The sequence below is a fragment of the Paenibacillus sp. FSL M7-0802 genome (genome assembly GCF_038004945.1).
Classification (GTDB): Bacteria; Bacillota; Bacilli; order Paenibacillales; family Paenibacillaceae; genus Paenibacillus; species Paenibacillus polymyxa_B.
This window is the reverse complement of the sequence record NZ_JBBOSD010000001.1, coordinates 3,917,501-3,975,171: the sequence shown is the minus strand read 5'-3', so window position 1 is coordinate 3,975,171 and position 57,671 is coordinate 3,917,501. Positions and strand designations below refer to the sequence as shown.

General features: G+C 45.5%; 55 protein-coding genes, 15 tRNA genes, 1 rRNA gene, 1 pseudogene and 1 other annotated feature (2 of these 73 running past the window's edge). Of the genes and pseudogenes, 13 read left to right on the top strand and 59 right to left on the bottom strand.

Translation table 11 applies throughout. The annotated features are described in order from the left end of the window. Nucleotides 1-113: the 5' portion of an alpha/beta-type small acid-soluble spore protein gene (locus MHB54_RS18305; RefSeq protein WP_013311857.1), read on the bottom strand. 109 nt of this gene lie to the left of the window's left edge; the window shows 113 of its 222 coding nt (coding positions 1-113); its start codon is at nt 111-113; its stop codon lies off the left edge, out of view. A 121-nt stretch (nt 114-234) separates the two neighbouring features. Here MHB54_RS18305 and MHB54_RS18300 point away from each other — a divergent pair, with 121 nt between their 5' ends. Continuing rightward, nucleotides 235-402: a hypothetical protein gene (locus MHB54_RS18300; protein WP_007431986.1), complete on the top strand. Its 168-nt coding sequence runs from the start codon at nt 235-237 to the stop codon at nt 400-402. 42 nt (nt 403-444) lie between these two features. On the opposite strand, the gene trpS is transcribed toward MHB54_RS18300, so the two are convergent. Then, complete coding sequence (gene trpS, locus MHB54_RS18295) at nt 445-1,434, bottom strand: tryptophan--tRNA ligase (RefSeq protein ID WP_023990202.1); 990 nt, start codon at nt 1,432-1,434, stop codon at nt 445-447. A gap of 53 nt (nt 1,435-1,487) precedes the next feature. After that, nucleotides 1,488-1,746: a binding site (T-box leader), on the bottom strand. A 141-nt stretch (nt 1,747-1,887) separates the two neighbouring features. On the opposite strand from trpS, the gene MHB54_RS18290 reads away from it, so the two are divergent. Then, on the top strand, nt 1,888-2,853 hold the full coding sequence (locus MHB54_RS18290) for an aldose 1-epimerase (RefSeq protein WP_023990203.1): 966 nt from the start codon (nt 1,888-1,890) through the stop codon (nt 2,851-2,853). Nucleotides 2,854-2,943: 90 nt separating this feature from the next. Then, a complete protein-coding gene (locus MHB54_RS18285; RefSeq protein WP_013311861.1) occupies nt 2,944-3,180 on the top strand; it encodes an alpha/beta-type small acid-soluble spore protein in 237 nt (78 codons plus the stop codon). Nucleotides 3,181-3,424: 244 nt separating this feature from the next. Here MHB54_RS18285 and MHB54_RS18280 read toward each other — a convergent pair whose 3' ends face one another. Both MHB54_RS18280 and MHB54_RS18275 read right to left on the bottom strand, forming a co-directional pair. Further along, on the bottom strand, nt 3,425-3,826 hold the full coding sequence (locus MHB54_RS18280; protein ID WP_023990204.1) for a hypothetical protein: 402 nt from the start codon (nt 3,824-3,826) through the stop codon (nt 3,425-3,427). A 259-nt stretch (nt 3,827-4,085) separates the two neighbouring features. Next, complete coding sequence (locus MHB54_RS18275; protein ID WP_075154720.1) at nt 4,086-5,873, bottom strand: M3 family oligoendopeptidase; 1,788 nt, start codon at nt 5,871-5,873, stop codon at nt 4,086-4,088. Between the two features lie 97 nt (nt 5,874-5,970). Between MHB54_RS18275 and MHB54_RS18270 the strand changes: the two genes are divergently transcribed. Continuing rightward, nucleotides 5,971-6,141, top strand: coding sequence for a YycC family protein (locus tag MHB54_RS18270; RefSeq protein ID WP_014277894.1), 171 nt, complete (start codon nt 5,971-5,973; stop codon nt 6,139-6,141). After that, nucleotides 6,138-6,374, top strand: a complete 237-nt coding sequence (locus MHB54_RS18265) for a hypothetical protein (RefSeq protein WP_023990206.1) — start codon at nt 6,138-6,140, stop codon at nt 6,372-6,374. The genes MHB54_RS18270 and MHB54_RS18265 overlap by 4 nt, the downstream gene beginning before the upstream one ends. A gap of 92 nt (nt 6,375-6,466) precedes the next feature. On the opposite strand, the gene MHB54_RS18260 is transcribed toward MHB54_RS18265, so the two are convergent. Both MHB54_RS18260 and MHB54_RS18255 read right to left on the bottom strand, forming a co-directional pair. Beyond that, nucleotides 6,467-7,177 carry a DUF2225 domain-containing protein gene (locus tag MHB54_RS18260; protein WP_023990207.1) on the bottom strand — a complete coding sequence of 237 codons (711 nt, stop codon included), beginning with the start codon at nt 7,175-7,177 and terminating at the stop codon, nt 6,467-6,469. A 42-nt stretch (nt 7,178-7,219) separates the two neighbouring features. Then, nucleotides 7,220-7,597 carry a globin domain-containing protein gene (locus MHB54_RS18255; RefSeq protein WP_023990208.1) on the bottom strand — a complete coding sequence of 126 codons (378 nt, stop codon included), beginning with the start codon at nt 7,595-7,597 and terminating at the stop codon, nt 7,220-7,222. 412 nt (nt 7,598-8,009) lie between these two features. On the opposite strand from MHB54_RS18255, the gene ylbJ reads away from it, so the two are divergent. Continuing rightward, nucleotides 8,010-9,305, top strand: coding sequence for a sporulation integral membrane protein YlbJ (gene ylbJ / locus MHB54_RS18250; RefSeq protein WP_023990209.1), 1,296 nt, complete (start codon nt 8,010-8,012; stop codon nt 9,303-9,305). A gap of 66 nt (nt 9,306-9,371) precedes the next feature. Further along, nucleotides 9,372-10,175 carry an NAD kinase gene (locus MHB54_RS18245; protein WP_013372943.1) on the top strand — a complete coding sequence of 268 codons (804 nt, stop codon included), beginning with the start codon at nt 9,372-9,374 and terminating at the stop codon, nt 10,173-10,175. A gap of 58 nt (nt 10,176-10,233) precedes the next feature. Here MHB54_RS18245 and MHB54_RS18240 read toward each other — a convergent pair whose 3' ends face one another. Both MHB54_RS18240 and lipA read right to left on the bottom strand, forming a co-directional pair. Beyond that, complete coding sequence (locus tag MHB54_RS18240) at nt 10,234-11,148, bottom strand: YutD family protein (RefSeq protein ID WP_028541418.1); 915 nt, start codon at nt 11,146-11,148, stop codon at nt 10,234-10,236. Between the two features lie 24 nt (nt 11,149-11,172). Then, nucleotides 11,173-12,075, bottom strand: a complete 903-nt coding sequence (gene lipA, locus MHB54_RS18235; RefSeq protein WP_023990211.1) for a lipoyl synthase — start codon at nt 12,073-12,075, stop codon at nt 11,173-11,175. A 248-nt stretch (nt 12,076-12,323) separates the two neighbouring features. On the opposite strand from lipA, the gene MHB54_RS18230 reads away from it, so the two are divergent. After that, nucleotides 12,324-13,430 (top strand): M23 family metallopeptidase, encoded by a 1,107-nt coding sequence (locus MHB54_RS18230; protein ID WP_053326070.1) that lies wholly within the window; start codon nt 12,324-12,326, stop codon nt 13,428-13,430. Between the two features lie 47 nt (nt 13,431-13,477). Here the strand turns inward: MHB54_RS18230 and yunB are convergent, their stop codons facing one another. From yunB to MHB54_RS18140, 18 genes and pseudogenes are all read right to left on the bottom strand, one after another. Next, the gene (gene yunB, locus MHB54_RS18225; protein WP_023990213.1) at nt 13,478-14,287 is read right to left on the bottom strand and encodes a sporulation protein YunB; all 810 of its coding nucleotides are present in this window, start codon (nt 14,285-14,287) and stop codon (nt 13,478-13,480) included. 126 nt (nt 14,288-14,413) lie between these two features. Beyond that, nucleotides 14,414-15,346: an aldo/keto reductase gene (locus MHB54_RS18220; protein WP_069080784.1), complete on the bottom strand. Its 933-nt coding sequence runs from the start codon at nt 15,344-15,346 to the stop codon at nt 14,414-14,416. An 83-nt stretch (nt 15,347-15,429) separates the two neighbouring features. Next, entirely contained in the window at nt 15,430-16,266 is an 837-nt protein-coding gene (locus MHB54_RS18215; RefSeq protein ID WP_028541414.1) for a carbohydrate ABC transporter permease, read from the bottom strand. A gap of 2 nt (nt 16,267-16,268) precedes the next feature. Then, on the bottom strand, nt 16,269-17,171 hold the full coding sequence (locus MHB54_RS18210; protein ID WP_023990216.1) for a carbohydrate ABC transporter permease: 903 nt from the start codon (nt 17,169-17,171) through the stop codon (nt 16,269-16,271). Between the two features lie 32 nt (nt 17,172-17,203). Beyond that, nucleotides 17,204-18,568: an ABC transporter substrate-binding protein gene (locus MHB54_RS18205; protein WP_023990217.1), complete on the bottom strand. Its 1,365-nt coding sequence runs from the start codon at nt 18,566-18,568 to the stop codon at nt 17,204-17,206. A 99-nt stretch (nt 18,569-18,667) separates the two neighbouring features. Continuing rightward, nucleotides 18,668-20,524 carry a sensor histidine kinase gene (locus MHB54_RS18200; protein ID WP_264454551.1) on the bottom strand — a complete coding sequence of 619 codons (1,857 nt, stop codon included), beginning with the start codon at nt 20,522-20,524 and terminating at the stop codon, nt 18,668-18,670. Nucleotides 20,525-20,547: 23 nt separating this feature from the next. Further along, a complete protein-coding gene (locus MHB54_RS18195; RefSeq protein WP_264454550.1) occupies nt 20,548-22,143 on the bottom strand; it encodes a response regulator transcription factor in 1,596 nt (531 codons plus the stop codon). A gap of 69 nt (nt 22,144-22,212) precedes the next feature. After that, complete coding sequence (locus MHB54_RS18190) at nt 22,213-22,902, bottom strand: DNA alkylation repair protein (RefSeq protein WP_023990220.1); 690 nt, start codon at nt 22,900-22,902, stop codon at nt 22,213-22,215. Between the two features lie 19 nt (nt 22,903-22,921). Next, nucleotides 22,922-23,539 carry a DNA-3-methyladenine glycosylase family protein gene (locus tag MHB54_RS18185; protein ID WP_023990221.1) on the bottom strand — a complete coding sequence of 206 codons (618 nt, stop codon included), beginning with the start codon at nt 23,537-23,539 and terminating at the stop codon, nt 22,922-22,924. A gap of 62 nt (nt 23,540-23,601) precedes the next feature. Then, nucleotides 23,602-24,417: an SPL family radical SAM protein gene (locus MHB54_RS18180; RefSeq protein ID WP_264454549.1), complete on the bottom strand. Its 816-nt coding sequence runs from the start codon at nt 24,415-24,417 to the stop codon at nt 23,602-23,604. Further along, nucleotides 24,407-24,949 (bottom strand): methylated-DNA--[protein]-cysteine S-methyltransferase, encoded by a 543-nt coding sequence (locus MHB54_RS18175; protein WP_071558275.1) that lies wholly within the window; start codon nt 24,947-24,949, stop codon nt 24,407-24,409. Before MHB54_RS18175 ends, MHB54_RS18180 begins: the two co-directional genes overlap by 11 nt. Continuing rightward, entirely contained in the window at nt 24,930-25,535 is a 606-nt protein-coding gene (locus MHB54_RS18170; RefSeq protein ID WP_264454548.1) for a bifunctional transcriptional activator/DNA repair enzyme AdaA, read from the bottom strand. Before MHB54_RS18170 ends, MHB54_RS18175 begins: the two co-directional genes overlap by 20 nt. A gap of 185 nt (nt 25,536-25,720) precedes the next feature. Continuing rightward, nucleotides 25,721-27,211 (bottom strand): alanine/glycine:cation symporter family protein, encoded by a 1,491-nt coding sequence (locus tag MHB54_RS18165; RefSeq protein ID WP_264454547.1) that lies wholly within the window; start codon nt 27,209-27,211, stop codon nt 25,721-25,723. Nucleotides 27,212-27,431: 220 nt separating this feature from the next. Then, a complete protein-coding gene (locus MHB54_RS18160; protein ID WP_071558273.1) occupies nt 27,432-29,321 on the bottom strand; it encodes a beta-glucoside-specific PTS transporter subunit IIABC in 1,890 nt (629 codons plus the stop codon). A 250-nt stretch (nt 29,322-29,571) separates the two neighbouring features. Next, a complete protein-coding gene (licT, locus tag MHB54_RS18155) occupies nt 29,572-30,402 on the bottom strand; it encodes a BglG family transcription antiterminator LicT (protein ID WP_023990227.1) in 831 nt (276 codons plus the stop codon). A gap of 277 nt (nt 30,403-30,679) precedes the next feature. Then, on the bottom strand, nt 30,680-32,119 hold the full coding sequence (locus MHB54_RS18150) for a 6-phospho-beta-glucosidase (protein ID WP_264454546.1): 1,440 nt from the start codon (nt 32,117-32,119) through the stop codon (nt 30,680-30,682). A gap of 1,046 nt (nt 32,120-33,165) precedes the next feature. Continuing rightward, entirely contained in the window at nt 33,166-33,954 is a 789-nt protein-coding gene (locus MHB54_RS18145; RefSeq protein WP_023990230.1) for a TrmH family RNA methyltransferase, read from the bottom strand. A gap of 82 nt (nt 33,955-34,036) precedes the next feature. Continuing rightward, nucleotides 34,037-34,702: pseudogene (locus MHB54_RS18140) on the bottom strand (potassium channel family protein); the annotation flags it as partial. A gap of 160 nt (nt 34,703-34,862) precedes the next feature. Between MHB54_RS18140 and MHB54_RS18135 the strand changes: the two are divergent. Continuing rightward, entirely contained in the window at nt 34,863-35,096 is a 234-nt protein-coding gene (locus tag MHB54_RS18135; protein WP_016819939.1) for a small acid-soluble spore protein SspI, read from the top strand. Between the two features lie 151 nt (nt 35,097-35,247). Here MHB54_RS18135 and MHB54_RS18130 read toward each other — a convergent pair whose 3' ends face one another. From MHB54_RS18130 to MHB54_RS18120, 3 genes are all read right to left on the bottom strand, one after another. Then, the gene (locus MHB54_RS18130; protein ID WP_013311888.1) at nt 35,248-36,828 is read right to left on the bottom strand and encodes a peptide chain release factor 3; all 1,581 of its coding nucleotides are present in this window, start codon (nt 36,826-36,828) and stop codon (nt 35,248-35,250) included. Nucleotides 36,829-37,136: 308 nt separating this feature from the next. Further along, a complete protein-coding gene (gene zwf / locus MHB54_RS18125) occupies nt 37,137-38,693 on the bottom strand; it encodes a glucose-6-phosphate dehydrogenase (RefSeq protein ID WP_023990232.1) in 1,557 nt (518 codons plus the stop codon). A 187-nt stretch (nt 38,694-38,880) separates the two neighbouring features. After that, on the bottom strand, nt 38,881-39,645 hold the full coding sequence (locus MHB54_RS18120) for a YwmB family TATA-box binding protein (protein ID WP_023990233.1): 765 nt from the start codon (nt 39,643-39,645) through the stop codon (nt 38,881-38,883). 247 nt (nt 39,646-39,892) lie between these two features. Between MHB54_RS18120 and MHB54_RS18115 the strand changes: the two genes are divergently transcribed. Next, nucleotides 39,893-40,336: a hypothetical protein gene (locus MHB54_RS18115; RefSeq protein WP_023990234.1), complete on the top strand. Its 444-nt coding sequence runs from the start codon at nt 39,893-39,895 to the stop codon at nt 40,334-40,336. A 75-nt stretch (nt 40,337-40,411) separates the two neighbouring features. Here the strand turns inward: MHB54_RS18115 and MHB54_RS18110 are convergent, their stop codons facing one another. From MHB54_RS18110 to MHB54_RS18045, 14 genes are all read right to left on the bottom strand, one after another. Continuing rightward, the gene (locus MHB54_RS18110; protein ID WP_013372995.1) at nt 40,412-41,062 is read right to left on the bottom strand and encodes a response regulator; all 651 of its coding nucleotides are present in this window, start codon (nt 41,060-41,062) and stop codon (nt 40,412-40,414) included. Further along, complete coding sequence (locus MHB54_RS18105; protein ID WP_023990236.1) at nt 41,040-42,119, bottom strand: sensor histidine kinase; 1,080 nt, start codon at nt 42,117-42,119, stop codon at nt 41,040-41,042. Before MHB54_RS18105 ends, MHB54_RS18110 begins: the two co-directional genes overlap by 23 nt. 16 nt (nt 42,120-42,135) lie before the next feature. Next, nucleotides 42,136-42,783 (bottom strand): cell wall-active antibiotics response protein LiaF, encoded by a 648-nt coding sequence (gene liaF, locus MHB54_RS18100; RefSeq protein ID WP_023990237.1) that lies wholly within the window; start codon nt 42,781-42,783, stop codon nt 42,136-42,138. A 149-nt stretch (nt 42,784-42,932) separates the two neighbouring features. Then, nucleotides 42,933-43,637: a PspA/IM30 family protein gene (locus tag MHB54_RS18095; protein WP_023990238.1), complete on the bottom strand. Its 705-nt coding sequence runs from the start codon at nt 43,635-43,637 to the stop codon at nt 42,933-42,935. After that, entirely contained in the window at nt 43,637-44,125 is a 489-nt protein-coding gene (locus tag MHB54_RS18090) for a PspC domain-containing protein (RefSeq protein ID WP_023990239.1), read from the bottom strand. The genes MHB54_RS18095 and MHB54_RS18090 overlap by 1 nt, the downstream gene beginning before the upstream one ends. Nucleotides 44,126-44,132: 7 nt before the next feature. Beyond that, nucleotides 44,133-44,804: a PspA/IM30 family protein gene (locus MHB54_RS18085; protein ID WP_023990240.1), complete on the bottom strand. Its 672-nt coding sequence runs from the start codon at nt 44,802-44,804 to the stop codon at nt 44,133-44,135. 84 nt (nt 44,805-44,888) lie between these two features. Continuing rightward, a complete protein-coding gene (locus tag MHB54_RS18080; protein ID WP_013311898.1) occupies nt 44,889-45,200 on the bottom strand; it encodes a LiaF transmembrane domain-containing protein in 312 nt (103 codons plus the stop codon). Nucleotides 45,201-45,330: 130 nt separating this feature from the next. Beyond that, nucleotides 45,331-46,593: an MFS transporter gene (locus MHB54_RS18075; RefSeq protein WP_327204603.1), complete on the bottom strand. Its 1,263-nt coding sequence runs from the start codon at nt 46,591-46,593 to the stop codon at nt 45,331-45,333. 114 nt (nt 46,594-46,707) lie between these two features. Then, a complete protein-coding gene (locus tag MHB54_RS18070; RefSeq protein ID WP_023990242.1) occupies nt 46,708-47,259 on the bottom strand; it encodes a TetR/AcrR family transcriptional regulator in 552 nt (183 codons plus the stop codon). Nucleotides 47,260-47,644: 385 nt separating this feature from the next. Beyond that, nucleotides 47,645-47,884: a NifU family protein gene (locus tag MHB54_RS18065; protein WP_013373004.1), complete on the bottom strand. Its 240-nt coding sequence runs from the start codon at nt 47,882-47,884 to the stop codon at nt 47,645-47,647. Nucleotides 47,885-48,198: 314 nt separating this feature from the next. Further along, the gene (gene sufB / locus MHB54_RS18060; protein WP_023990245.1) at nt 48,199-49,596 is read right to left on the bottom strand and encodes a Fe-S cluster assembly protein SufB; all 1,398 of its coding nucleotides are present in this window, start codon (nt 49,594-49,596) and stop codon (nt 48,199-48,201) included. 43 nt (nt 49,597-49,639) lie between these two features. Continuing rightward, the gene (gene sufD / locus MHB54_RS18055; protein WP_023990246.1) at nt 49,640-50,947 is read right to left on the bottom strand and encodes a Fe-S cluster assembly protein SufD; all 1,308 of its coding nucleotides are present in this window, start codon (nt 50,945-50,947) and stop codon (nt 49,640-49,642) included. 23 nt (nt 50,948-50,970) lie between these two features. Beyond that, nucleotides 50,971-51,747, bottom strand: a complete 777-nt coding sequence (sufC, locus tag MHB54_RS18050; RefSeq protein ID WP_023990247.1) for a Fe-S cluster assembly ATPase SufC — start codon at nt 51,745-51,747, stop codon at nt 50,971-50,973. After that, nucleotides 51,728-52,249, bottom strand: coding sequence for a MarR family transcriptional regulator (locus tag MHB54_RS18045; RefSeq protein ID WP_264454545.1), 522 nt, complete (start codon nt 52,247-52,249; stop codon nt 51,728-51,730). The genes sufC and MHB54_RS18045 overlap by 20 nt, the downstream gene beginning before the upstream one ends. 220 nt (nt 52,250-52,469) lie before the next feature. Between MHB54_RS18045 and MHB54_RS18040 the strand changes: the two genes are divergently transcribed. The 3 genes from MHB54_RS18040 (at nt 52,470) to MHB54_RS18030 (ending at nt 54,044) form a co-directional block, all read left to right on the top strand. Further along, the gene (locus tag MHB54_RS18040; RefSeq protein WP_023990249.1) at nt 52,470-52,652 is read left to right on the top strand and encodes a hypothetical protein; all 183 of its coding nucleotides are present in this window, start codon (nt 52,470-52,472) and stop codon (nt 52,650-52,652) included. Between the two features lie 681 nt (nt 52,653-53,333). Beyond that, entirely contained in the window at nt 53,334-53,831 is a 498-nt protein-coding gene (locus MHB54_RS18035) for a tyrosine-type recombinase/integrase (RefSeq protein ID WP_226887823.1), read from the top strand. Between the two features lie 84 nt (nt 53,832-53,915). Next, complete coding sequence (locus MHB54_RS18030) at nt 53,916-54,044, top strand: hypothetical protein (protein WP_264454544.1); 129 nt, start codon at nt 53,916-53,918, stop codon at nt 54,042-54,044. 44 nt (nt 54,045-54,088) lie between these two features. Here the strand turns inward: MHB54_RS18030 and MHB54_RS18025 are convergent. The 16 genes from MHB54_RS18025 to MHB54_RS17950 form a co-directional block, all read right to left on the bottom strand. Next, a tRNA-Leu gene (locus tag MHB54_RS18025) sits at nt 54,089-54,167 on the bottom strand. An 11-nt stretch (nt 54,168-54,178) separates the two neighbouring features. Then, nucleotides 54,179-54,253: transfer RNA gene (locus MHB54_RS18020), tRNA-Cys, on the bottom strand. A 12-nt stretch (nt 54,254-54,265) separates the two neighbouring features. After that, nucleotides 54,266-54,337 (bottom strand) — tRNA-Gly (locus tag MHB54_RS18015). Between the two features lie 7 nt (nt 54,338-54,344). Beyond that, nucleotides 54,345-54,419 (bottom strand) — tRNA-Gln (locus tag MHB54_RS18010). Between the two features lie 10 nt (nt 54,420-54,429). Then, nucleotides 54,430-54,502: transfer RNA gene (locus tag MHB54_RS18005), tRNA-His, on the bottom strand. A gap of 17 nt (nt 54,503-54,519) precedes the next feature. After that, nucleotides 54,520-54,593 (bottom strand) — tRNA-Trp (locus MHB54_RS18000). 7 nt (nt 54,594-54,600) lie between these two features. After that, nucleotides 54,601-54,686, bottom strand: a tRNA-Tyr gene (locus MHB54_RS17995). Between the two features lie 5 nt (nt 54,687-54,691). Next, nucleotides 54,692-54,767, bottom strand: a tRNA-Thr gene (locus MHB54_RS17990). Nucleotides 54,768-54,789: 22 nt separating this feature from the next. After that, nucleotides 54,790-54,862: transfer RNA gene (locus tag MHB54_RS17985), tRNA-Phe, on the bottom strand. A gap of 37 nt (nt 54,863-54,899) precedes the next feature. Next, nucleotides 54,900-54,976 (bottom strand) — tRNA-Asp (locus tag MHB54_RS17980). Between the two features lie 15 nt (nt 54,977-54,991). Then, nucleotides 54,992-55,068, bottom strand: a tRNA-Met gene (locus MHB54_RS17975). A 26-nt stretch (nt 55,069-55,094) separates the two neighbouring features. Beyond that, nucleotides 55,095-55,170: transfer RNA gene (locus MHB54_RS17970), tRNA-Val, on the bottom strand. 69 nt (nt 55,171-55,239) lie between these two features. Beyond that, nucleotides 55,240-55,311 (bottom strand) — tRNA-Glu (locus tag MHB54_RS17965). 17 nt (nt 55,312-55,328) lie between these two features. Continuing rightward, nucleotides 55,329-55,420 (bottom strand) — tRNA-Ser (locus MHB54_RS17960). 3 nt (nt 55,421-55,423) lie between these two features. Next, nucleotides 55,424-55,499, bottom strand: a tRNA-Asn gene (locus MHB54_RS17955). Nucleotides 55,500-55,565: 66 nt separating this feature from the next. After that, nucleotides 55,566-57,671: ribosomal RNA gene (locus MHB54_RS17950) — 23S ribosomal RNA — on the bottom strand; it runs 819 nt beyond the window's last position.

Genomic DNA, 57,671 nt, shown 5'->3' with positions numbered 1-57,671 from the left:
TAACCGTCCTGAGGGATGGTGATGCCAAGTTCTTGAGCTGCCTCATATTTTAATTGTTGTAAAGCGGCGTTGGCCTGCGGTACTTGCAGGTTGTTTGAACGACGTCTGCTCATATTTGAATCTCCTTTCAGTTCTTTGTGAGTGAGGTTCATTGCAAGCTTGCAAGATTATTATGGCTCGCTTACAACTACTTATTCCTGAAATTCAACATTCGAACACTGGAGGTTTTTACCAATGAGCAAAGGTTTATCCCTATGGTTCGCCGTTTCATCCATTGTCCTGCTGACCGCAGCCGCTATATCCATCAGTTATTCCGCATGGCTTGCCATTCTACTGGGGCTATTATCTGTCGGCAATATCGGCTGGGGTTTCGTGGTCAAAGCTCGACAACGCCGCTCCTAATCCAATCTTATAAAAGGCCTAATCCGTTCGCCTCAATATGCTTTAGCGTAGACGTGGCAGAAAGCCCATGCGCTCTTTGACCGCAGACAACGTGACTTCAGCCGCTTCTTGTGCGCGCTCTGCGGATTGGGCCAAAATACGTCCAATCTCACCGGATTCCCGGATGTCGCGATAGCGCTGCTGAATCGGTTCAAGCATAGCTACAACGGTCTCTGCCAGTTCTTTTTTAAATGTTCCGTACATTTGACCTTCATAGCGATCCTGCACTTCTTGGAGCGACAAACCGGAACACTGGCTGTAGATGCCCATCAGATTACTAATTTCCGGTTTATTGGCTGGATCATATCTAACCTCACTACCAGAATCGGTTGTAGCGCGGCTAATTTTCTTGCGTATGACTTTCGGTTCGTCCAGCAGGGCAATAAAGCTGCCTGCATTCGGATTGCTCTTACTCATTTTTTTGGATACATCATCCAGGGACATAATTCTCGCCCCTACTTCAGGGATATACGGTTCGGGAACAGTAAAATAATCTCCGTAACGGTGATTAAAGCGACCCGCCAAATCGCGTGTCAGCTCCAGATGCTGTTTCTGATCGTCGCCTACCGGAACGAGATCCGCGTTGTAGAGCAAAATGTCAGCTGCCATCAACGATGGATATACGAACAGCCCTGCTCCTACGGAGTCCTTGCCTGCCGCTTTGTCTTTAAACTGAGTCATACGTTCCAGCTCGCCCATATTCGTCAGTGTTGTCATCAACCATCCTAGCTCAGCGTGCTGAGGAACATGGGATTGTAAAAAGACATTGGATTTCTCCGGGTTAATACCTGCTGCGATAAATAATGCCGCTACCGCCTCCGACTGCTCACGTAATTGGGCCGGTTCCTGCGGTACGGTAATTGCATGAAGGTCCACGACCATAAAGTAGCATTGATGATCCTCTTGCAATTTGACAAAGTTTTTCATTGCACCAATATAATTGCCCAAAGTAAGTTGTCCGCTAGGCTGAATACCTGAAAGTACAGTTTTCATATTCTTCCTCCTCCGTTTATTTCAAAATTAGAACGCAAAAAGGCCCCGCATCCTCAAGGGACGCGAGACCGTGGTACCACCCTTATTCATTGCCGTCAGCCTATTACTTGTCAGAGCTATGCTCCGTGGCTGCCTGCAATCTTAAAGCTCCGTTAACGGGGAGCAATCGGCCGTCATACTGAGGACAGTAGAATCCTGTTCTGTTCGGCACTCCAAGGTCCATTCAGCAGTGCAGGCTCACCGGTTCCCATCCACCACCGGCTTTCTGAAGAGCTTATGCGAAAGCTTACTTGTCCTCATCATCGTGTTATCCATGTCATTACTTTCTAAACTACATTAATGATAATTCCGCATAATGTTATTGTCAAATGACGATTGTGCCCTACGATCAAAAATCTGTTATCATAATGACACGAAGCTTCAACCGATTATAGTGGACAAAGGAGCATGGATATGAAACAAGTGACCAAAGAACACTGGAACGGTTACGACACGTATGTTTTACATAGTGGTGAACTCGAAGTTACGATGATCCCTCGCCTCGGGAATAATATTATCTCAGTGCGTGATCTGAAGCTCGACCGGGATATCGTACGTCGGCCTGGTGAGGAAGAATTGGCTTTCTATTTACAAAAGCCTTATCATTTTGGCTTGCCCATTTTGATTCCTCCAGGCCGAATTCGCAAGGGACAATTTGAGTTTGACGGTGTTCCTTATCAGTTCGACCGAAATACAGCCAATGACAATCATATACACGGTCTGCATCGTAATCAGTCCTGGCGCTGCAGTGATATTGAAGAGGATGAAGAAGGTTGCAGTGTTACTACTGAGCTTTTGACAGAAAGTGATCCGCACTGGATGGAACAATTCCCCATTCCTTTACGTTTGGAGATGACGTATCGCTTGCAGGGTGCTGTATTAAGTCAAACGCTGCGCGTAACGAATTTAGGTGAAAAAGCAGCCCCATTTGGCTTGGGATATCACACTTGGTTTATGGTGGACGGAGAACCTGAGCGCTGGCGCCTAAAGCTGCCTGTGAACGGCGTATATGAGCAGGATGCTGAACAGCTACCTACAGGTATCATTACTTCGTTAGATGACTTGGAGCAGCTCTCTTCGGGTCTTTCTTTGAAAGGAACAAATCTAGATACTTTGCTGCGGGCAACGGAAGGCCCTGCTGAAGCTCTTTTGACCCGTGACGACGGTTATCAAATCCGCTACACAGCAGATGAGCAATACTATAAGTATTGGGTTTTATATACCAAAGGTGAATGCGACCAGTATCTTTGCATTGAGCCTTATACATGGCTGCCTGATGCACCCAATTCACCTGATCCTGTCGGGGAAGCCGGGCTGATCCGTCTGGAGCCTCAGCAATCCATCGACCTCAAAACTCAGATTCATATCATATATCCGTAATTTTCCTCTAGTCACTTTTCTTCCTTCGGCGCATATTTTCATAACTCTGTCGCATACTAACCTCATCACAGCCGAAGGAGGTGACTACACATGAATGAAGCTAATCAAGGCAGAAGCCGTCGCAGTAACAACCTAGTTGTTCCTCAAGCCAACAACGCATTGCAACAATTGAAATATGAAGCTGCACAAGAGCTGGGCATCACCATTCCGGCAGATGGTTACTACGGTGACATGCCATCCCGTGAAGCTGGTTCTCTGGGAGGCTATATCACTAAACGCTTGGTACAGCTGGCCGAACAGCAATTATCAGGTCGTTCAGGTCAATAAGCGTCATTATTCCGCGTGAGCATTCCGTTCATCGTAATTTACCAAAATACGTTATAACGGGCATATAACAAAGGCGGTCTTCCCTAGGAAGGCCGCCTTTTCTTTACTCTTTTTTATCAGGATTTTGCAAAATTCGATTCCAGTCGCTCCGAAGTGCAAGATATAGACGAACTAACCATTTCGATCTATATCTTGTTCATTGGAAGTCGCTTATGGGATTTTTGCAAAATTCTCATATAAATGTTTATTCCGAATTAGCCGCTCGGTATGTAGGCTTGTTGTAGCGGATCATGAGATTCGCCATGTTGTAGTTTGACTCCAGTGTTGCATCTACCAAAATCGTTCCTTGTCTGATGGCAAAATCGAAAGCAATCTCACCATGAGTCCAGCTACGCTTATGATTTAGCGTTTCTAGGGCCATACGCCGAAAATCCTCCCGATGCTTTACTGATAACCCCGGTTCTACTGCTGCAAATGTGCCACCTTTACCTGCAAGCGGATTATGACGAATCCCAAATTTCCCAACTACATTGTTACGTATTTGTACAAATACGATACCTGACGACAAACCCGCCAGTTCATTATCCAGTTCTTTTAAAACGATATCCATCTGCCTTGCCAACGACAATTGACCTACTTCATCCATTACAAAAACCCTCCTATATACCTTATCCAAAAATATTTAATAGGTCTTACGGCTCAATTATATGCGAAGATTTTTAACCTTACAATCAAAACCAACATAATTGGGTATTTATAACTATTTTCTAAGTATATCCATCATTTTAAATTTCGCCAACAGGTAATGTTAATTACACTTCGACATTTTGCGACTTTGTTCATCATCTTCTGCAAAAATTACAAAAAAGGCCTCCCTCGTGGGAGACCTCTAAAGTGTAAATCCGTTATTTTGTCATTTGTAAAAATTGCTCAATATCCTGAACAGTAACTTGCGCAGCATTACGCCAGAAGTCAGCCTGTGTTAAATCGGTACCTAAGTGCTTGGAAGCCAATTCTTCGACTGTCATGCGACCTGTATCACGCAGCAAGGCATCATATTGGTCGGCGAAGCCGTCAGGATTTTCCTTCGCAAAAGCGTAAATTCCTGCACTGAACATATACCCGAATGTGTACGGGAAGTTGTAGAATGGAGTATTCGTAATATAGAAATGCAGCTTGGATGCCCAAAAATGAGGATGAGCCTCATCCAGGACACCACTAAACGCTTCACGCTGCGCTTGTTCCATCAACTCGCTTAATTGTTGTGCTCCTACGACTCCTTTTTTCCGCAGCTCGTAAAAACGGGTTTCAAACAGGAAACGGGCATGAATGTTCATAAAGAAGGCTACACCACGCTGAATTTTATCCTCCAGCAAAGCCACCTTTTCCTGACCCTCGGCAGCTTCCAGCAACGCATCTGATACAATTAGTTCTGCCAGCGTCGATGCCGTCTCAGCTACGTTCATGGCATAATTTTGATTCAATGGGTGCAATTCATTCATCACATGCTGATGATAACCATGTCCGAGCTCATGGGCCAGTGTCGAAACATTGGATGGGGATCCGGCATAGGTCATAAAAATACGGGTCTCTTTGCTCAGACGCAGAGATGTACAGAAACCACCCGGACGTTTGCCTGGACGATCTTCTGCTTCGATCCAGCTTTTCTCAAAAGCCATTTGGGCAAATTCAGCCATTCTCGAGCTAAATTTACCAAATTGCTCAACAATCGTTACAGCAGCATCGTCGTAAGGGATTTTAGTGGTTGACGTCCCCAGCGGAGCTTCAACGTCATGCCAGGACAACTTCTCTAAGCCCAGCAGTTTTGCTTTCCGCTCCAAGTATTTGACTACAATAGGCTTTGTTTCATTAATAACCTGCCACATCGTATCCAGCGTTTGTGCAGACATACGGCTGATTTCCAGCGGTTCTTTAAGCACATCTGTCCAGCCTCGTTTTTCATATAGCTTCAGACGGAAGCCTGCCAAATGATTCAATGTATCCGCGCAATAGTCCTCTACCTGAGTCCATGCCTCTTCCCAACGTGCAAATACGTCTTTACGTACGCTGCGATCTGCTTCATCCAGCTTATTAGCTGCCTGACCTACAGACAGGTTTACGATCTCGCCATTTTCTGGCACAGGGATCGTCATATTTTTGACAATGGTATCATAAAAGTCGCCCCAGCCATGGTAGCCATCCACTGCCAGATCCAATGCAAGGCTTTCCAGCTCAGGAGCCATTTTTTCACGTGCTTCGTTCCGATATTCGGTCAGGACAAAAGAAATCGGCTGGATAGCTTCGCGCTCCATCCATTTCTGCCAAATGTCTTCACTGGTTTGTGCCAGCAAGTTCTGGAAAGATACTAAAGCACTTTTTCCTTGGGCATATAGCGTATTGACACGCGCCCCCAGTTGAACAGCCAGCTTGTCGTGCTGGTTTTGAGCAGTTAGACAAGAGACAAAGGAACCCGCCTGCGACGCACCATTAAACAGCTCCTGTATGCTATTCAGTACACTATCCAGACGCTCGGTATCCAATACCGTTTGTGGTACTTTGGCTGCTTTAAGCTGAGCTTGCAGTTGTTGGACCTTGCTTTCCATTTCTTCCAAAAATGCAAGAAATGAGGCAGAGGAAGATCCTCCGCTAAAAATAGATTCCAGATCCCATGTTTGCTTTAACGGTGTTTTCATAATAGTTCCACCTTTCTTTTTTGGCGAATTCTTGTGGTTTCATATACAATAAAGCTACATCGTGATAGTAAATCACTACAATTGGGAGGAAAACAGGATGAGACCCTTACAAATTTCGCCGGAAACGGCTGTGAAATTATCCGAAAAGCTCGGCATTCCGCTGGAACACCTTATGCATACACCCCAGCACATTTTGATGCAAAAGCTAGCCGAACTGGCTAAAGAAGAAACCGCTGACCCGAACGGCGGAGAATCGGACAAATCATGATCCCTTTTCATAAAACCTGGCCTTATGACATCGTCATGGGAGACGTTTATGTACAGTCTTGTCCGTTTTGCGACCATGATAATGTTTTGCTGCCCCTGAAGCCAAAAGAACTTAAGCTCATACACGAAGGTATGAAAAAGCTGCTTGTGTTTCCATGCTGCCATAACAAGGTTACTTTAGTGGATTGTGATGACGATTATTTGCTGTCAGATACCACATTGCGTCATCATTAATTCATGAGGCAGTTGTAAGATAAGATAACCCGTTTTACAAACAAGGTGTGAACCATGAGCCTAAATCGGCCATAGTGCACACCTTTATTTCTTCAGGAGGAGCTTGCGTCTTGCATTTCCTCCGGCAGTTGGTAATTTTTAGCCAGCATTTGTTCTCGCAGTACAGACCACTGTTCACGGGAAGCCCGGATCATGGCTGCATCCATAATCTTTTTGTCATTAATGACACGCGAAAACCAGCGTACCGCTTCGTTAAAGTTGCCTGTACGTCGATGCAATTCACCAATCAGATAAAGCAGTTTGGCATTATTCGCCCCGACACCCTCCAGCTCATAGACCCGAACATAAGAATCCAGGCTAAATTTGAGAAAGCGAAGCTCCTGCTCCTCATTTCCCTGGTATCTGTACATCCAAGCGATATGCTGTAATAGACTAGCTACTACGCGTTCCTTTTCTCCGATGACCTGGGCACATAGTAAACCCAGTTTATACGTTTCTAATGCCTCTTCCCAGCTACGATGCCCGCCATATTCGCGAGACTGCCAGCGATTACCGATTTTATCCTTGAATATCTTGGTTTGCTGTTCGCTTAACTGAACGGTAGAGTGCTCTGTCGAGGTAAATCCACAATGAGGACAGACCCTTACGACATAAAAATCCGGATTTTCATTCTTATAATAAGCACAAAAATCTGAATCCGTACGAATGGCCTTCTTTAGGCTTGGTCTTACACGGGATGTCTGAAATTCTTCTTCGCAATGTGGGCAAATGATTTTGATCTGATATAACGGTTCAAGTTCCAATGTTTTTACAACCCTCTCCAAAATTCGGCAATCCCCGAAAGCTTACGGGGTATTTACAAAATGATGCGCAGGACCAGACAAACGGTTAAGTATGATTGAACGAAGCGGCTCCTCAATGCCCGTATCCGTTAACGCACCTGCCATACAAGACAACCATGCCTCTGCTCGCTCCTCCGTTACGGGAAACTTCATATGTCTGGCACGTAACATCGGATGACCATATGCATCAGAAAAAAGGGACGGTCCTCCAAAAAACTGGCTCAGGAACATATACTGCTTTTCCTTAACCGGTTCCATGTCTTTAGGAAACAGGGGACTTAACAACGGATCTTTATAAACTCTCGGGTAGAAGGCCTCAATAATAGCACGAACACCTTCCGCACCCCCAAGGTTGTCATAAATGCTCAGGCTAGGGTTCACTTTTTCTCCAACTTTCTGTGCTATGGTAATAAATATACACCCGTATTATAACAAAAAACAAAAAATGACGCTAAAAATAAGCGTCATTTTATCAATTTAACATATGAAGAGGGTGTGCTTCGTTGCACACAGCTTCGTCATTCTATAAATACCACTAATAACTCCGCCAATCCTCTTCACCGGGATGGACGAGAGAGGCACGAATAACATACACAAAAGCACATACGAACAGACCGGCAACGATACTCATCCTGATCACTCCATCCTTAAGGTTATGGATCGTTGTTTTCCTATTTTAACATACTATTTACAAAAATACAGCAATAAATGTAACCGTTTTCTTTGATTTTTTTGTACTCTTTGTCCATCCCCGACATAGGTATATTAGTACAACACCAAAGGAGGGGCCTCTATGTCGCTATACCGTCGTTACTCGCTTCCTCTGCTCATCCTTACACTGCTATTCCTGTTTATGCTTATGGCTGTATACCCGCAATCTTCTCTGAATGCCGGGCTTCGGGGGCTTGCCATCTGGTGGGACGTGCTGTTTCCGTCTTTATTCCCGTTTTTCGTTATTTCCGAGCTTCTCCTCGGTTTCGGAATTGTTCATTTCATAGGTGCGCTGTTGGATCCGCTGATGCAGCCTCTATTCCGTGTACCTGGCTGTGGGGGTTTTGTCGCTGCGGTCAGCTGTGCATCCGGTTACCCGATTGGAGCTAAACTAACAGCCAAGCTGTGGGAGCAAAAATGGATCACACGCATTGAAGGAGAGCGTTTGGTCGCGTTTACTACTTCCTCTGATCCGATATTTTTGATCGGTGCGGTTTCCGTTGGCTTCTTCCATCAACCAGAAATTGCACTCGTACTAGGCGCGGCCCATTATGGTGGCGTGCTCATCATCGGGCTGCTTATGCGCTTCCACGGTTCCCGTTCAGGGGAAACAGGTACTCGCAGCGACCGCCAACCTACTCAAAAAGCCTGGTCGAAGTCCAAGAATACAAAAGCAGCAGATCGCAATAGGCAGCCTGGACCCCTACGCCAAGCATTATATGCCATGCATACAGCTCGTTTGGAAGATGGTCGCCCATTGGGTGAGTTACTTCGTCAGGCGATTACTTCCTCCCTACGCCTTATTATTGTCGTAGGAGGGCTAGTTGTATTCTTCTGCGTCATTTTAGAAGCTTTGACGAACTCCGGTTTAATGAGCGGGCTTCATCTGCTTACAGCAAGCCTATTGACTGCATGTGGTCTTCCTCCTACGTTAACGGAGTCCATTGTGGGTGGTATTTTCGAAGTCACTTTAGGAGCGCAAGCCGCAGGTAAAGCCACGGCAGCGGCGTTACCATTCAAGGTAGCCGCAGCCGCTTTTGTTCTCTCCTGGGGCGGGCTGTCGGTTCATGCGCAGGTTGCAAGTATTTTAAATATGACGGATCTTCGTTATTTGCCATTTTTGTTGGCCCGGGCTGCGCACGGCATCATCTCAGCACTGCTAGCTCTCGTGTTATGGCGGCCTCTTATGGGACAGGGAAGCTCTCCAGTCTTTTCTCCGATATACGACATCGCGTGGTCACCTGGCTTCTCGTCCGTCATGTTGTTGCAAAGTCTGCTGTTTCTTGCCTTTATACTGGCTGGAATGCTTAGTCTCTCATGGTTGAGTGTGGGTACAAGTCGCTTATATGTACGTTTGAGAAGAACACACAGGCAATGAACGATTGTGTTCTTGCTCATAATTGATTATGATCGATATATACCCATGACAAAGGAGCTTTTCATCTTGAGATATTATGTTCTGGATCGCGGGGATCAGCACTCCATGGACTTGAGTCAGCAATTTCACCGTCTTGCCCAAGAAAAGAATTTCAAGCTGGATGCCGAATCGCCGGAAATCGTCGTGTCTATTGGAGGCGATGGTACGATGCTTCATGCGTTTCATACCTTCATCGACCGCATTCCGGATATTGCCTTTGTTGGTGTACATACCGGTCATCTAGGCTTTTACGCTGATTGGCGTGCGGACGAGCTGGAGGAGCTAATCCACCTGATGAGCCAAAGCGGATCTGAAGGACCGCTTAACCCGAGAATCGTTAAGTATCCACTGATTGAGTTGGAAATTCACAAGAAGTCAGGCAATGCTTCTTTTATTGCCTTGAATGAATTTACATTAAAAGGGGTGGATGGCACTGTCGTTGCCCAAGTAGATATTAACGATATCACCTTTGAAATGTTTCGCGGTGATGGTATATGTGTTTCTACCCCCTCAGGAACGACCGCCTATAATAAAGCACTTGGCGGAGCTATGGTTCATCCCACCATTGAAGCATTGCAATTGACTGAGATCGCTTCCATTAATAACCGTGTGTATCGGACACTGGGATCGCCATTGCTACTGCCCAAACACCATCATTGTGATATTTTTTCACGGAAAGATCAGCGTCTCTTATTGACAGTAGATCACCTCAACTTTCCTGTGGATGACTTAATCTCTGTTCGATGTCAGGTCGCAAGTCAGAAGATCAGCTTCGCTCGTTACCGTCCTTTCCCATTTTGGGATCGAGTACGCAACGCTTTTCTTAATTAGAACCTATAAAAGAGCCGAATCTGGCTCTTTTTTTACAAACAAAACGGCCCCTGAAAATTCAGGAACCGTTTTGTTGTGGAGCTGTAAATGTTTTATTCTTTTTACTACCCTCAGCTCTTTCGGCTTTAGCAGCTGGCTGGGTCTGACGCTGGCCCTCAGGTTCACGAGAGACACGAACTTGCCGTCCCTCCCGATTTTCCTTTGATTGACGCTCATAGCGTGGTCCACGCGATTCCTTTTTATCGAAACTCCCTTGCTGATTGCGCTGTCTACGTGGTTCCCGGGCTTGCTGCCCTTCACCCGGATTGCGTCCATCCTTTGCTTCACGTGGTTCTCTTGGCTGGCGCGAATCGCGTGCTTCACGTGGCTCACGCTGCCGATTTCCTTCACGTCCTTCTCTGGATGGACGACTTTCGCGAGCTTCACGCGGCTGTCGCTCACGTACTTCCTGGGCATCCTTCGATTCCCGACGTTGCAACTCGCGTGGTTCCCGGGATTCTCGAGGCTGCTCCACTCGCGATTCCTCCGTAGCTGTGGAATCCTGCTGTGATTGCGGCCACTCCTGTTCTCCAGCTGTATGTTGCAATACTTCTTGCTGCTCTTCGGGTTCTAGCGTTCCTGCTTGTTCCCTTTGAGCATCTACCAACTGCTGAATATCTGGAGCAATGATTTCATCATTGACCCCGTTTTTATTAACCACTTCACGACTTTTTTGCAACACAAAATAGGCACAGCCAAAATTGCAGTATTCATTAATGTAATCGTCCAGTATCACTATAGATGTATCCTTATTTGCTTTGGGATGACCGTCTCGATAAAAGCCCTTAAGACGTAGCTGATTGTAACCCCAATCACCAATAATGTAATCATAGCGATCCAGCACTTCACTATACCGATCACGAAACGCTTCGGGATTCCACCCGTTCTTGTGATCCTGCAACAATTCATAGTTTTTACCACCGATTTGAAACAAGCTATTCTGACCGCCTTTCCCGGATCAAGCCTGCGAAAGGGCGCCTTCTTCCTTATGCTGAGCGGCTGACTTCACCTGCTCATGCGCTTGGTAGGAGCTGCGGACCAACGGTCCGGATTCGACGTGGCTGAATCCCCGCTGTAATCCCTCTTCCTTTAACTTCGCAAAATCTTCCGGTGGATAATATTTTTGCACATATAAATGTTTCTCGGACGGCTGCAAATATTGACCAATTGTCATAATGTCACAATCGACTTTGCGCAGATCATCCATGGTTTGTAAGATCTCGTCCCACTCTTCCCCGACACCTAGCATGATGCTTGATTTCGTTGGAATAGCCGGATTTAATTGCTTCGCACGTTGAAGCAGCTCCAGAGAGCGACGGTATTTCGCTTTAGCCCGAACTTTGTCGGACATTCGCTCCACCGTTTCAATATTATGATTCAGAATATCTGGCTTGGCATCCATGACGATTCGTAGCGATTCAATATCGCCCATAAAATCGGGAATCAATACTTCTACACTGCAAAAAGGTAACCGGCGGCGAATCGCACGAACCGTTTCTGCAAATATAGTAGCACCTCCATCTTTCAAATCGTCGCGAGCCACACTGGTTACGACACAGTGCTTCAAATTCATGTTTTCAGCCGCTTCAGCGACGCGTTCAGGCTCCTGCAAGTCCAGTTCCGTAGGCATTCCCGTATTTACTGCGCAAAAACGACACGCACGCGTACAAGTATCACCCAAAATCATAAATGTAGCTGTCCTATTGGCCCAGCATTCATATATATTAGGGCATCGTGCCTCCTCACATACGGTATGTAATGTCTTGGAACGCATCATGCTCTTGATTTCCTGATAGTTATCGCCTGTCGTAAGTTTAATACGAATCCAGTCGGGCTTAGCTTCCTTCACTTTTCTAGACAATGGCATAGACCTTCTTTCTGATAAGCTTAAGCTGTCATTGCCATACATTATAACATGAAAGCCATGGAAAAACCTCCATTCATTGTTCCCTTTTTGATATGACATTGATGCCGGAAAAAGTAAACTCTTTACATGGATAAAAGCGGCGGATATGGCTCAATCTAAACAAAAGCACCCTATTCACGCTATTGAATACGGGGCCTAGAATTTACCGGGCGATTAAGCCCTTCTATAGGAGGTCGGTTCACGTGCCTTACCCTACGCGGACAGCCCGAGCTGTTCGTTTGTTATCGCTGCTGTTATGCGCTACTACACTGACAACGGCCTGTCCGCTTCCTGCCCATGCCTTTGCCAATCACTTACAGTCCTCGTCCGCCAGAAGCAGCCTGACCGCAAATGTAGATGCTTCACATGTTCAGTCTTCGTCGTATACGTCCAGGCTGGCTCTATATCATTCCATCGAAGCCCTGACTGGAGTTCCTTGGTACAGGCTGGCCGCCATCGACCAGTATGAACGCACACTTACAGTGGCCCATCCCAGGGATCGCAAGCATGCGGAACGGATCATAGGTATTTTCATCACGGGACCAGTCTGGTCCGGCCTGATGAACCCTGATTCGGAGGATCAAAATCCGCGTTCCATTGAACTATTTTCCGGGCTGGGACAAGACGGTTCGGGTGATGGAATCGCTGACCGTAATAATGACAAGGATCTGCTATTCAGCATCGCATCTTATCTCGGAAAGTATGGAAACAACGAGGATGAATTTGGTATTGCCGTTTGGGAATATTACCATAACAGCCGCGCAGTTCAAAGAGTTCAGCAGTTTGCCAAGCTGTATCGGACGTATGGCAAGCTGGATCTGGTCAGTCAAGCTTTCCCCCTTCCTTTAGGCAGCATCTATAGCTACCGCAGCACATGGGGAAGCCGTCGTAGCTGGGGCGGTTACCGTATACATGAAGGAACTGATCTGTTTGCTGGCTATGGAGTTCCAGTTCGCAGTACCTGCTACGGTGTAGTTGAAATGAAGGGCTGGAATCCCTTCGGCGGATGGCGAATCGGAATCCGAGATCTCAACAACCGCTATCACTACTATGCGCATCTTTCCGGCTTTGACAAAACCGTCCACAACGGAGACATCGTTACACCCGGTCAGACGGTTGGCTGGGTCGGAAGCTCGGGCTATGGAAAACCCGGTACCCAAGGCAAGTTTCCACCGCATCTGCACTATGGTATATATCGGGACAATGGCTGGGCAGATTGGTCCTTTGACCCGTATCCGTTATTAAGACAGTGGGAGCAGACCGAACGCAAAGCGCTCAAAACAGGAAAAACAAAAGGGACCTCCTCATAGGGTCTCTTTTGTTTTTCCTGAGCGTCTGACGTCAGTCCCCCTCTGCTCTATGGCGTTGGGGACTGACTGGAGGTGTTTTGGTCTTCCTGTACCTCTGGAACACTTACTGTGCTGGGATCTACAGCGCCGCTACTCTCTATGGAATGGGGAGGCAACGCCAACTGCGGAGCGGCTGCACCATTTTTACCCACTGGTTTCCCCTGATTGTCATAGTAGTACATCGGAACGTTGCCTACCACTAATAAATAAGAAACCGGAATTTCCGTCTCCACAATCTGAGGTTGCATCTCAAACGGTATAACCACGGACACTTCCGTCGTAATCCGAATGTACACTTCCACCAAGATCATGTTTATGCCCGCATCCTGTTGACGGGTATTTAAATCCACCTTGATTGCTCCATGCGGCTCCACCTTTAGGGGGACCGTTGGTCCATAAGCTGCCAACAGTGGACTGCCCAATGCCTGACCAATCGGAACACTCTCATCAAAATGGCTCATGCTGTCCATCGTTGCCTTGACTGCTTTGAGCGTGTCTGACGTAATTCTCATATGCTCTGCATAATTCAGAACAAAGCCGGAGGTTCTTCCTTGTGCATCCGTTCTCCATTCGATCAAATTATCAGCCGTCTTCCCCTGCTCTACCTGTGCTGTAATTGCTGAATTAATAGCCTCCGTCGCCATTTGTTTGACCCGTACTTTTGCCAGGTGCATCATAGGCGGCTTCAAATGCTGCTCCACATAAGCAGCCACCTGTATGATTCCCACCAGCAGCGCCAGTACCACAATCAAAAATACTCTACGTCTGCCGCGTCGTCTTCTGTTGGGCGCGCTGTGCCATTGCGGTCTTCTCATCATCCGATCCCCCCGCAGCGTTGAACTTACCCTACAAGGATATGCAAGGGAGGGACGAAAAAGAAGCCGCCCGTCCGGCAGCTTCTCTAGATGGAATACATATACAATTGCAAATTTCAGGTGCACTTATTATTTGAAAATGTGGTCAATCTTTTCGATATCAGCCTGACTCAATTGGACATTTAGCGTCTTCAGATTCGCCAGCACCTGCTCCGGCCCCTTCGCCCCTGGAATGAGGGCATCAATCGAATCGCGGGTCAAATACCATGCGAGTACAACATGAGCAACCTCTGCATTCAACGCATTGGCAATCTCTCGTACCTGCTCCACTTTGTCCAAATTACGAGCAAATGCATCTCCCTGAAACAGTGGATTTTTTGCTCTGATGTCCGTGAAGGTCATGTCTTTCGTATACTTACCACCCAGCAATCCTGAGGCTAGCGGGAAATAAGGCACAAACGAAATGCCATTTTCCTTGGTATAAGGCAGCAGATCCTTCTCAGCTTCCCGTTGAAACAAATTATATTGGGATTGGAGCACATCTACATAACCGTCGCTATTCGCATCCTTAAGTTGTTCAATGGAAAAGTTAGATACGCCAATAGCCTTGATTTTGCCTTCGTCCTTAAGCTTCTTCAGTTCTCCGACCGCTTCTGCCTTCGGCGTTGCTTCGTCCGGGAAATGGATATAAAACAGATCGATATAATCGGTCTGCAATCTTTTCAGGCTGGATTCAACGGATTCACGTAAAAAAGCAGGCGAGTTGTCAAAAACGACCTCTCCGTTCACAAATTTGTGTGCACCCTTCGTGGCAATAACAGCTTTATCACGCTGACCACGCTCTTTCAATACCTCACCAATCAACCGTTCCGAGTGCTCAGGTCCATAAATAAAAGCCGTATCCAGAAAATTGATGCCATTGTCCAAAGCTGTGCGAACGACTTCTTTGCCCGTTTCATTATTCAAATCGGAAAAGAGATTATGTCCTCCCACCTTATTTGCACCCAAACCAATTGGTTTTACATATAAATCTGTTTTGCCAAGACGCACTTGCTCTGCCAATTCACGTCATCTCCTTTTCGAAAGTTACTTCCATTTTATTATTAGATTCCAAAAAAAGCAAAGTGCGTACCTGGCAGTTGTCCTCATCCTTTAATCCCCGTCAAGGCAATCCCTTCCATAAAATACTTCTGTCCTATGGCAAAAAGAATAATAGCAGGCAAGACTACAATTAAAGATGCGGCCATCAAAACGCCCCATTGAGCCGAATATATTCCCTGAAATTGCTGCAGCCCAATCGCCAACGTAAATTTGCTCTCATCATTAAGGTAAACCAGCGGCCCCATAAAATCATTCCATGTATTCAAAAACGTAAACAATCCAATGACCAAAATCGCCGACCTCGACAAAGGCAAAATAATACGGGTGAAAATCGTAAAATGATTGCCTCCATCCACAAATACAGCTTCATCCAGTTCTCGCGGTAGCGTCATGTAGAATTGTCTTAGCAAAAAAATATTAAAAACGCCTCCACCAAAAAACGAAGGTAATACCAATGGAACGTACGAATTAACCATGCCTAATGCCTGCCAACCAATAAATGACGGAATCAGCGTGACTGCAAACGGCAGCATCATGCTGCTTAATAACAAGGCAAATACCTTATCTCTTCCCTTCCATCTCATTCGCGCAAAGCTATAGGCAGAAATGGTACTCGACAGAAGTACACCCGCCAAAGTACCCGCAACGACGATAAATGTATTCACAAAATAGCGCCCAAAGGATAACTCTTCAAACGGCTGTAAAAAATTCTCGAATACAAAAGGCTCTGGAATCCATTTCGGCGGGATCAAAAAAATCTGACTTAAATCCATCATGGAGCTTCGCACCAGCCAGTAAAAAGGAAACATACAAAACAGTGAGCCCACTATGAGAACTGCGTAGAGCAAAACCCTGCTCCAACTCCAACCGCGTTTTTTCATGTTCATGCCCCCCCGCCTTCGTAATACACCCATTTTCGGGCCGTCTTGAACAGAAAGGCAGTGAATACCAAAACGACAATAAAGAGCACCCAAGCAATAGCACAGGCATAACCCATATTCGAAAAAGTAAATGCCTCGCGGAACAAATAAAAGGTATAAAACAAGCTGGAGTTATTGGGTCCACCCTGAGTCATGACGTAAGGTTGAACAAACACTTGAAACCCACCGATGAAGCCCATAATCGTATTAAAAAAAATAGTGGGCGATGTCAATGGAATTGTAATATACATAAGCTTATGAAGAGCGTTTCCACCGTCAATTTCAATGGCTTCATAATAATGTCTAGGTATATCTTGCAAGCCTGCCAGAAAAATAATCATGGTTCCTCCAACGGTCCACAAACTCATTAAAACCAGAGTAGGAACTACCGACCCTTCGCTATAGATCCACTGACTTTCAGGCAAATGCAGCGCACGCAGCACCACATTTAGCAAGCCAAGATCCGGATCAAACAGCCACATCCAGATCATAGACGATGCTATGAGTGGCACAATGGTAGGGAGATAGAAAACAGTCCTGAAAAAAGCCAGACCTTTTACCTTTTGATTAAGCAATATCGCCAAAAAGAAAGCTACAATAATTTGCAAGGGCACACTCAGGAACACATAATAAAACGTAACCCCGAGTGATTTATAAAAAAATTGATCCGTACCGTCAAATAAGTGAACGTAATTATCCAGACCGATAAAATGGGCCTGTGAAGCAACCTTGTAATCGGTAAGACTGAACCAGAGACTAGCGATCATCGGTCCCAGAACAAAAATGACAAATCCGAGAATAGCAGGGGCGGCAAAAAGCCACCCCAACCAATTTTCCTTCTTACGAATAGAAGATAATGATTGCATTCTATCCCTCTCTTTCTGTCCAAACACTCACCCTATTCTTTTGGATACGTCCCTTTAAATTCCGCGTTAGCCTTTGCGGAAACCTCCTTGAATGCTTGCTCCACCGTTTTCTTGCCCAGCCATACCTGATCCAGCGCCGGGTTAATGATAGCATTGATTTTTTCCGAGTTTTTCAGATAATAGTCGTAAGAATTGACACCGTTATGCAGCGTTTGGTTCATGACAGCATCACGGTAACCATCGGCATGACCTGGTTTGACATCGGCCCATTTGCTAATCAAGTCTGGTTCGGTGTACCACTTTTTCATGACAGGCATCCACAATCCGCTGGAATGCATGTCAAGTCCGCTTTCAGCATCCAGCAAGAATTTATAAAACATCCATGCTTCTTTAGGATGTTTGGTTTTGGCAGAAATCACTTCCGGTTCGCCAAACAGGATCGTTTTGCTGCTCTTCAGCTTGGGTAACACGCCTACACCAAAATTCACCTTCGATTCTCCAAGATCCAATTGAACCCACTGTCCATCCAAATCCATCGCTACACGCTTACTTTGTAGTGCTACGGCCGGGGAAGGTATATTTTTGGACTGCGTTGGCGACGGTGCCACATGATAAACGTTGATCAGATCAGCCATTTTCTGAACAGCTTCAATCACATCAGGGCTCTCAAGATTAAGCGAGTCCCCTTTGTCTGAAATGACACTTGCGTTATTGGAAGGCACAAGCAAATGCCACATCCATGTATCAAACCGAACTCCATACTGTTTAATGTTACTTGCATCGAAATTGGGACTGAGCGCATTATTTCCCGCTTTATCAATGGTCAGCTTTTGTGCTGTCTCTAAAAACTGCTCCCATGTCCAAGCCTCCTCAGCCTTTACTGGCGGCAAAGCAACACCAGCCTCATCAAACAAATCTTTATTGTAATAAAGCGCGAAAGCTTCCTCAGTTACCTTGATCCCAGCCACTTTGTCCTTATCCCAATAGATGACTGAATTAGGAATAAGACTTTCCTTCGTTAGCTCCTTATCCTCCTTCAAAAATTCATTTAAATTATATAGTTTGCCTTGTTCAGCCCATTGCAGAGCCTGTGCTTTATAAATGGGAAATACATCGGGTGCCTGATTGGCGGCAAACATCGTCGTTAATTTGGTTACGTAATCCCCGGGGATATGCATATAGTTAATTTTGATCCACGGATATTTCTCTGTAAATTTTTTAGCGATTTCCTGCTGAACCTTCTTTTCATTGGTGCTCCCCCAACTGGCATAGGTCAGTGTCACTTGCTCGTGACCCTGCAAATCAACTGGTTTGCTGCTGCTCTCATTTGAACTACAGGCTGACATAAGCCCAACGATCAAGCACATGCAGACGATCCATAATTTTCGTTTTAACATGAGTAACGCCCCCAAACCGGTTATTTTTTTATCTTTTCGTTTGTTGCTTCGTCACTAAACTTATTTTAGCAAACGCTTACATTTTTAAAAGTCGTACTCTCATTGGATTGGTGTCATTTGATTAGATCTATGAATTTCTCCGATGCGAATCAGGACGAATGTCCCTTTACCTGCTGGCGAGTGGAGCGTAACGCCATAATCCATTCCATATAATAGCCGTACTCTTCTGTCTACATTTTTAATGCCCGTTGATCTGATTTCTCCAGCTTGAATTCGGCGTATATGATCTTCTTGAATTCCTAATCCATTATCCTCCACTTTAAAACACACCAATTGCTTCTCGATCCAGGCTGTGATCCTAATCAGACCCCCTGATTCCATTTCGGCGAAGCCGTGAATAATTGAATTCTCCACAAAAGGCTGCAAGAAAAGTTTGGGAACCTCCACCTGAAGCAAAATGGGATCAATATCATATTCCACCGTGAACTTGTCCTCAAAGCGATTCTGCATAATATAAATGTATTTTTCCAGCCAATTCAGATCGGTTTCCAAACTCCATGTATCGTTTTTATTTCGAGTAGTAATTTGCAGCATTTCCGCCAGACTAATGATCAATTGGCCTAGTTCCTGCTGTTTATGCTCTAAGGCGATCCAATACATGGTCGTTAAGGTGTTATACAAAAAATGGGGATTCAGCTGTAAATTAAGTGCCATTAACTCCGACTCTTTGGCTCGTAGACGTGACTTGTAATTTTCCTCGATTAAATCTTTAATTTTTTCATTCATTTGATTAAACCGAATCACCAGGTCTCCCAATTCATCATAGCCACGCACAGGAATTCGAATATCAAAATGTCCCTTCTCCATTACTTTCATCGCCTGTTTCATATCTGTGATGGGCTTACTGATGTAAACAGACAGTAAATATGCAAGAATAACAGCAACGAGCATCATAAAACCTAAAAAAAACACCGTGTAGGTGCGAATCGTTGACAGATGTCCCAATACATCTTCCATGGGAATGGCTATATAAGATACCCAGCCCGTCGTCTTCATCGCTTCGTAAACCAGTAATATGCTTTGACCTTTAACGTTTACCATTTTCATCCCTTGTTCCGAAGTAATGGCATCCTTAAGCCAATCCGCCACGGGCTCCCCCACTTGTTGCTGTCCATTCGAACTCATGACCATCCCATTTTTATCATGAATCATGCCATAGGATAGATGTGCAAATCCGCTGCGGGCTGCATAGTCTTCAAAGCCCCCTTTTAACAAGTCAGGACGAAAATTCAATATAAGTATAGGTTTTTCCTTTCCCTCCGGAAGCGTATGAAAGGTTCCTGCATCATCTAATGCAGTCAAATGGAGCTGCTTTACCACAGCAAATAAAGAACTAAACTCATAGGAGCCTCGTTTTAAATCCTGCTGATGGAATGTATCGGCATACGAATAAGCGGGAATCCATTGGGTAGCCCCTTCTGCTTCCACCGCCGTTGTTGCCAACGGAGAAGAATAGAACGGCTGAACGGGAATATACATCCGATCAGTGCTTCCATATGCATAATTTTGCGTCATAATTTGGGAAGCATACACTTCCTCCATATTGCCAAAGTATCTGTACAAAATTTTTGTAATGCTGCGATCAGCTCGTAACAGCGATGAAGAATCCGTAGTATCCACGTTCATAATGGTCTGAAGAAGATCATGGTCGATCGGAATCATATCTACGGTTTTTTGAATAGCTGTCAGCTTGTTATCCAGCAGCTGGTTATTACTACGCAGAACGCTTGTAACGCTATCTGTTACATTTGTAGTAATATTCCGTGCGCTCGTTTCAAAGTAAACGAAACCTAGGATCAAAACGATAAAACCAGACAACAAAAAATAGGACAGCATCAATTTCGTACGAAAGCTACTGTCCAAAAATTTTTGATACATATATTTAACTTGGCGCATCGTATCTTCCTTTCACCTAACAATCAGTTGAATTTCCTACGAAATTCTTCCGGCGTGTGCATTACGTTTTTTTTGAACACTTTAAAAAAGTATTTGATATCTTTATAACCAACCTGTCTACTAATTTCTGCGACCTTGGCGTCTGTATGCAGCAGTAAGTGCTGAGCCTTTTGCATTCTGAGCTTCACCATATATTCCGTGAACGAGAGCCCAAAATAATTTTTGAACAGAATGCTAAAATAGGACGCATTATAGTGGAAGCGCCGGGCCACGATCTCCAGACTTAGGTCTTCATGTAGATGTGCATCTAGAAATTCCTTGCACTTGTTCATAATGGGTTCGCCTTTGGAGCCGCTATGAAGCTCAAGAATCAGCTCTTTTAACCATGTTGCAACACCATCCTCAAGATTCCGAAGATAGGTTGCCCCTTCGACAGCTTTGTTCAAACGTTCCGAGAAACGTGAGTAGACTTCCTCACTCCACCCTATATTTAACCGTTGTAAACTAACCAACAGAAGGTGTACCAATTTAGCTTTAAGCGCTTCAGGTGCAGGATACCCTTGTGTCACTTGTCCAATGAAATTTTTCACCTGACCCAATAGCTGATCGGGCTCTCCATTAGAGATAGAGCTTTCAATGAATTTAAAAAAGGCCCTTTGTTCGTGTGCGCTCATTTCCTGTACTGGCTGCTCATCATCTGAAACGACAAGGTTCAAACATCTGATGTGAGGTGTATAAAAACGCATGGAGATCAGGCCAACGGCCTTTTCGTGAGATTGGTTTATTTGCATTTCATCAAAATCAAAAGGCTGACCCCAAGCAAACCAGATTGAAATCGCTTGCTGTTGCTCCAACTTTTTCAGTCCAGCTTGAAGGGCGCTTTTGGCCTCCTTGCTTTCAGCCCTATCCTTCCAATTCACTACTGCAACCACATGGTCTTTACGGGATTCGAGTGGAAACACGACAGAAGACGCCCAAGGTCGCAATATTTCAACAACCGTATTACGGAGCTGAGAATCCCACATATGTATATCCTCCGGGTGGGCCGCCGATGCTCCCAACGCGAGAACTTCTCCTACCCCACGCCATCCAAAGTGACTCTTTAATAGGATTTTCTCATTAGGCTGTAATTTGTCTGTCACGCATTTGCTAAACAAATGCTCCACAAATGCAGGCATACTCTGCTCGATCTGATTCAACGCTGTTTGATTCCCAATCAGTGCTTCCTGCTCCTCTACAATGATCTTCTCCATATGTTGAATCACTTCAATGAGCTGCTGCGATTGCACCGGTTTCACCAAATAATCATTCGCCCCGTACCTCACCGCCTGCTGTGCATAGCTAAATTCCTGGTAGACTGTCACTAAAATAACTTTGGTCTCATGCTGACCAGATGTTCTCAATTGTTGAAGATATTCAAGTCCATTCATGATCGGCATTTGAATATCTGTAAAAACGATTTGGATCGGTTTGGATAACGAAATGGTCAGAGCATCTTTCCCGTTCTTGGCTTCCCATACCTCGTATTCGGGACGTAGATCCCTGACCATGGCAGCCAAACCTCGACGCTGTCTAGTTTCATCATCCACAACAAGTACTCCCAGCGGGATCGAATTCACTGACTCCCCTCCTGTTCGTTTTCATACACGATTTTTTTTCAGTATAACACTTACAGGTGGGAGCCGATCCTATTTTCTTTTTCGCTTCATACCGCGGATAGTCGTTTTCGTTGCCTGATCCACCCGATATGATTCCGTGATTTTTTGCAGTGCTTTGTTGAAGGTAAAATCATCCAATGTATTATGACTTAAATACGCCATTGTTACCTCGGGCAGCTTGATATAACAGATCGATATCGCCCATGCTACTGCCATTTGTACATAATAATCCTCACGATGGGTCTGATCCAGTAAAGTAAATACCCGGTTCATATACTGTTCCTCAATATAAAAATTTAGAAGCATAACCACACCAAACCGAATTTCATATTCTTTCTTGGAGAATAGATAGGGCTGAATAAACTCCCATACCCGTTCTTTATGATGTTTCGTGATTTTCAATCCGGCACAAAAGCTGTCACATACGGACCAATTATCAATTTTAGGAACAAACTTGGCGGTATAACTCAAAACTTCCTCTATATCTGTTTTTACAGAACCAATCACCATACCTTGCAGCATTACTTCTTCGAAGTGTTCACTTTCAGCGGTCTCCAGGTAGAGACGCCAATCTCCTTTGGCAATATTTTGAGCTAGCTTACGCAGCACTGGCAGACGTACACCCAGCACATTATTAATCGTCGGAAGCAATGCAGCCGTAAATTTCTGAAAATCCGCATCCACATATGACAGTATCTGTTCTCTGATTGTTTTCTCCATCGTTTCCACTCCCTGATTCTTAACGAAATGAAATACTCCACAAATAAATAGAGGCCACCGAACCATAAGGCGAATAAACTCGGCGGTACTCCTCAAATTGCTGCTTGGTCAATGTATCTAGATGGTACAACTTCATCATTCCCCGTCGAATAGCCATATCGCCCCAACTGACGACATCTGGACGCTCCATACAATTAATCAGCATCATTTCAGCCGTCCAAGGTCCTATCCCTTGCAGCGAGGACAATTTCTGGATCACCTGTGCATCGGAAAGCTCATATAATTCCTGTAAATCCAACAGGCCCTGCTCGATCGTTTGGGCTATATTTAGGATACATGTGGCCTTTTTCATGGTGATGCCACAGCTTTGAATATCTAAAGCCGTCTGAACGGCTATATTTTGTGGAGTGATCACGCCTAACTTTTCCTGCATCCTTGCCCATATGGTCTGAACCGCCTTGGCCGATATAAGCTGTCCCACAATCGCATGAACGAGCGCCGCGAACAGGTCGGGAATGATGATCCGTTCTACCTTGCCCATTTGCGTCATCGCTGCACCAAGTACGGTGTCTACGTTTTTTAGATAATTGATTTCCTTTTCTCCATAATCAAAGTTTTTGGTCATTACGGTTTGCATTCGTTCTCCCGCTGCCCCCTTATATGCTCACTCTTGATTCAATGGCATGGACTGCTTTTACATCAGGGTTCGAATCCTTCTTTGCTCACATAGAGCTGCTCTTTCGGGAAAACATGGAGAAAACGTTCATAAACCGCCTTATAGGCAGCAGGATGATACCATTCTTCCAGCCCCAATGACTCGTACAACGCACCAATTTTTAAGCTACGCGTTCGTCTTCCCCCACTGCCGTCTCCCATAAAATAATCATCAATACAGACACGGTTGACCAGAGGCAACAGCTTATCTGCAAAATGTTCACTGCTTGGAAGCATCGGAGCAATCGTAGCTTGCGTCGGTACACCTGCCTCCCTTAAAAGATGCAGCGTTTGGAGACGAGCCTGGATGGGAGGAGCCTCCGGGGTAAAATGTTTGCGTATATCTTCTCGATCTGTTTCTACAGTCATACTCACACGAACACGATTCCCCAATCGAAGCAGTAAATCGGTATCCCGCTGTACCAGTGGACTGCGCGTCTGTAAAAAGAGAAAATCAGGTGGATCCTCCACCATCACCTCCAGCAGAGACCGGGTCACCTCTTCCTTGTACTCGGCAGGCTGATAAGGATCTGTGCTTGACGACATAAAAATCGTGACTTTACCTTTGGACTTGGCTCTGCGAAGCTCCTTACGAAGAATATCTGCCGCCTGTTTTTTAATATCAACCCATGTCCCCCAAGCTTCCTTCCGAAATGTGGAGACTGGCAATTGGCGTACATAGCAATACGAGCAACCAAAGGTACAACCTGTATACGGGTTCAACGAGTGTGTATACCCTGACAAAAAACCTGTCCCTTTATTCAAAAGAGTCTTGGGGGATTTGTAATACTCATTTTTCATACTGAACCGATGCCACACTTTCCTTTTCGAGCTGCAAAAGCTTCACCTTCATGTCCAACCCACCCCGATATCCGGTCATAGCTCCATTTTTACCAATAACCCGATGACAAGGGACGGTGACCAAAATCGGATTAGCACCGATGGCAGCCCCCACCGCACGAACAGAGGCTGGCTTTTGAATAGCGTTGGCAATGTCTGAATAGGATACTGTTTCCCCATACGGAATATCACACAACGCATTCCAAACCGCCATCTGGAACGCAGTCCCATGAAAGTCAAAGGGCAATGTAAATTGGGTCCGCTCCCCTTGGAGATATTCAATCAGCTCCTTGGCATAGGGCTGTAAAGCAGCATCCTCTTCAACTAAAGGACTGCCGGGAAATCGCCTTCCCGCCCATGAAAACAATTCCTCTACAGGTTGATTGGGCGAACCTACATAACATAGTCCTTCCGATGTAGCTGCAATATATAAATTCCACTCCTCATGTGTCAACAATGACCAATAGATCGTTTTATTTATTTGCTGTGCCATGCTGTGTACCTCCATTTTGTGTTGCTTTCGATTTGAGTTGGCGATATTGCAATGGGGTGTAGCCTGTATTCTTTTTAAATAACGTAATAAAGTACGGTGCATTGGACAGACCTACATTCTCCCCCACTTCCGCAACAGATATATCTGAGCAAATGAGCAGCTTCTTCGCTTGTTCCAACCTGGTCTGCTGTATATATTCCATCGGAGTTAGATGCATGATCCGCTTGAAGGTACGATGTAAATGATACGGACTTCCATGACTTATCTCAGCCAGGATGTGCAATGTTAAGTCCTTCATATAGTTAGAATTCACGTATTCTGTAACCAGTGCGATCCATTCATGATCAGGCAATCGTTGTCCTGTCGGTTTACATCTTTTGCATGGACGAAAATGCTGAGCCAATGCCTGCTCTGCTGTTTTAAATATACGGATGTTCTCTCTTTTGGGAGGTCTGGATTTGCAGGAGGGGCGACAAAATATTCCCGTTGTCTTCACAGCGTACAAAAATACCCCATCATATGACTTGTCGTTTTCTACAATAGCTCTCCACTTGTCGTCAGTTATGGATAAATCGGATGTGCTCATTCAAATCACCTCTCTTGTGCAATGTGGCCTCCCCACATATCTATGGCAGAATTTTTCTAAATCCGTCTGTCTAAATTATAGACTAAATAGTGAACATATGTACCCCTCTTGGAATGTAAAGGCAAGATAACGAAAAAAAGATGACTCCCCGCGGAGCCACCTTTGATCTTACTTATCTATCTTATTTAGGCTTGCAGCTTGCTCGGTTTGGCGGTAATCGTCAACTCATCTGAAGGAGGCTTATATTCCTTTGACCAATACTCGGCATTTGAAATACCTGCCTTCTCCGGGTCAAACACCGGGTCCAGCCCTTGCCTCCGCTGCTGTTCGTAATCCTTAAGCACAAGAAGAGCAGGCTTGGCCAACAGAATCATAGCAATCAGGTTCACCCAAAGCATAATGCCGACACCCATATCCCCCAGTGTCCACGCCAGAGCCGATTCCTTGACGACCGTTCCATAGAACGTCGAACCCAGAATAACAAGCTTTAGGACGAACATAGGCCATTTGGCTTTACGGTCGGCAACCAGGTAGGCCATATTTGTTTCTGCGATGTAATAATACGCGATAATGGTCGTAAATGCGAAAAAGAACAAGGTAATGGACAGCAGACTCGATCCAAAACCGGGAAATACCGATTCAATAGCAGCCTGTGTATATTGGGTTCCCTCTTCAACACCCGGGAGATGCTGTACAATAAAATCGCCACCAGGTCCCTTCACGTTGTACATACCTGTGAATAAGACCATAAAAGCCGTAGACGTACAGACTAAAAAGGTATCCACATACACGGAAAATGCCTGAACTAGCCCCTGTTTTGCGGGATGAGACACTTCCGCGGCTGCTGCCGGATGCGCACCTGAGCCTTGCCCGGCTTCGTTGGAGTAAATGCCCCGTTTTACGCCCCAGGCAATCGCCGTCCCTGCCATACCGCCGAACACAGAATCCACGCCAAAGGCACTGCGAAAAATCAGCGAAAATACATCGGGAAGCGCAGTAATATTCGTCATCATAATATAAAAAGAGACAAGGATGTAGCCAAGTGCCATAAACGGTATGACAACCTGAGCCACATTGGCAATCCTTTTTACACCTCCAAAAATGATAAGCGCCAGCAACACGACTACTACTATCCCAGAAACCTTCATATCCATGCCAAACGAGCTATGAAAAGCTACGGCAATAGAGTTCGATTGAGTTCCCGGCATCAGTAAACACATCGCGACCAACGCAGCAACCGCAAAAATGACGGCAAACCATTTAAAGCCTGTCCCTTTTTCAATATAAAAGGCCGGGCCGCCTCGGTACTGTCCATCGCGCTTTACCTTATATACCTGAGCCAGTGTGGATTCAACAAACGCAGTAGCCGATCCGATAAAAGCCATGACCCACATCCAAAATATCGCCCCGGGTCCACCCATACCGACTGCCAATGCAATCCCAGCAATATTTCCCGTCCCAACACGCCCCGATAGCGCCATCGTAAAGGCCTGAAAAGAGGATACACCTGCCTCTGAACTTTTCCCTTTAAATACTAGACGGATCATCTCTTTGAAATGCCTGATTTGTAGGAATCGAGTCATGATCGAAAATAATAGTCCCACACCCAAACAGACATATACCACAGGATTGCTCCAAATGACGCCGTTTACTGCCTCTGCCCACTGCTCTAACATTCCTTGTATTTCCCCCTGATCAATCAATTGATTTTCTAGTCTATGTTTTCAGAAAATTTGCATAATTACAAAAAATTATAGATTAGTTTTTACCACCATACAAGTTAATTTAATTGACATATTGTCAATTACAAGTGAGCTTACCGGCTACATAAAATGACGACAAAAAAGCTCTGATGATCCGAGAATATGGATCATCAGAGCCTTGTCCTTAAGACATTTAGGCAATGCTTTCTTTCTCATTCAGAGCACTAGACAGTTTCAACAGTGGGGCCTGCTCCGTTACCTCTCCTTGAGCGATTGGAAGGACTTCAGTATATTCGGAAGAATTCGTAATGATAACTGGCGTAATCGTAGGATAACCCTCTGCCCTGATTTGCTCAACATCAAACTCAAGCAGTAGGTCCCCAGCTTTCACCTGATCGCCTTCTTTGATATGGGACGTAAAATGTTTACCGTCCAGCTTGACCGTATCTACTCCGACGTGAATCAGAACTTCTGCGCCATGATGCGAAACAACTGCAAGCGCATGTTTTTTCTTGAACGCCACGGTGATGGTTCCATCGAACGGGGCCACGACTCTGCCCGTTGTCGGTTGGATGGCGATCCCTTTGCCCATAGCTTCCGAAGCAAATGCAGGATCGGGAACCTCCGACAAAGCGACCACAGTTCCTTCAATTGGGCTGAGTACCTCTTCATTAGAAACAACAACTGTAGAGGTCGATTCTTTAGCCGAATTGTTAGTAGTTTCCTCTTCTTCAACTGGATCTTCAAAACCTAAAATATAAGTCAAGATGGCCGACACCAGGAATGAAACGGTAATCCCTAAAATCAATCCCGGGAATCCTTGTCCACCAGGGCCGTAAAAGATCGGCAAGGTCAGCAACCCAGGTGCGCCAGAGGCAAATGCTTGCGTTCCCGCTTGACCGATAATGGCACCACCGGCGGCGCCGCCGATAATACCTGCAATAAACGGACGTTTCAGTGGCAACGTAACCCCATAAACTGCTGGCTCCGTGATGCCGAATAAAGCGGTAAGTGTAGCGGAACCCGCCAGCGTTTTCAGCTTTTTATTTTTCGTTTTCAGCATAACACCGAACGCTGCGCCGGTTTGAGCAAAGACGGAAGCCGAAGCAGCGGGCTTAATGCCATCCCGGCCGTTGACAGCAATGTTATTAATAAATACAGGTATAAGCCCCCAGTGAACACCAAAAATAACGAGCAGCTGCCAGCAAGCACCAAGGATTGCTCCAGCCAGCAACGGACTAAAGCTGAACGCAGCAACGAGTGCGGTAGCGATTGCGTTGCCCACATACACCCCGACTGGACCAAAGACCATCAGGGTCAGAGGAAGCATAATTACAAGTAGAATCAAAGGTGTAATAAAGTTTTTAACGCTCTCGTGGATCACTCGATTGCACCATTTTTCCAGCTTACTCATGACGATGACGGCTAAAATGATCGGAATAACGGTAGATGAATAACTCATCATAACAATAGGAATACCGAAAAAGTCCGTAGGTGTACCTTCCGTTTTTAGCGTGACAATGGTCGGGTAAAGCAACCCTCCGGCAATGGTCAGGGCAACGAAGATATTACCTCCAAATTTCCGTGCCGTTGTAACCGCTAACAAGAGAGGGAGGAAATAAAACAAGCTGTCGGCCGCAGCATACAAAATCATATAGGTAGTGTCTTTCGGTAGCAACCAACCAAGGTTACTCGCAATCAGCAGCAGACCTTTCAAAATACCGGACCCCGCCATAACTCCAAGCAACGGTGCAAAAATGCTGGAAATTACGTCGATTACGGCGCCAAATCCTTTGTTGCCTTTAGCTGAATGATCTTCTTTTCCAGTTTCATTCAAAATATTGGATACTTTACCGATTGCATTATATACCTCTGGTACTTTGTTGCCGACTACAACCTGGAACTGACCACCGCTTTGCTTTACCGTGATAATTCCATCGGTTTTTTCCAGCTTTCCCTTGTCTGCTTTTGCCTCATCTTTTAGCACAAAACGCAGGCGAGTGGCGCAGTGAACGAGCGATATTACATTTTTTTCGCCACCTACCAGGTGTACAATTTCCTTAGCCAGTTTTTCATTACTCATGATGGACACCTCCATGTTCTAAGGGGATTTTCACATATTTAGGCACACAAAAAACCTAAGCCTTGAAAAATGGTGGGCACTTTATTCCCGCAATTTTTCATGACTTAGGTTTTGCCTGCATAACCAGTAACAATCCCAGTTAAAACTTATTAAATTCCTGTTACTATCATAATATAATTAATCCACCATATTTGTCAACAAAAACTTTTAATCATATATTTTTGATCCTTTTTCGTCGAAAAAGTTCGACTTATCTATTCACCACCCGTTCAATATGCACGGTTAGATATAGCTTTTCTTCATTAGTCAATTCGTGGTTGTATTCTTTTTGCACAAAAGCACCAATTTTCTCTGTGCAAGCAGCTGCTTCCTTGTGCTTTTCCTTAATCATGTCATACAAATGATCATAGTTATTTTCGTAGTGATTTCCCTTAAATACGCGCTGAGCGAAAAATTTCAGATGCGTAATAAAGCGGAAATAGCTCAGAGAGTCCTCGTCAAAATCGACCTTAAAGTGATATTTTGCAATATTGATAATTTGCTGGATAAACTTCGTGATACTCATGGTCGTAATGACTTCCTCGTTCATTTCAGCATTCACGATGTGAATCGCAATATAAGCTGCTTCGTCCACAGGCAGTTCAATACCGAGCCTTTGTTTGATTTGCTCCAACGTTTTCAGACCAATCGCGAATTCTTCTTTATACAGCTGCTTGACTTCCCACAATAACGCGTTTTTGATTTCCAATCCTTCCCGGTATCTTTCAACAGCGAAATTGATATGATCGGTCAGCGAAACATAAATATTTTCGTTCAGCTTTCTGTTCAGATTATGCTTGGCATCATTAATGACTTCCTCCACAATCACGATCAAATCAAGCGGTACCTCACGCAACAACATTTTAAAGTTATCGGACGTCTGCTTGTTTTTCAGGGCAAATACCTTCTGAATTCTGGTTTCGTCTACTTTGTCTCCAGGCTTTTTCTTAAAAGCAATCCCCCGACCCATTACCACGAGTTCGGTACCGTCCGTCTGGTAGACGCTGATTACATTGTTGTTGATGACCTTTGCTATGTTCATCTTGATCCCCCGTTCCATATGCCAGCAAGAGCCACACTTGCTCCATCCTCTTTATTGTAAACAGAAAAAAAACCGAAGCACGCCAAATAAACAAGACTGTAACATCTTCTTATTTGTGGCTTAGGTTTTGCCTGCTACGCAGTAACAATCCTAAAAATGATGGAATTGCGTCAAGTATAGCCCGAAGAGGAACGATTGTCAACGCTTTCAATGAAGAAACGAAGATCGGAAATCCCCGTGGGCCCGGGACGTCCGATCCTATTTTCTTGTGGTACGATTATTCGCCCAGATTTTCGCCGTCGGAATGAATTACGTTTTTGTACCAGTGGAAGCTTTTCTTTTTAATACGTTTCAACGAACCGCTTCCTTCGTTGTCGCGGTCCACATAAATATAACCGTAGCGTTTTTTCATCTCTCCTGAGGAGGCGCTGACAATGTCAATAGGTCCCCAACTTGTGTAACCGATAATTTCGACTCCGTCTTGAAGAGCCTCACCCATTTCGGCAATATGCCGCTTGAGATAGTCGATCCGGTAATCGTCGTTAACTTCTCCTTCAGGCGAAACCACATCATTGGCACCAAAACCGTTTTCCACTACGAACAGGGGCTTTTGGTAACGGTCATGCAATTGGTTGGCTGTGATGCGGAATCCTTTTGGATCGATCGTCCAGCCCCATTCGGACTTGTCCAGATATGGATTGGCCACGGAGCCAAATACATTACCACTGGTCATGTTCTTGACGATTTCCGGGTCTGTGCTGGTCGTCCGGCTTGAATAATAGCTGAATCCGATATAGTCAACGGTATGATCTTTCAGAATGGCTGCGTCGCCTGATTCCATCTCAATGTTTAATCCATGATCCTTGAAGAAGCGCTTCGCATAACCAGGATATTCGCCGCGTGACTGTACATCAATGAAGAAGTAGGACTCGCGGTCTTTTTCCATGCCCTGATACACATCTTCGGGATTACACGTATACGGATAGAAGCTGCCAGCAGCAAGCATACAACCAATCTTGGCATCCGGGATAATCTCGTGACACGCTTTTACAGCCAACGCGCTTGCCACAAGCTGATGATGTGCAGCCTGATACTGAATCTGTTTAACGTTTTCACCTTCTTGAAAAACAAGACCGGCGCCGAGAAACGGCAAATGGAGAAGCATGTTAATCTCGTTGAATGTCATCCAGTATTTCACTTTATCCTTGTAGCGGGTGAATACTGTTTTAGCATAGGTTTCAAACAGGCCTACCAGCTTCCGGCTCCGCCAGCTTCCATATTTCTCGACCAGATCCACTGGCACGTCAAAATGAGCGAGGGTAACGACTGGCTGAATGCCATGTTTATGCAACTCGTCGAACAAGTCATCGTAGAATTGCAAACCTGCTTCATTTGGAGTAGCGTCTTCTCCTGTTGGAAAAATACGAGCCCAGGCAATGGAAACACGCAGCGCCTTAAATCCCATTTCTGCAAATAGCGCGATATCCTCGCGATAGTGGTGATAGAAATCAATGGCTTCGTGGGAAGGATAGAATTCGCTTTCAAGTGGAGTCAGCGAGGGAACATTCCCTTTCATTATGCTTCTTCTCTTCTCTCCGGTAGGCAACAGATCCACCAGACTCAATCCTTTACCGTCTTCCAAATAAGCGCCCTCGGCCTGATTGGCAGCAAGAGCACCGCCCCATAAAAAGTCTTTAGGAAAAATAAAGCTGGTCATAAACGTTCTCCTTCCAAATGTGTGATAAAGGGGTTCCTAGAGGGTGGGTGATGGATATAAAAAAAACCCAAACCAGCCTGTATACACTTGCAGTGTAAACAAGCCAATTCAGGTTATGCCCTATCGGTAACATCCCATGAAAAGGTTATACGTATTTGATTGAAACTCTAACAAAGATTTGGGAACCTGTCAAATTCATTTGATATAATAATACGCAATTAACAAACCAACAGCATTACGTCAATCGCCTATTGGGTAATGAATAGAACCATGAAAGAAACCCCAGATAAACGACTTTACGAAAGATACCTGGCTGTTCGTCTTTGTCTGGAAGGGCACATGTTTTCGGAAAGTCGCTAATTTAAGATATTTTGTTGCAAGAAATTTAGAAAATCCCTTTGCATAGAGCCAAGAGGAATAATTTTTTTGATTATCTTGAACCTCCAATGCTGTCCTTTAATGTTAAATGACCAGATTGCAGAAGACAGATATATAGAATGATATTTTTGTTCTTGTAAATCAGCTACTTCAAATTCAACTTTTTCTACTACTTTAGATGAAAATAGATTGAGGAAAAGGATGATAATCCTATCATTATTTAGGAGTAATATAGCTCGACTTGTACAAGCTGAAAGACTCTGAGGAGTTGAATAGCAGATAAGCATGTTAGGTTCTCTATGCGATTCAGTTAGCTTATTAATAGTTTTTTTGTTAATGAATATCATAATCAAATACCTTTCTATTTGTTACTATATAAACCGCAATTAAGATCATAACCTAACCAGTAGCCGACCAATTGTTTCTAGCGGTTGTTCATTGATTCGTTTCATAAACCGGCCGGCATGAACTTAATCTTATAAAACCTCTAAAAAAACACGTTATTCGCCACATTGGATTTAAGCCATAGCCCCCTCGACTGGATCAGGTTGGGACTATAGGGCGGAAGAAAGGCCAGGTGCAGGCGTGGATGTTCCTAGTCTCAATTGACAATATAAATAGTCCCATTTGATGTTATAAACCACACCAGCAGCCCCGTGTTCATTCTCTTAGTTTCGTTGTCTCATCGCCTCAAATAATAGCACCGTAGAAGCCATCGCTGCGTTCAGTGATTCCGCTTGCCCCTGCATCGGAATGAATACCGACTCATCCACCATGCGCGCGGTAGCAGCAGAAATACCTTGGCCTTCGTTTCCGATCACAAGCCAAGTGGAAACACGCAAATCTATGGTATAGCATGACAAGCTCGCATCCAGTGAGGTGCTGAGCAAGCGGGCACCTTTACTTTTGGCCTGCGGTAAAAGCTCCTCCAGACTGCCTTCAATCACCGGCAGGTGAAACAACGATCCCATCGTGGAGCGGATCGTTTTGGGATTGTACAGGTCGGCGCAGCCATGACCCAATATTACGCCTGCGGCTCCAGCAGCGTCCGCGCTGCGGATGATGGTGCCTACATTGCCGGGGTCCTGCACCCCGTCCAGCACCATCACCAGTGCATCCGGCTGCTCCAGCAATGCCGGGAATGCGCTGCGCTCCTCCTTACGCACGATGGCAAAGACCGACTGTGGCGTCTTCGTATCGGTGCATTTTGCAATGACCGCCGCTGACACGGGAACCCATTCCACCGGCTGGTCGGCTGGATCCAGGCCATTCAGCTCGGCGGGAATGCCCTTGTCCAAATCATAGGCGACGGTTTCGACAGCCGCGTCCGAACGCAGCGCTTCCTGCACCAGATGAATACCCTCGACAATATATTTATGCTGCCGTGTGCGATGCTTTTTCTCCAGCAGTTGCGCCCACTCTTTTACACGCGCATTATTCGGTGAAATGATTTCCATTCGTTTAACCTTCCATTTCTTTGTCCGTTTCTTAAAAATAAATAATGTATCACTTCATTTGTACTTGAACATCAAGCCTTCATTAGGCTACAAATGCCAGCTCCAGCTTGGTCAGATCATCCTTGTGGCCCACAATGACCAGTACATCACCCGGCTCCAGACGATCTTCGGCATAAGGTGAAATATTCATTTCCTGATTTCTACGAATCGCCATCACATTGCAGCCGAAGCGTGCACGTATGTCTAGCTCCTTCAGGTTTTTGCCAATCATGGAATCGGCGGCTCTCATCTCCAAAATACTGTAGTCCTTGGACAGCTCGATATAATCCAAAATGTTGGGAGATGTCAAATGATGAGCTACCCGTAACCCCATATCCCGTTCAGGATAAACGACTTTATCCGCACCTATTTTTTGCAGCACTTTCCCGTGCAATTCATTTTGTGCCTTGACCACAAGAGCTGGTACGCCCATGTCCTTGAGAATCAATGTCGTCAGAATACTGGCCTGTATATCTTCGCCAATCGCAACTACGATTACGTCAAAATTACGGATACCCAGCGCTCGCAGCGCTTCCTCATCCGTCGAGTCGGCAGATACCGCATGCGTCACAATATTCGACATTTCCTGTGTACGCTGCTCGTCCGAGTCAATAGCCAGCACATCAAAACCCATCTCACTCAGCGCACTGGCAACACTGGAACCAAAACGGCCCATACCAATGACCGCATACTGTTTTTTTGCCATTCCTTCTTTACCTCCCGATCACCATACTGTCCGTCATAGTATAGCATATCATGCTACAAACATAAATTTTGACATACTTATGCCAAATGCTTCTCCATGTATACTGGACAACAGCCCAAGCCATAATACATTCGACCACTACTACAACATACGGGAGGTACACATGCCCATTACAATGGATTTACGACAAGCAATTGTTCACAAAGTACACGGCAAATCAGAAGCTGATCTTACGGACATGATTATTGGGTCAGTGGACGGACCGGAGGCCGCTTTGCCTGGATTGGGTGTCATTCTTGAAATTGCTTGGAAGCATATGAGTCCAAACCAGCAGCACGATTTCGTCCATTTGGCACATGAACAAATCGATAAAATCAAACCCGTACCTTTAACCTAGCTCTAGCTATTTAACTTTTTGTTCCGATTTAATTGTGCTCATTATTTTACCCGTATTCTAAAATGAGAATAGTCCACTCGCATTAACATCGAGTGGACTATTCGTTGTATACACTAAATGACTGAGATCTAACGGTTCTGCATACTCAATCTTATGGAGCCATTTCCAAAAACTTAGCTGTCGGGTTTTTCTCCATAGCCGTACGCATGGCATACTCGTTTTCGAACAAGGCAACATAATTGCCCTTCTTATCCTTTACCAGCGTAGAGTTAATACGGAACTTGCTCGGATCAATCTGATCATCCACAATCCAACGTGCAAATTGGAATGGCATACGCTGAAGCTGTACATCAACGCCATATTCACCCTTCATGCGGTACTCAAATACTTCAAATTGCAGTTGACCGACAACACCTAGTAGCGTATCGTCAAAGCTTACCGTACGGAACACCTGAATCATACCTTCCTCGGTCAACTGGTCAATACCCTTCAGATACTGCTTGTGCTTCAAGGCATTTTTCACCGTTACCTTGGCAAAAATCTCAGGCGAAAAGGTCGGCAATTCATCAAACACAACCTCGCTACCTTGGCTGAGTGAATCACCAATACGGAAAATACCCGGGTCAAACAATCCTATAATATCGCCAGGAAAAGCCTCCTCGACAATATCACGGTCCTGTGCCAGGAACTGCTGTGGCTGAGACAGCTTAATCTCCTTGCCCATCCGTACATGCTTAACACTCATCCCGCGTTGAAACTTACCGGAGACAATACGCAAAAATGCAATACGGTCACGGTGAGCCGGGTTCATGTTCGCTTGAATTTTAAATACATAGCCGGTAAACTTTTCGTTTGTTGGCTCAATTTCCCCAGCTGTACTACGGCGCGGCTCCGGTTTAGGAGCAAGCTGAAGGAAGTTTTCCAAAAATGTTTGTACACCAAAATTATTAATCGCACTGCCGAAGAATACAGGTGTTAATTCTCCACGCTGTACTTTTTCCATGTCAAAAGGGTCACCCGCGACGTCAAGCAACTCCAAGTCTTGGCATAATTGGTCATGCAAATATTCGCCCGCCATCTCACGAATGATTGGATCATTGTAATCTTCCACTTTTTGTACTTTGATCGTGGAATGGTCATCTCCCTGAAACAGCTCGACCTGATTTTTGACACGGTCATAGACACCACACAACTCGCGTCCTGTACCAATCGGCCAATTCATAGGCACCGAACGGATGCCAAGCACCTGCTCCAGCTCCTCCATCAAATCAAAAGGACTGCGTCCCTCACGATCCAGTTTGTTAATGAAGGTGAAAATCGGAATTCCACGCTTCGCACAAACTTGAAACAGCTTAATCGTTTGCGCTTCCACACCTTTCGCTACGTCAATCAGCATGACTGCACTATCTGCTGCTGTTAATGTACGATACGTGTCTTCACTGAAATCCTGGTGACCTGGGGTGTCCAGAATATTGATGCGGTGACCATTATAATCAAATTGCATTACTGAGGATGTTACAGAGATCCCCCGCTGTTTTTCAATCTCCATCCAGTCACTCGTGGCGTGTTTGCTTGCTTTACGCGCTTTAACTGAACCAGCAAGACGAATCGCGCCCCCGAACAGCAGCAGCTTTTCCGTCAGTGTCGTTTTACCCGCATCCGGGTGAGAAATAATCGCAAACGTACGCCGTTTGTCGACTTCCTGTTGAAGTATATCTGTTGTTTTACTCATTTCACATATCCCTTCATGATCAAATCCATTGCATTACTGCTCAAGCTATTCATAAAAAGGCCATGACGCACGCCTGTTTTCATAAGTTCATCGGCTCTATCAGCTATATTGCCGTTAGCTCCAGTATTCGGCGTACTCCGTTACCATATTCATTATAAATACGATCTATTTACATGTTTTAGCCTGCCTTTAACTTATAATCAGTTGCAAACTGAAAACCTGAGACTAAGCTATTATAGCACACTCCGAACGCAAAGCATCCCCTTACGTCCTGAACAGGACATAGGGGGATGCAGGACAAATCGGGATTACTGAACGCCGCCTACTCGCCAGATGACATTATCTTCATCCTGACCGCTAACCGGCCACCACTTGAAGCCATCCTGCTCCAATAGCTTGTGAGCACCTTCCGGTCCCCATGAGCCTGCAGCATAGGTTTCCAGCGTATCTGGGGTCTGCTGCCATGCCTTGGCGATTCGATCGACGAATCCCCATGCCGTGGCAACCTCATCCCAACGCGTGAAGTACGTCGAATCACCCTCAATCGCATCCATCAGCAATCGTTCATAAGCCTCCGGTGAGTTGATACCCACCATACAGCTTTGGCAAAAATCCATAGCCAGCGGTTCAATATCTGATTCGGAACCAGGTTTCTTGGCATTAATTTTAATGTAAATGCCCTCCATTGGATTGACCCGAATCACGAGCAAGTTCGGTTCTAGCTTATGCTTTTGACCGAGATACACGTTCGTTGGCATGCTCTTAAATTCCACAACAATCTCCGTTGTTTTTACAGGGAGACGTTTGCCCGTACGAATATAGAACGGTACGCCAGCCCAACGGAAATTATCAACAAACACGCGTGAAGCAAAATAAGTCTCTGTGTTCGACTGTGGATCTACCTTGTCTTCTTGGCGATACCCCGGCAACTGCTGGCCGCGATAACTGCCTTCGGTGTATTGGCCACGTACCACATTGGTTTTCACATCCTCAGACGTTTCAAAAGGGCGCAGCGAACGCAGCACTTTTACCTTTTCATCACGGATATCCTCAGGCAACAAACGACTAGGTGGTTCCATCGCAATCATCGTTAGCATTTGCAACATATGGTTCTGTCCCATATCCCGCAAAGCGCCGGAATGATCGTAGTAACCTCCGCGTTCCTCCACCCCTACCGTTTCACTAAGCGTAATTTGCACATTGGCAATATGCTTATTATTCCACAGTGGTTCAAAGAAGGCGTTCGCGAAGCGGATCACCTCAATATTTTGTACCATTTCCTTGCCAAGATAGTGATCAATCCGATAAATTTCTTCTTCGGCAAATACTTCTCGTATTTCAACGTTCAATTCTTGTGCAGATTCGAGGTTATAACCGAATGGCTTCTCAATTACTAGACGATTCCAGCCCTTGCCATCCATCATGCCGCCATCTTTCAAGCTCTTCGACACGCTTCCGAATAATTCAGGAGCCAAGGCCAAATAAAACAACCGATTTCCCGGTATGTTAAACTTGCTTTCTATAGACTCCGTCTGCTGTCTCAGCTCATGGAACCCTTCGACATTGTTGATATCCAGCGATTTATATTCAAAATGCTCGGCAAATGCCTGCCATTCTTGATCATTTTCTGCTTTGTAGCGACTAAACTCCTGTATGGAAGCATACAGGTCATTACGGAATTCTTCCTCTGTGCGCGGACGCCTTGCTACACCAATAACGGCAAAATCTTCAGCAAGCTTGCCTTCGCGGTACAAGCTGTAAATAGCAGGAAAAAGCTTGCGACGAGCCAAATCGCCCGTAGCGCCAAAAATAAACAGAACTGCGCCTTGCGTCACAACAGATTCTTTAGCAGGTATGTCAGCCATGAAGTACCTCATTCTTCCCATGTCAAGATTCCGCAATCCACAATCCCCGAAATCCGCATGTAGTATTGTGTATATTTATACAAGATCATACTTGATTTTCGAAAAACATGGAACTAAAGATTTGATGATATTTTATCATATCCTACATGGATAAGCTATCCGATGAATCATAAATTTACCTTATAAGTCAGTATTCAATCGTGATGAGCGGGAAACCGAGCGTTATACGTGTATCCAGCTGCTCCCTATCTTCATGTACAGCCATTTGCATCTGGACCTGATGCTCACCGCTTTGAATCATTAACGGCAGTTCTGGAGCTTCATAGGATATAGCCACAGTAGTCGCATCCGTATATCTTTCTTTGGCCTGCATGGAGATGTTTCCTGCTAAGCTCGCCTCTGTCTGTTTCAACAGTTGATCTTTGGATGCCTTTGTATGCAGCGAACGCTGAAGGGCTGTGTTCCACTTCGCTTGAATCCCCATAGATTTTAATCGCTCAGCACAAAGCTTATGAAGCTGAATCAACCGCTCACGTCCTGCATCGTTGCTCTCCAGTTGAACAACTACATACCATTGTCCAGTTTGACGTTCCATCACATTTAAGCGGATTCTTAGATCCTCACTATGACGAACAGAACGATAAACCGTGTGTCCATTTTCTACGAGTTTGTTTACTGTGGGTATATTCAGCTGATCGGCTATCTGTGCCGCCACATCTGCCGGCTCTTCATGGTTAGAAATCCAATCGCCTTGCCACTTCACAACCAGCTTATCCAACGTACCCGGGGCCTGGTCCGAGATGATTAACAATGAACGTAAAGCCGTTTCTGCTTCGCGGGAATCATATCGGTTTGTCTGAAGGGTTCCGTAGCGCCAGCCAGCCAGTACCAGCACCGTTCCTAATACCAAAATTGCAATAATCCCTTTTTTAATCAGCTCTGCTTTTAACATTATCGTTCCCCCCGCTCCACAACCATCCGATTCCCACACCTACGCTCTGGTTACTTTCTTTTTCGGCTGGTTTGAAATCTATCAATCTATCAATAGCATTCCCTTTGTCAGAGGTTTTATACACACAGCAATACGGCAAAGCCCTTATAAAATATTCATCTGCCTACTGGGTGTTCGACCATACATCGTAGGCACCGTAAGAATAGACTATGATCACAATGCATCTTACACCAAAAGAGGTGAAATCATGTTTCCGATTTATCCTGTAAATGAAGCCAATGTGGCACCTCATGGTGGACGTCTGGTCTGTGCCGTTATGCGTGATGGTACACGACACATCGGCATCTTAAGTGGGTGTAGCAAAGGCAAGCTGATGTTGAACGGATATCCATCCTCCTTTCCTGGCAGTCTCTACGCCGGGAGCTACAGTAACAAAGGAAAACAATCCCCAAAAAAGAATTCCTCTAAAAAGAAAAAAAGGAATCCTAAAAACAAAGCTCGTACCTCTGCCAAACTAAATGCCTTAATTAAGCCGCCTAACGAACCTCTGAGTCCATCCTTTCCTTATGACGCAGGCGGATTTGCTGGAAATGGCAGACCAGGCTATCGCGGTGGGTACGGCGGATATGGATACGGGGCAGGGCTTGCACTAGATCTGGCTTTAATCGCCTTTTTATTCCTCCTGATCTAAACACCTTGTTATGGAACACAAAAAACCGGAGGACTATTGTCGTCTCCGTTTTTTTGTATTCGTTTATTCTACATTCTACTCTGCTAATCCGTTCTTATAGGCATAGATCGCCGCCTGTGTACGGTCTTCCACTCCTAATTTAGCGAGAAGGTTCGTGACATGGAATTTTACCGTCTTAATCCCGATAATCAGCTCATCTGCGATATCCTGATTAGACTTCCCTTGTGCCAACAGGCGAAGCACCTCCATCTCACGATCAGTCAGTTCCGTATGCGCGGGTGCCTCAGCCTGTGGCTGGCGAAATCGATTCATCATCTTGGAGGCCACCTGTGACTCTAGTACGGACTGTCCGCGTGCAGCTGCACGGATCGCATCCGCTATCTCGGAAGCACGAGACGTTTTGAGCAAATAGCTGAATGCCCCTGCCTCAATGACCGGATACATTTTCTCATCGTCCAAATAACTCGTCAGCACAATCACCTTTGTCTCTGGAAGCAGACGAGTTACTTGGCGTGTCGTTTCGATGCCATCCATGCCATCCATGACCAGATCCATCAAAATGACATTTGGCTTGTATTCGGAAGCCAACCGTATGCCTTCTTCTCCGCTTCCAGCCTCGCCGACCACTTCAATACCTTCTTCCGTCCCCAGCACCGCCGCAAGACCAATCCGTACCATTTCATGGTCGTCTACCAGCAGTACGCTAATCGGTAATTCCGTTTCCATGATCATCGTTCCTTCCGCTTTCATCATTAATAACTGGCACGGACACCTCGATCCGTGTTCCTTTTCCCGGTGCCGTTATATATTGAATAGCTCCCCCAATTTCACTGACCCGCTCCTGCATTGTGGATAATCCATATGAAGTCTGCTTTTTCTCATCCAGTTCAAAACCAATACCGTTATCCCGAATCGTCAGCCTGATGGAATCCGGGCGTTGCACGATACGAATTTCCATGCGGGTTGCTTTGGCATGACGCAATGTATTAGACATCGCTTCCTGAACAATACGAAACAAGTGGTTCTCAATGCCTTTAACCAACTGTACTCCGCTTTCAATTTCAAAATCAATCTCCATCGGTACCTTTGCCTGCAACTCCTGTACCAAATCACGCAAACCCTGCTCAAGCCGTTTTCCTTCCAGATAGACAGGCCGCAGATGAAGTAGTAACGCCCGCATTTCGGATTGTGCCACGGAAGACATTTCTTCAATTAGCGCAACTTGACGCTGCGCTTTATCAAAATCCTTATCCAGCGTCCTCCCCACAGCCGTCGCCGTCATTGAAATAGCAAATAATTGCTGTGATACGGCGTCATGCAACTCTCTGGCCAGCCGCTGCCGCTCCTCCACAATCGCAGTCATCCGTGCCTGTTCTGCCAACTGAGCATTATCCGTGGATAAGCGTTGTAAAGACGTAACTTGTTCCTGCCATTTACGCCCGATCCGTTCCAGCTGCTCTCCCAGCCTGCCAAGCTCATCATGCCCTAGGGGCGGCAACTCACGTGCAGGGGTTCCCTTTTCCCACATCAGCAACGTCTCTCTCAACATTTCCAATCTGCTTTTAAAGCGGTAGCTCTCATAAAATCCGTACATTGCCCCTGTACCAATCAACACCAGTATAACGGCTCCTGCAACTTTCAATATCATGCCCCAGGTTGGGAACGACTTCACATATCCATATGTATACAGCATATAAAAGACAACTACGCCCACAACAACACACAGGAGGATACCTTCACCCATACTGCGGGTTACCATGTTGGACGTTTTTTTATGATTCATCCCGGTTCCTCCTGATTCAATAAAATCGGACGCGGACATCGCCCGCCAAGTACGAAACGACAAACTTCACTTTATACTCACTCTGCTCAAAATGGGGAGACTTCCAAACCAGTCGATTGAGCATCCCCGCCTCATGATCCCGGTCAAACTGAATCTGTCCGAACAATACGAGCATCTCCACCTCTACACCGTAATTATCCGGTAACGTGATGTCAATGTCACCGAAGATCCCTTGTAGAAATATGACGGACTCACGTTCCTCTGGGAGAGCCAACGTCAGGTCAGCATCCACGTCCCCAACCACATGCCATATGCTTGTGCTGCGCAGACTCCAAGGCACTTCATCCCATTTATGATTGGATATAAAATTGTGCTTGAATATGGAGCTTTGACCTTTATGCAGCTTCCTTGAACGTGAATAGAATACAGCTAATGATGCTAGTGTAACTACCACAAACAGGAACAAATGATCCAGCACTAACAGTCCAGCACCAATCGCGAGCATCGTGTAACCTTTTTTGATTTTGGAATTACGGATCTTATATATTCCGGCCAACATTAGGATCAGTGCAACCACGGAGAGGAACCCAATCCACTGACCGAATAAAATGATAATCCCGATGCCAATCCCTGCCAGTGCCAAGGCTGATTTTTTTCTCTCCATGCTGCACCCCCTTTATGTTTATACAGGACGGAAAAGCCATAGTGGCGCGACATTCCGCCATATGGCTTTCCCGGACCATACAGATTGAGCACGATCATCGACCAATGTCCATTCCATACAGCATATCATAATGTCTTGTTTCCGAGTAGTCAGTCCTTCTTCATATCGACTGGTTTAGCACCTGTCTGAATTTTGGACTTAAGCTGTTGAAGCTGCTCATCCACTTTAAACTGTTTTTCAGCCTCAGCTGGATTAATATATGCTTCTCCTGGAGCTTGACGGTAAGGAGCACGCAGTACGTCAGCTTCAGCTTCCATTTGCATGATTTTTTCTTCCATACGGTGGAAGCCCAATGAAGCAGACCCACTTTCAATCGTGTGCAAACTATTGATTTGAGACATTTGCTTTTTGGCTTTCGCCATTTGAGCACGGGATACCAACTCATTGCGCTTGTTGCGCATTTTATAGAATTCATCTTTCATGTCGTGAAGCTGTTGTACCAATTCTTTTGCTTGAAGCTCAGCTTGTGTATGCAAGTCGCGGTATTCGTCCTGCTTCTGCACAAAATAAATCTTCTCTCCCAACAGCTTGCGCGCTACTTCTTCCTGACCATTTCGTAATGCGGATTCGGCTTGCTTCTCACGCTCATTGGATACACGTACCGCTTCCTCCAAACGCTGTTTCATACGTCGTTCATTCGCCATTTGCTTGGCAACCGTTACCTCAGCCTCGTGAATTTCCGCCTCCATATCGCGCAAATATTGATTCAACATAATAATCGGATCTTCCACTTTATCCAACACTTCATTCACCGATGCTCTTGTCATATCCTTCATTCTTTTAAAGATCCCCATTATTTACGATCTCCCTTCTCGAATTGCTCTACTTTTTTGCGTAACTCTGCCAATTCTTTTTTCATTGCCTTTTTCTCAATATCTTCCATCATGGAATCCAAGTCGTTGTTCTGACCTGTGTTAAATTTGGATGAGTTGCGGGCATCTTGACCAAAAAACGGGTTCGAATTGCCGTATGCGCCGCCCTGATTGTAACCAGTTCCCTGCCCATACTGCGATCTTGTATTGTTACTGCCATAATAGCGCGGGTCCTGTTGATTATAGGGTCCGCTGTCAGGGCCAAATCCTCCATCGAAAGGAGATCTCGGCTCCTTGGAGATAACCAGTGCCGCAATCACATAAATCATAAATGTGGTTCCTGCTGTAATAAAGAAACTGATCACAACCAGAATACGAATCCATGTTGAGTCCATTCCTGTTGCGTCAGAAAGACCGCCACATACACCTGTTATTACTCTATCCCGGCTTGATCTGTAAATTCGGGTCATTATCAATTTACTCCTTCCCGCTGTTGTTCAGCTTGCTTTTCAGTCTCTCCCACTCTTGTTCAAGCAACGATCCACCGCCTTGGGCATCCTGTACATGGTCGCCCTCACCCCGACGTAAATCACGCAGACTCATCGTTTCTGCTTCCATATCGGCTACCCGGTCTTCCAAGCGGTTGAACATTCGGGGAACATTTCGTCCACCGTATGTACCAGCCCGTTCGTTCATTTGCTGCTGGAGTCTCAACGTCTGTACACGTGCCGCATAATACTGACGCTTGCTGTGTACCGTTTGATATTCTGTCTTTAACGTATCTAGCTGTTGTTCTAGCTCACGTAGTGATTCACGGCTCTGCTCCCACAGTTCTCTATACTGCTCTTCTTTTTCTGCATATAGCATTTTCTCCTGAAGGGCCAGCTTCGCGATATGTTCTTCATCAGCCTTCAAAGCCAGTAGCGCCTGTTCCTCCCGTTTGGTCTGCATGGACAATGCATGATCCAACTGCTGCTTCATCTGTCTTGTGTGCATCGCATACTGTTGATGGAGTTTTTCCGCTTCGGCAATTTCCTGGCGGGTATTATACAAGAACTGGTCAATTAGTTGCACCGGGTCTTGGCTTTGTTCCAAATGCTCATTGAAGGTCGCTACCGTGATATCTCGCATTCTTCGAAAAACACTCATTTGCGTCTGCTCCTTTCACAATTCGTATTGCCATAATTTATCACTTCGTTGCTACAATCTTTTTTCATTCGTCAAACTGCTAAATCAGTAACGTCTTCTGCGGTCACTCAGCAGGGAAACACCAAATATGATCAACCCGATTGCCAGTAGCGGTCCCAGAAGCCAGGACAGTTTGCCAAGCAAAATCAGTACCCCGAGTACAAGTACGATCCAGCCGAAGAGCGCATTTCCTTTTTTCACACCGTAGTAGCCTAGCATGACCATAGCTATCGGAATTAAGTAACCAATCAGATGTCCTAAAAAGTGACCGAAAAACGGAGTAAACTTACCGAGCAGCATAATCGAACCCAACACGATCAGTACAATGGCTAACCCATTCCCTTTGTTAACTCTCATCATCTCTCACCGCCTTTCACTGTGTCTTGCTTATGTTCTTATTGTACGCTGACTTAGCGTTCGACAAAACGGACCCCAGACGGTTTTTGAACCTAGACCTAAGTCGGGGATGAATATAGACCTGCGGCTATCACCCTCTATGCTGTTCTGCTGCACGGGCTATCGAGTGTTGCTCACCCGCTTGCTTGGAGCGTAGTGACAGGACAAGACAAGCCAGTAACGCTATAGCTGCAACCATATAAGGCAGGTTAATATGAACATCGAACAACAGTCCTGCAATTAACGGTCCAATCACATTACCCAAGCTTGTATAGGACGAGTTCATTCCTGCCACAAAGCCTTGCTCATCTCCGGCCTGCCGCGATAGAGAAGTGCTTACTGCTGGACGAAGGATATCCATAGCCAGAAAAATGATAAAGGTCGTCAGCATAATCATCACATACTGTTCAGCAAATAGGGTTAGAAAAATGAAAACGCCCCCAATAGCCAAACAGAGGTGAATTACTTTTTTCTCTCCAAAACGATTAATGATCCATCCAAATATAGTTGCTTGGACAACTGCTCCCATAATGGAGCCTGTCGTTATAATGATGGCAATATCCATTGGTGTAAAACCATATTTATGGTCAACAAACAGTCCAAACACTGTTTCAAAGTTCGCTAACCCAAAAGCAACGACAAATACAATGAGTAAACCCATGAAATATGGAGATTGATATGACTTGGCAAATTGCTGCAAAAGATTTTCTTTTTGACGTGGAAGCTCTCTATTAAATTGTTGCTTTTCCTTGCTTAAAGACTCAGGCAGCACTAACAGAGACAAAATAGCCGCTATTCCCGCAGCTCCTGCTGCCGCAAAGAAGGGAATGCGTATTCCATATGTGGCAAGCAAACCGCCAATCCCTGGTCCTATTATGAAGCCTGTGTTGATCGCTGCATTGATCATTCCCATTCCCTTGCCTCTTTCCTCAAACGAGGTCACATCAGCGACATAGGCCATAATAGAAGGAGTAAGCAATGCTGCCCCTGCTCCACCCATGATTCGTGCTATGAACAGGGTAGGAATGGAATTTGCCAGTCCAAAAACAAGCTCTGATAACATGAAGATGAACATCCCAGAAACAATCAACTTTTTACGTCCATAACGATCAGACAACTTTCCTGACAATGGTGATAACAAAAGCTGTGTCAACGCAAAAGCTGCAACCATCAGCCCCATCGAGGAACCATTCATCCCTAGCTCACTTATAAACTTAGGTAACACAGGGACAACTAAGCCAATCCCCATGAATGCCAAAAAAATGTTAAGCATCAATAACAGCATTGCTCCTCGATTTCTTGTGAGTATAGACATATTTCCACCCTTCCTTTTCCGTATCTCTTTATTCAACATCAGGTAAACTTCATTATTCTTTTTCAAAAACAATTGAAACTAAAATTGTTTTATTAGTTTTCATATAAAAAAATGGCCTCTTCAAATATGCAGCATATTGTTGAGGCTATTTTTTTATTTTTCGACCAATCCGAACAACAGAATATCTACAATAGAATAAGTTGCTTCCTCTACCGTCACACTGTTATCCAGAAAGAAACGCTGATCAAGCGTTAAATTTACAGATTCAATAATAAGCTTCATGATCAGAGCCTCATTTTTGTTCACTATTATTCCTTCTCGAATGCCTTCCTGAATTAATGTTCTAATCGGAGACCAGTCATTTAAATCGGCATGTACCCTTTTCCATTGCTCAGGATAATACTTTTTCATCTGGTCCAATATTCTTAAATCGTAAAACTTATAATACAGAGGCATGACCCTAATCGACTGCTTAATCTTGTCTAACAAAGATAACTCATTATTTTCGATAATTTGCTCAGTTTTACGAATCATATCATCATTAGTACGCTCAATAAGTGTTTCTAAAATAAGCGTCTTAGACGAAAAATGTTCATACAACGTACGCTTACTAATGGCGAGTCTTTTCGCAAGATCATCCATCGTAAATTTCAAACCATTTTCATGAACTTCCTCTACAAAAGCCTCCAAAATTCTTTCCTGCATATTCGTCCTCATTTCTTTCGTGCTCAGTAAACTAGAAAAGTTTTTTCAGTACCATCATCTTACGATAAGATCAAAGCGCTGGTCAAATCCATGTTAACCTTGTTGCCAAAATCATGAATATATAATAAAAAGGATAATAAAATGCCTTTAAGCATTTTATCATCCTTTTGTGTATACCGGCGAGAGGACTCGAACCTCCACGGTTTCCCACTCGATACCGAATACAATCTTGATAATACCTTGTTTAATGAAGTAAAATAAGCGCTGCTCGTCGATTTCGACCCGCAAGGTAATCTGTCGATGTACTTTGGTATTGAGCAGCGGGATCAACTTCCGTAGCTATGGTCTGCGACAGGACTAACTCAGTTGCTCAGTATCAAGGAATTTAGAATACTTGTACAACTTCTTTAATATCATCAATTTCCTCAAGAATTGCGCGCTCAATAGCAACCTTTAACGTAATCGTAGCACTTGGGCAACCATTGCAAGCTCCCAAAAATCTTAATTTTGCTATACCGTTCTCAACTTCGACCAGTTCAGCATCTCCACCGTCACGCAGTAAGAAAGGACGTAGTTTGAGAAGAACTTCCGATACTTCATCGAATAAAACTCCATTTTCATCCATTATGTCAACTCCTCCCATTTTTTTACCAACCGTCAATTCAGACCTTTTTTCACCCTAGATCGTCTGAGTGATCCTTTGCTTTTTGCCTAAGAGTGACCTCTTGATCCGAAAGTTCCCTTATAAGCGTATGAATAGAGTCTAAAGGTATCATCACACCACAACTTGCGCTCAATCCTGACAGCATATTGAAGCAGAACTGAAGTTTTCGTATCTCTCGGGTAATTTGAGCTAGTTCTGAATCGTCCGAATTATTTTTCTTCATTACTAGCACCTCTTTAAAGAATGATAAAGGTTTGATCTATTAAATTAATGAATCAACCGATGCTTCCTTCCATCTCAAATTGAATCAACCGATTCATTTCAACGGCATATTCCATTGGCAATTCTTTGGTAAACGGTTCAATAAAGCCCATTACAATCATTTGTGTAGCATCTTGTTCTGTAAGCCCGCGGCTCATTAAGTAAAACAATTGTTCCTCGGACACTTTGGATACTGTTGCCTCGTGCTCCAAAGTAATCTGATCGTTTTTAATTTCATTGTACGGAATCGTATCTGATGTTGACATGTTGTCCAATATCAACGTATCGCACTTAATATTGGACTTGGACCCTGCGGAATCGCGGCTGAAGCTGGACAACCCTCGGTAGTTTACTTTTCCGCCCTGCTTGCTGATGGATTTGGATATAATCGTAGATGTTGTCTCGGGAGCAAGGTGAATTACCTTCGCGCCAGCATCTTGATGCTGATCTTTACCGGCTACGGCAATAGACAGGATGGACCCCTTGGCTCCCCGTCCTTTCAATAATACTGCCGGATACTTCATTGTTACCTTGGAGCCGATGTTGCCGTCCACCCATTCCATTGTGGCATTTTCTTCTGCCACAGCCCTTTGGGTTACCAAGTTGTAGATATTAGGAGCCCAATTCTGAATGGTCGTGTAACGGACACGGGAATCTTTCCGGCAAATAATTTCAATAACTCCACTATGCAGAGAACTGGTACTATAAATAGGTGCTGTACATCCTTCAACATAATGGACAAAGCTGCCCTCTTCGGCAATAATTAATGTCCGCTCGAATTGACCCATATTTTCAGAATTAATACGGAAATAACCTTGTATAGGAACCTCGCACTGAACACCCTTCGGAATGTATACAAAGCTACCGCCTGACCAAACTGCACTATTAAGCGCCGCAAATTTATTGTCGGCAGGAGGGATGATCGTCCCAAAATGTTGCTTAAACACTTCGGGGTATTGCTTTAATGCACTATCCGTATCAAGGAAAATAACGCCCTGATCCTCCAGTTCTTTCCGCATGCTGTGATAAACTACTTCCGACTCATATTGAGCGGATACGCCCGCCAGGAACTTTTGCTCCGCTTCAGGGATTCCCAGCTTGTCAAAGGTTGCTTTGATCTCGGAAGGAACCTCCTCCCAGGTCTTTCCCTGTTTTTCAGAAGGGCGAACGTAATACTGGATGTCATCAAGATTTAGCCCGGTCAAATCCGCTCCCCATTCAGGCATCGGCATTTTGTAGAATTGATTCAAAGCTTTCAACCGAAAATTGAGCATCCACTCCGGCTCTTCCTTGATCCGGGAAATTTCCCGGACAATCTCTTCCGTCAGACCTTTTCCAGATTGAAAAATAGACTGGTGCTTGTCGCGAAACCCATATTTATATTCGCCCATATCTGGTGCTTTTTTAGCCATTAGTATCACTCCTTTTTAACCTTTCAAGATTCATTTTGATTTGCTATGATCTGCCGAGCTTGCTTTCCACTAAATCTTTTAGGCGACTGCGAACACCTTCCAGCGGGATCTCCGAAATGACAGGAGCGAGAAATCCGAAAATAACAAGATGTTCGGCTTCACTCCGTGATATCCCGCGCGACATCAGATAATAGATTTGCTCTGCATTTACTTGCCCCACGGATGCAGCATGACCCGCGGTTACATCATCCTCATCTATCAGCAGGATCGGATTGGCATCGCCGCGAGCTTTAGGACTTAGCATAAGCACGCGTTCTGTTTGCTGACCATCACAATGGGTTGCGCCTTTTTCAATCTTTGTAATGCCGTTAATAATGGCCGTAGCTTCTTCAAGCATGACTGCACGCGTAATCATCTGGCTTACCGAGCTTCTGCCAAAATGCTGAGCTTGAGTTGTATAGCTCGATTTTTGATTGCCCGTGCCAATAGCAATCACCTTATTGTCGGAGACCGCCCCGTTGCCTTGTAGCAAAGTCTTGGTATCGCTGGCGGTATAACCATTGTTCATCTCACCAATAATCCATTCCACACCCCCATCAGCAAGAACGACCGCCCGTCGCTGGGTGAAATCTGTTGTAGTTGCAGCAAGCTGATGAACCGAAGCTACTTGCACCTTTGAGCCCGCCCCCGCGAAGACCTCCGTCACACCGTTATGCAATACCTTGACATCATCACCACTCGATACACAATTATCCACATAAGTGATCTTGCTGTTGCTCCCTGCCACAATTAAGACGTGAGGAGCAAAACACACACCGCTTGTATCGTTAAGAAAGATCGCTTGAATAGGTGCTTCAACCTCTACACCGTCTGGGACATATAGAAAAACGCCACCACTCCATAAGGCACTGTGTGCAGCAGATAAACGATGTTCTTCTGGCTTTACTGCCTGAAAGAGATAACGTTGAACCAGCTCCTCATGCTCTTTTGCCGCAGTATGCAGATCCGTTAAAATAACTCCCTGGGCGGCTAAGCTCTCGGACAATTTCGTATACACTACATCCGAGTTGAACTGAACGATTAGTCCGCCTTTCACCGGAGAAGCAACCAAACCTCGAACAACCTCCGGCGCTTCCTCCAAACTAGACCACGCATTCTCAGCCTTGTAATCTCCACTTTCGTAGATATCCCATTTTTCGAGATTGATTTTCTCCACTTTAGGCAACTCCAGCGTCCCTGCCAGTTCGAGTGCGTGAACGCGGCGTTCAATCAGCCAACGAGGTTCATCCTTAGCGCTTGACCATGCGCGTAAATCGTCCACATTCATTGAAACTCTAGCTTGTATATCCACGTGCTGTTCCTCCTCTCCGGCTTTTAAGCTTCCCTTACCGTCTCATCCGTAATCCCAAGTTCCTCCTTCACCCAATCGTACCCTTCAGCCTCCAAACGGTGGGCAAGCTCCGGACCGCCAGATTTAACTATCCGGCCTTGCATCATGACATGCACAAAATCCGGGGTAATATAATTCAACAGTCGTTGATAATGGGTGATGATTAAAAAGCCTCTATCCGGGCTGCGCATCTCATTTACGCCATTGGCCACAATACGCAGTGCATCAATATCAAGCCCTGAGTCCACTTCATCCAGGATCACAAACTTGGGTTCAAGTAGCATCATTTGCAAAATCTCATTCCGCTTTTTTTCACCGCCAGAGAATCCCTCATTCAAATAACGATGCACAAATTCCGGGTTCATCTCCAGCCCCTTCATTTTGCTCTCCATTTCACGGATAAAACGGATTAAGGATATCTCATCGCCTTCTTCACGCCGTGCATTGATGGCACTTCTGAGAAAGTCCGAGTTGGTCACGCCAGCAATTTCACTTGGGTATTGCATAGCGAGGAACAAGCCTGCCTGGGCACGCTCATCCACCTCCATCTCCAGAAGGTCTTCATTGTCCAGCGTCACCTTACCGCCAGTAACCTCATATTTGGGATGGCCCATTAAAGCTGAAGCCAATGTACTTTTTCCCGTCCCATTAGGCCCCATAATCGCATGAATCTCTCCGCCATGAATCTCCAGTGTGAGCCCTTTTAAAATTTCTTTCCCTTCAATCTTGGATCTTAATTCCTCAATCTTTAATGTCGTCATTTATCGTCAACTTCCCTTCGGAGTATTCTTCGGCACGCGCTACCAAATCACTCATAAATTTTCCAATAGTCTGCAGCTCAACCTCTGAATAGGATTCAATGAATTGGTAAAACCTTTCTTCTTTTTCTTTGTGCAGTTCTTTATGCAAATGATAAACGTGTCTTCCCTTATCCGTTAAACTAAAGTAAATCTCCTTACGATTGCTGTTCAGTTGACTTCTCATAATGAAGCCCATTTCCAGCAGCTTTGCACTAATTTTAGTAATGCTAGCTTTGGACAACCCCATCTTCTCCACAATCCCGGTATGATTTATCGGTTCATAATCACCAATGCAATCAATAACGTGTACACTAGTAATATTGTTGGAGAGCATGTCAATCTGGTACTTTCTGGCCTGTTGCCGAAACGAGTTAAATTCTTGTTCAGTATACAGCTCATTCAGATGTAGCATTTTAATATATTGCTCGTAAAGATGACCTTTAAAATGATTTTGAAACTCCAATTTCCCAATCTCCCCTCTCTTGTAGTAGTTGCAGACCAAGTTCAGTGTCACCATTAGATTATTTTTTGTTCACTAGTGAACAAAATTATATTAACACAATTGATATTGATAATCAATATCAATTGTGTTAAATGTGACGCAATTTTGGAGGCGCTTTTCATGAGTTTGTTATCATTGTCATCGGCCTCATGCTGTGTTTTGACTAGGGCACGTCCCGGAAATGGTTTTGCCTACCTCTGATCAATTCGGCAGCACCCGGATGGATATGGTAACCGAAGCCAAGTCCAATACCGTTGCCTATGAACGTCATGGTACACCTGCCACAGACCGGGGTCGCTACCGTAAAAAGAGGACAAAGGTGGTGCTTGGCCGAGCTGTTTTAAAGCCGTACCGCAGCGTTTGAGTACGCTATCGTGAGCATGTATGGCAATGAATAATCCGTCAGTTACCTGTGTCTGGATATGTTATGGGGCCAAAGAGTATACCAAAAACTGTGGTTTTTGCTGGTGAATCCGAACAGGCGATGCTCCATTCTAGCCAGCACCGATCTGACACTGGAGGCGACCTAGATCATCGAACTTTATACCGCCCGGTTCAAAATCAAATGCACCTTCTGGGCGCTAAAGCAATCCATCGGCGGATTCAGCTACCACTTTTGTAGCAAATCCATTCCGAAGCTCAACCGGTATTTGAAAAAGGATCGGGTTCACCCTCTGGAGTTGTTGGAAGAGGAGAAAGCGCAACGGGACATCCGCCTAACTGTAAAGATAAGAATGGTAAACGATAACCAAAATGGATCCCTACGGGGCTTAAGATAAAAGGAACCAAGAAAAGAGCCGAAATCTTGCTTCAGGAAGCCAGGAAGAATTATCATATGGAAGGACAAGCACTCGCGGTTGAAAACGAAGATATGCTGTAAGAGTAAAAGCGGCTACTCCATCCGGTAATAGCAAAAGGCTGTTCGCAGACTTTATGCTTCAATGGCTAGAGATGATGAAGAACAGTATCGGGCTTATCTCCTATATCTCCTATTCCGACACTGTAAAAGGCCGCGTAGATCCTTTTTCCGAGAGAAAGGGATGTATTGCTTGATGATTTAACTACAGAGGATTTTCAGACCTTGTATACCCATGAAATGAATGTGCAAGGTGTCAGCGCCAATACCGTTATTCATTACCACGCGAACATTTGCAGAGCCCTTCAGTATGCCGTGAAAATAAAGCTGATTGTGGCGAATCTCCCTGACTTAGTTGAAAGCCCAAAAAAGAACAATTACGTCGTGAGCTTCTACAATGCCGAGGAGCTGAATCAACTCCTCGCAGTAATCCGAGGCGAAAGAATTGAGCTTTTCGTTATCCTGGCTGCCTTTTATGGGCTAAGCCGAAGCGAGGTCGTAGGATTAAAATGGTCGGCTATTGATTTATTGAATTGGACTATTAATATTAAACATACCGCCACATCGGGCAATTTGAATGGTAGATATATTGAAATTGAAAAGGACCGAACCAAGAATAAAGCCAGTCGCCGTATACTGCCACTGGTGGACACGTTCTATGAGCTTCTGATTCGTATGAAGGAATAACAGGAATCCTATCGCTTATCTTCTGACAATTCTTATTGTCTTGAATACCTGGAGTATATTTATGTAGATGTATTAGGGGTAAGCATGAAAGAAGTTCAGGAATGGTTAGGCCACAGCGATTATGCAACAACGGCAAATATTTATTCGCATTTCGAATACAACTCAAAGGTGTCTTCAGCTCAAGCAATGAGTGGGGGACTAAAGCTCAAATAAAAAAAGCCCACTAGAGATTATCTCTAATGAACTCTTTTAGTTAATACCGGCGAGAGGACTCGAACCTCCACGGTTTCCCACTCGATTTTGAGTCGAGCGCGTCTGCCATTCCGCCACGCCGGCATATTCAATTATGGAGGCGCCACCCAGATTTGAACTGGGGAATAAAGCTTTTGCAGAGCTTTGCCTTACCACTTGGCTATGGCGCCAGAGTGTAACAAAGCGGACGACGGGAATCGAACCCGCGACCCTCGCCTTGGCAAGGCGATGCTCTACCGCTGAGCCACGTCCGCATAAAGATGGCTGGGGATATAGGATTTGAACCTATGCATGACGGAGTCAAAGTCCGTTGCCTTACCGCTTGGCTAATCCCCAATAAGTAAAGGGCGGCCGATGGGGCTTGAACCCACGAATGCCGGAGTCACAGTCCGGTGCGTTAACCACTTCGCCACGACCGCCGCAAGTAATGAATAATTGGCAGGGGCAGCAGGAATTGAACCCACACCAACGGTTTTGGAGACCGTTGTTCTACCTTTAAACTATGCCCCTATAAAACTGGTGGAGGATGATGGATTCGAACCACCGAACCCGTAAGGGAGCAGATTTACAGTCTGATGCGTTTGGCCACTTCGCTAATCCTCCAAAAATGGTGCCGGCGAGAGGACTTGAACCCCCAACCTACTGATTACAAGTCAGTTGCTCTACCAGTTGAGCTACACCGGCACATAAAATATTCAATTAAAAGTGGCTCGGGACGGAATCGAACCGCCGACACGAGGATTTTCAGTCCTCTGCTCTACCGACTGAGCTACCGAGCCTTATTATAAGGCTCTTCATTAAACGTTGTATTACTAATGGCGGAACTGACGGGATTCGAACCCGCGATCTCCTGCGTGACAGGCAGGCATGTTAGGCCTCTACACCACAGTTCCATAATAAATTTTAATTGGTTGCGGGGGCAGGATTTGAACCTGCGACCTTCGGGTTATGAGCCCGACGAGCTACCGAACTGCTCCACCCCGCGACAATAATAAATATTTAATTTTCAAATGGTGGAGGCTGAGGGGCTCGAACCCCCGACCCTCTGCTTGTAAGGCAGATGCTCTCCCAGCTGAGCTAAGCCTCCACAATTAAGCACTTCTCATATTATACCATAATGAACTTTTTATTGCAAGTTCTTTTATGATATTTTTTATGACCCGTAGGGGATTCGAACCCCTGTTACCTCCGTGAAAGGGAGGTGTCTTAACCCCTTGACCAACGGGCCATGCAATAAAATAATTATGGCGGAGAGAGAGGGATTCGAACCCTCGAGACGCTTTTGGCGCCTACACGATTTCCAATCGTGCTCCTTCGGCCAACTCGGACACCTCTCCATATGGCTCCCCGAACAGGACTCGAACCTGTGACAACTCGATTAACAGTCGAGTGCTCTACCAACTGAGCTATCAGGGAATATTAAGCATTTGTTTCAAGGTTACACCCTGAAAACTGGATCCGAAACTCATTGCGTTTTATTTTTAGGATAAGCCCTCGACCGATTAGTATTGGTCAGCTCCATGCATTACTGCACTTCCACCCCCAACCTATCTACCTCGTCGTCTTCAAGGGGTCTTACTAATTGGGAAATCTCATCTTGAGGGGGGCTTCACGCTTAGATGCTTTCAGCGCTTATCCCTTCCGTACATAGCTACCCAGCGGTGCTCCTGGCGGAACAACTGGTACACCAGCGGTACGTCCATCCCGGTCCTCTCGTACTAAGGACAGCTCCTCTCAAATTTCCTACGCCCACGACAGATAGGGACCGAACTGTCTCACGACGTTCTGAACCCAGCTCGCGTACCGCTTTAATGGGCGAACAGCCCAACCCTTGGGACCTACTTCAGCCCCAGGATGCGATGAGCCGACATCGAGGTGCCAAACCTCCCCGTCGATGTGGACTCTTGGGGGAGATAAGCCTGTTATCCCCAGGGTAGCTTTTATCCGTTGAGCGATGGCCCTTCCATGCGGTACCACCGGATCACTAAGCCCGACTTTCGTCCCTGCTCGACTTGTAGGTCTCGCAGTCAAGCTCCCTTCTGCCTTTGCACTCTTCGAATGATTTCCAACCATTCTGAGGGAACCTTGGGGCGCCTCCGTTACTCTTTAGGAGGCGACCGCCCCAGTCAAACTGCCCACCTGACACTGTCCTCGCACCGGATCACGGTACCAAGTTAGAACCTAGATACGATCAGGGTGGTATCCCAAGGATGCCTCCCTTCAAGCTGGCGCTCAAAGTTCTACGGCTCCCACCTATCCTGTACAGATCGTACCCAAATTCAATATCAAGCTGCAGTAAAGCTCCATGGGGTCTTTCCGTCTTGTCGCGGGTAACCTGCATCTTCACAGGTATTAAAATTTCACCGGATCTCTCGTTGAGACAGCGCCCAAGTCGTTACGCCATTCGTGCGGGTCAGAATTTACCTGACAAGGAATTTCGCTACCTTAGGACCGTTATAGTTACGGCCGCCGTTTACTGGGGCTTCGGTTCATAGCTTCGCCCGAAGGCTTACCACTCCCCTTAACCTTCCAGCACCGGGCAGGCGTCAGCCCGTATACTTCGCCTTGCGGCTTCGCACAGACCTGTGTTTTTGCTAAACAGTCGCTTGGGCCTTTTCACTGCGGCCCCCTCGGGCTATTCACCCTACCGAGGCACCCCTTCTCCCGAAGTTACGGGGTCATTTTGCCGAGTTCCTTAACGAGAGTTCTTCCGCGCGCCTTAGAATTCTCTTCTCGCCTACCTGTGTCGGTTTGCGGTACGGGCACCTTCTCCTGGCTAGAGGCTTTTCTTGGCAGTCTGAGATCATGACCTTCGCTACTATAATTTTCGCTCCCCATCACAGCCCAGCCTTACGATGTGCGGATTTGCCTACACACCAGCCTCACTGCTTAGACGGACATCCATCAGTCCGCGTCACTACCCTACTGCGTCACCCCATCGCTCATAACGGATTACGGTGGTACAGGAATTTCGACCTGTTGTCCTTCGACTACGCCTATCGGCCTCGCCTTAGGTCCCGACTTACCCTGAGCGGACGAACCTTCCTCAGGAACCCTTAGGCTTTCGGCGGATCTGATTCTCACAGATCTTTTCGTTACTCATACCGGCATTCTCACTTGAATGCAGTCCAGCGCTCCTTACGGTACACCTTCAACCCGCATTCAACGCTCCCCTACCCCTGATGCAAGCATCAAGCCATAGCTTCGGTGGTGTGTTTAGCCCCGTTACATTTTCGGCGCAGAGTCACTCGACCAGTGAGCTATTACGCACTCTTTCAATGGTGGCTGCTTCTAAGCCAACATCCTGGTTGTCTGTGCAACTCCACATCCTTTCCCACTTAACACACACTTGGGGACCTTAGCTGATGGTCTGGGCTGTTTCCCTTTCGACAATGGATCTTAGCACTCACTGTCTGACTCCCGGAACTAAATCTATGGCATTCGGAGTTTGACTGAGCTTGGTAACCCTTGCGGGCCCCGCACCCAATCAGTGCTCTACCTCCACGATTCTTTTTTCCGAGGCTAGCCCTAAAGCTATTTCGGGGAGAACCAGCTATCTCCGGGTTCGATTGGAATTTCTCCGCTACC

Coding starts and splice junctions, on each gene's coding strand:
- MHB54_RS18300 (WP_007431986.1), top strand. CDS start 235: ATGAGCAAAGGTTTATCCCTATGGTTCGCCGTTTCATCCATTGTCCTG.
- trpS (WP_023990202.1), bottom strand. CDS start 1,434: ATGAAAACTGTACTTTCAGGTATTCAGCCTAGCGGACAACTTACTTTG.
- MHB54_RS18290 (WP_023990203.1), top strand. CDS start 1,888: ATGAAACAAGTGACCAAAGAACACTGGAACGGTTACGACACGTATGTT.
- MHB54_RS18285 (WP_013311861.1), top strand. CDS start 2,944: ATGAATGAAGCTAATCAAGGCAGAAGCCGTCGCAGTAACAACCTAGTT.
- MHB54_RS18280 (WP_023990204.1), bottom strand. CDS start 3,826: ATGGATGAAGTAGGTCAATTGTCGTTGGCAAGGCAGATGGATATCGTT.
- MHB54_RS18275 (WP_075154720.1), bottom strand. CDS start 5,873: ATGAAAACACCGTTAAAGCAAACATGGGATCTGGAATCTATTTTTAGC.
- MHB54_RS18270 (WP_014277894.1), top strand. CDS start 5,971: ATGAGACCCTTACAAATTTCGCCGGAAACGGCTGTGAAATTATCCGAA.
- MHB54_RS18265 (WP_023990206.1), top strand. CDS start 6,138: ATGATCCCTTTTCATAAAACCTGGCCTTATGACATCGTCATGGGAGAC.
- ylbJ (WP_023990209.1), top strand. CDS start 8,010: ATGTCGCTATACCGTCGTTACTCGCTTCCTCTGCTCATCCTTACACTG.
- yunB (WP_023990213.1), bottom strand. CDS start 14,287: ATGATGAGAAGACCGCAATGGCACAGCGCGCCCAACAGAAGACGACGC.
- MHB54_RS18215 (WP_028541414.1), bottom strand. CDS start 16,266: ATGAAAAAACGCGGTTGGAGTTGGAGCAGGGTTTTGCTCTACGCAGTT.
- MHB54_RS18210 (WP_023990216.1), bottom strand. CDS start 17,171: ATGCAATCATTATCTTCTATTCGTAAGAAGGAAAATTGGTTGGGGTGG.
- MHB54_RS18205 (WP_023990217.1), bottom strand. CDS start 18,568: ATGTTAAAACGAAAATTATGGATCGTCTGCATGTGCTTGATCGTTGGG.
- MHB54_RS18200 (WP_264454551.1), bottom strand. CDS start 20,524: ATGCGCCAAGTTAAATATATGTATCAAAAATTTTTGGACAGTAGCTTT.
- MHB54_RS18190 (WP_023990220.1), bottom strand. CDS start 22,902: ATGGAGAAAACAATCAGAGAACAGATACTGTCATATGTGGATGCGGAT.
- MHB54_RS18185 (WP_023990221.1), bottom strand. CDS start 23,539: ATGCAAACCGTAATGACCAAAAACTTTGATTATGGAGAAAAGGAAATC.
- MHB54_RS18180 (WP_264454549.1), bottom strand. CDS start 24,417: ATGAAAAATGAGTATTACAAATCCCCCAAGACTCTTTTGAATAAAGGG.
- MHB54_RS18175 (WP_071558275.1), bottom strand. CDS start 24,949: ATGGCACAGCAAATAAATAAAACGATCTATTGGTCATTGTTGACACAT.
- MHB54_RS18170 (WP_264454548.1), bottom strand. CDS start 25,535: ATGAGCACATCCGATTTATCCATAACTGACGACAAGTGGAGAGCTATT.
- MHB54_RS18165 (WP_264454547.1), bottom strand. CDS start 27,211: ATGTTAGAGCAGTGGGCAGAGGCAGTAAACGGCGTCATTTGGAGCAAT.
- MHB54_RS18160 (WP_071558273.1), bottom strand. CDS start 29,321: ATGAGTAATGAAAAACTGGCTAAGGAAATTGTACACCTGGTAGGTGGC.
- licT (WP_023990227.1), bottom strand. CDS start 30,402: ATGAACATAGCAAAGGTCATCAACAACAATGTAATCAGCGTCTACCAG.
- MHB54_RS18150 (WP_264454546.1), bottom strand. CDS start 32,119: ATGACCAGCTTTATTTTTCCTAAAGACTTTTTATGGGGCGGTGCTCTT.
- MHB54_RS18145 (WP_023990230.1), bottom strand. CDS start 33,954: ATGGAAATCATTTCACCGAATAATGCGCGTGTAAAAGAGTGGGCGCAA.
- MHB54_RS18135 (WP_016819939.1), top strand. CDS start 34,863: ATGCCCATTACAATGGATTTACGACAAGCAATTGTTCACAAAGTACAC.
- MHB54_RS18130 (WP_013311888.1), bottom strand. CDS start 36,828: ATGAGTAAAACAACAGATATACTTCAACAGGAAGTCGACAAACGGCGT.
- zwf (WP_023990232.1), bottom strand. CDS start 38,693: ATGGCTGACATACCTGCTAAAGAATCTGTTGTGACGCAAGGCGCAGTT.
- MHB54_RS18120 (WP_023990233.1), bottom strand. CDS start 39,645: ATGTTAAAAGCAGAGCTGATTAAAAAAGGGATTATTGCAATTTTGGTA.
- MHB54_RS18115 (WP_023990234.1), top strand. CDS start 39,893: ATGTTTCCGATTTATCCTGTAAATGAAGCCAATGTGGCACCTCATGGT.
- MHB54_RS18110 (WP_013372995.1), bottom strand. CDS start 41,062: ATGGAAACGGAATTACCGATTAGCGTACTGCTGGTAGACGACCATGAA.
- MHB54_RS18105 (WP_023990236.1), bottom strand. CDS start 42,119: ATGAATCATAAAAAAACGTCCAACATGGTAACCCGCAGTATGGGTGAA.
- liaF (WP_023990237.1), bottom strand. CDS start 42,783: ATGGAGAGAAAAAAATCAGCCTTGGCACTGGCAGGGATTGGCATCGGG.
- MHB54_RS18095 (WP_023990238.1), bottom strand. CDS start 43,637: ATGGGGATCTTTAAAAGAATGAAGGATATGACAAGAGCATCGGTGAAT.
- MHB54_RS18090 (WP_023990239.1), bottom strand. CDS start 44,125: ATGACCCGAATTTACAGATCAAGCCGGGATAGAGTAATAACAGGTGTA.
- MHB54_RS18085 (WP_023990240.1), bottom strand. CDS start 44,804: ATGAGTGTTTTTCGAAGAATGCGAGATATCACGGTAGCGACCTTCAAT.
- MHB54_RS18080 (WP_013311898.1), bottom strand. CDS start 45,200: ATGAGAGTTAACAAAGGGAATGGGTTAGCCATTGTACTGATCGTGTTG.
- MHB54_RS18075 (WP_327204603.1), bottom strand. CDS start 46,593: ATGTTGAATAAAGAGATACGGAAAAGGAAGGGTGGAAATATGTCTATA.
- MHB54_RS18070 (WP_023990242.1), bottom strand. CDS start 47,259: ATGCAGGAAAGAATTTTGGAGGCTTTTGTAGAGGAAGTTCATGAAAAT.
- MHB54_RS18065 (WP_013373004.1), bottom strand. CDS start 47,884: ATGGATGAAAATGGAGTTTTATTCGATGAAGTATCGGAAGTTCTTCTC.
- sufB (WP_023990245.1), bottom strand. CDS start 49,596: ATGGCTAAAAAAGCACCAGATATGGGCGAATATAAATATGGGTTTCGC.
- sufC (WP_023990247.1), bottom strand. CDS start 51,747: ATGACGACATTAAAGATTGAGGAATTAAGATCCAAGATTGAAGGGAAA.
- MHB54_RS18040 (WP_023990249.1), top strand. CDS start 52,470: ATGGTTTTGCCTACCTCTGATCAATTCGGCAGCACCCGGATGGATATG.
- MHB54_RS18030 (WP_264454544.1), top strand. CDS start 53,916: ATGAAAGAAGTTCAGGAATGGTTAGGCCACAGCGATTATGCAACAACG.